55 protein-coding genes and 2 tRNA genes (1 of these 57 running past the window's edge) are annotated in these 57,671 nt (G+C 52.7%); 12 read left to right on the top strand and 45 right to left on the bottom strand.

Annotated features, from left to right (window positions below; translation table 11 throughout):
* Positions 1-822: the 3' portion of a 23S rRNA (adenine(2503)-C(2))-methyltransferase RlmN gene (gene rlmN, locus AB7C91_RS02500; protein ID WP_332448215.1), read on the top strand. 258 nt of this gene lie to the left of the window's left edge; only the last 822 of its 1,080 coding nucleotides appear in the window; the start codon falls outside the window, past its left edge; the stop codon is at positions 820-822.
* Between the two features lie 78 nt (positions 823-900).
* Here the strand turns inward: rlmN and AB7C91_RS02495 are convergent, their stop codons facing one another.
* The 15 genes from AB7C91_RS02495 to AB7C91_RS02425 form a co-directional block, all read right to left on the bottom strand.
* Positions 901-2,697, bottom strand: coding sequence for an alanine--tRNA ligase (locus AB7C91_RS02495; RefSeq protein ID WP_332448214.1), 1,797 nt, complete (start codon positions 2,695-2,697; stop codon positions 901-903).
* A gap of 36 nt (positions 2,698-2,733) precedes the next feature.
* A complete protein-coding gene (locus tag AB7C91_RS02490) occupies positions 2,734-3,687 on the bottom strand; it encodes a DNA-processing protein DprA (protein WP_332448213.1) in 954 nt (317 codons plus the stop codon).
* A gap of 57 nt (positions 3,688-3,744) precedes the next feature.
* Positions 3,745-4,932, bottom strand: coding sequence for an MBL fold metallo-hydrolase (locus tag AB7C91_RS02485; protein WP_332448212.1), 1,188 nt, complete (start codon positions 4,930-4,932; stop codon positions 3,745-3,747).
* The gene (locus AB7C91_RS02480) at positions 4,929-5,615 is read right to left on the bottom strand and encodes a DUF542 domain-containing protein (protein ID WP_332448211.1); all 687 of its coding nucleotides are present in this window, start codon (positions 5,613-5,615) and stop codon (positions 4,929-4,931) included. Before AB7C91_RS02480 ends, AB7C91_RS02485 begins: the two co-directional genes overlap by 4 nt.
* A gap of 99 nt (positions 5,616-5,714) precedes the next feature.
* Complete coding sequence (locus AB7C91_RS02475; RefSeq protein ID WP_428589012.1) at positions 5,715-6,404, bottom strand: Crp/Fnr family transcriptional regulator; 690 nt, start codon at positions 6,402-6,404, stop codon at positions 5,715-5,717.
* Positions 6,405-6,755 (bottom strand): hypothetical protein, encoded by a 351-nt coding sequence (locus AB7C91_RS02470; protein ID WP_332448209.1) that lies wholly within the window; start codon positions 6,753-6,755, stop codon positions 6,405-6,407. It lies immediately after the preceding gene.
* Between the two features lie 71 nt (positions 6,756-6,826).
* Positions 6,827-7,381 (bottom strand): phosphatase PAP2 family protein, encoded by a 555-nt coding sequence (locus AB7C91_RS02465; RefSeq protein ID WP_428589009.1) that lies wholly within the window; start codon positions 7,379-7,381, stop codon positions 6,827-6,829.
* On the bottom strand, positions 7,365-8,408 hold the full coding sequence (locus AB7C91_RS02460) for a glycosyltransferase (RefSeq protein ID WP_428589007.1): 1,044 nt from the start codon (positions 8,406-8,408) through the stop codon (positions 7,365-7,367). The genes AB7C91_RS02465 and AB7C91_RS02460 overlap by 17 nt, the downstream gene beginning before the upstream one ends.
* Before the next feature lie 2 nt (positions 8,409-8,410).
* Positions 8,411-9,196: a DUF6675 family protein gene (locus AB7C91_RS02455; RefSeq protein ID WP_332448206.1), complete on the bottom strand. Its 786-nt coding sequence runs from the start codon at positions 9,194-9,196 to the stop codon at positions 8,411-8,413.
* Between the two features lie 4 nt (positions 9,197-9,200).
* The gene (locus AB7C91_RS02450; RefSeq protein ID WP_332448205.1) at positions 9,201-9,782 is read right to left on the bottom strand and encodes a TVP38/TMEM64 family protein; all 582 of its coding nucleotides are present in this window, start codon (positions 9,780-9,782) and stop codon (positions 9,201-9,203) included.
* The gene (locus AB7C91_RS02445) at positions 9,779-10,948 is read right to left on the bottom strand and encodes a glycosyltransferase family 4 protein (protein WP_332448204.1); all 1,170 of its coding nucleotides are present in this window, start codon (positions 10,946-10,948) and stop codon (positions 9,779-9,781) included. Before AB7C91_RS02445 ends, AB7C91_RS02450 begins: the two co-directional genes overlap by 4 nt.
* Positions 10,949-11,021: 73 nt before the next feature.
* Complete coding sequence (locus AB7C91_RS02440) at positions 11,022-11,714, bottom strand: response regulator transcription factor (RefSeq protein WP_428589002.1); 693 nt, start codon at positions 11,712-11,714, stop codon at positions 11,022-11,024.
* Positions 11,692-13,149, bottom strand: coding sequence for an ATP-binding protein (locus AB7C91_RS02435; RefSeq protein WP_428588999.1), 1,458 nt, complete (start codon positions 13,147-13,149; stop codon positions 11,692-11,694). The genes AB7C91_RS02440 and AB7C91_RS02435 overlap by 23 nt, the downstream gene beginning before the upstream one ends.
* Before the next feature lie 247 nt (positions 13,150-13,396).
* Complete coding sequence (locus AB7C91_RS02430; RefSeq protein WP_332448201.1) at positions 13,397-13,936, bottom strand: HNH endonuclease; 540 nt, start codon at positions 13,934-13,936, stop codon at positions 13,397-13,399.
* Positions 13,937-14,044: 108 nt separating this feature from the next.
* Positions 14,045-14,117: transfer RNA gene (locus tag AB7C91_RS02425), tRNA-Phe, on the bottom strand.
* A 106-nt stretch (positions 14,118-14,223) separates the two neighbouring features.
* Here AB7C91_RS02425 and AB7C91_RS02420 point away from each other — a divergent pair.
* The 3 genes from AB7C91_RS02420 to AB7C91_RS02410 are packed head-to-tail and all read left to right on the top strand — an operon-like array spanning position 14,224 to position 16,233.
* Positions 14,224-14,985 (top strand): ABC transporter ATP-binding protein, encoded by a 762-nt coding sequence (locus AB7C91_RS02420; RefSeq protein ID WP_332448200.1) that lies wholly within the window; start codon positions 14,224-14,226, stop codon positions 14,983-14,985.
* Complete coding sequence (locus AB7C91_RS02415) at positions 14,970-15,677, top strand: energy-coupling factor transporter transmembrane component T family protein (RefSeq protein WP_428588994.1); 708 nt, start codon at positions 14,970-14,972, stop codon at positions 15,675-15,677. Before AB7C91_RS02420 ends, AB7C91_RS02415 begins: the two co-directional genes overlap by 16 nt.
* A gap of 7 nt (positions 15,678-15,684) precedes the next feature.
* Positions 15,685-16,233: a 5-formyltetrahydrofolate cyclo-ligase gene (locus AB7C91_RS02410; RefSeq protein WP_428588991.1), complete on the top strand. Its 549-nt coding sequence runs from the start codon at positions 15,685-15,687 to the stop codon at positions 16,231-16,233.
* Here the strand turns inward: AB7C91_RS02410 and AB7C91_RS02405 are convergent.
* The 3 genes from AB7C91_RS02405 to AB7C91_RS02395 form a co-directional block, all read right to left on the bottom strand.
* Positions 16,227-16,724, bottom strand: a complete 498-nt coding sequence (locus AB7C91_RS02405; RefSeq protein ID WP_332448197.1) for a PTS sugar transporter subunit IIA — start codon at positions 16,722-16,724, stop codon at positions 16,227-16,229. The genes AB7C91_RS02410 and AB7C91_RS02405 overlap by 7 nt on opposite strands.
* Before the next feature lie 80 nt (positions 16,725-16,804).
* The gene (gltA, locus tag AB7C91_RS02400; RefSeq protein WP_428588989.1) at positions 16,805-18,292 is read right to left on the bottom strand and encodes an NADPH-dependent glutamate synthase; all 1,488 of its coding nucleotides are present in this window, start codon (positions 18,290-18,292) and stop codon (positions 16,805-16,807) included.
* A 5-nt stretch (positions 18,293-18,297) separates the two neighbouring features.
* Positions 18,298-19,146: a sulfide/dihydroorotate dehydrogenase-like FAD/NAD-binding protein gene (locus AB7C91_RS02395; RefSeq protein ID WP_332448195.1), complete on the bottom strand. Its 849-nt coding sequence runs from the start codon at positions 19,144-19,146 to the stop codon at positions 18,298-18,300.
* Positions 19,147-19,340: 194 nt separating this feature from the next.
* On the opposite strand from AB7C91_RS02395, the gene AB7C91_RS02390 reads away from it, so the two are divergent.
* Entirely contained in the window at positions 19,341-19,685 is a 345-nt protein-coding gene (locus AB7C91_RS02390) for a cupin domain-containing protein (RefSeq protein ID WP_428588986.1), read from the top strand.
* A 78-nt stretch (positions 19,686-19,763) separates the two neighbouring features.
* On the opposite strand, the gene AB7C91_RS02385 is transcribed toward AB7C91_RS02390, so the two are convergent.
* The 21 genes from AB7C91_RS02385 to AB7C91_RS02285 form a co-directional block, all read right to left on the bottom strand.
* Positions 19,764-20,186: an Hsp20/alpha crystallin family protein gene (locus AB7C91_RS02385; protein WP_428588983.1), complete on the bottom strand. Its 423-nt coding sequence runs from the start codon at positions 20,184-20,186 to the stop codon at positions 19,764-19,766.
* Between the two features lie 305 nt (positions 20,187-20,491).
* Complete coding sequence (locus AB7C91_RS02380) at positions 20,492-24,148, bottom strand: phosphoribosylformylglycinamidine synthase (RefSeq protein WP_428588980.1); 3,657 nt, start codon at positions 24,146-24,148, stop codon at positions 20,492-20,494.
* 1 nt (position 24,149) lies between these two features.
* A complete protein-coding gene (gene purD / locus AB7C91_RS02375) occupies positions 24,150-25,418 on the bottom strand; it encodes a phosphoribosylamine--glycine ligase (RefSeq protein WP_428588976.1) in 1,269 nt (422 codons plus the stop codon).
* A gap of 2 nt (positions 25,419-25,420) precedes the next feature.
* The gene (locus tag AB7C91_RS02370) at positions 25,421-26,578 is read right to left on the bottom strand and encodes a phosphoribosylaminoimidazolecarboxamide formyltransferase (RefSeq protein WP_428588973.1); all 1,158 of its coding nucleotides are present in this window, start codon (positions 26,576-26,578) and stop codon (positions 25,421-25,423) included.
* Complete coding sequence (purN, locus tag AB7C91_RS02365; RefSeq protein ID WP_428588970.1) at positions 26,579-27,871, bottom strand: phosphoribosylglycinamide formyltransferase; 1,293 nt, start codon at positions 27,869-27,871, stop codon at positions 26,579-26,581.
* On the bottom strand, positions 27,868-28,902 hold the full coding sequence (gene purM, locus AB7C91_RS02360) for a phosphoribosylformylglycinamidine cyclo-ligase (protein ID WP_332448188.1): 1,035 nt from the start codon (positions 28,900-28,902) through the stop codon (positions 27,868-27,870). The genes purN and purM overlap by 4 nt, the downstream gene beginning before the upstream one ends.
* Positions 28,902-30,296, bottom strand: coding sequence for an amidophosphoribosyltransferase (gene purF, locus AB7C91_RS02355; protein ID WP_332448187.1), 1,395 nt, complete (start codon positions 30,294-30,296; stop codon positions 28,902-28,904). The genes purM and purF overlap by 1 nt, the downstream gene beginning before the upstream one ends.
* Complete coding sequence (purC, locus tag AB7C91_RS02350) at positions 30,296-31,009, bottom strand: phosphoribosylaminoimidazolesuccinocarboxamide synthase (RefSeq protein ID WP_332448186.1); 714 nt, start codon at positions 31,007-31,009, stop codon at positions 30,296-30,298. The genes purF and purC overlap by 1 nt, the downstream gene beginning before the upstream one ends.
* A 37-nt stretch (positions 31,010-31,046) precedes the next feature.
* The gene (gene purE / locus AB7C91_RS02345; protein WP_332448185.1) at positions 31,047-31,562 is read right to left on the bottom strand and encodes a 5-(carboxyamino)imidazole ribonucleotide mutase; all 516 of its coding nucleotides are present in this window, start codon (positions 31,560-31,562) and stop codon (positions 31,047-31,049) included.
* 103 nt (positions 31,563-31,665) lie between these two features.
* Positions 31,666-32,079: a C-GCAxxG-C-C family protein gene (locus tag AB7C91_RS02340; protein ID WP_428588965.1), complete on the bottom strand. Its 414-nt coding sequence runs from the start codon at positions 32,077-32,079 to the stop codon at positions 31,666-31,668.
* A 15-nt stretch (positions 32,080-32,094) separates the two neighbouring features.
* On the bottom strand, positions 32,095-33,711 hold the full coding sequence (locus tag AB7C91_RS02335; protein WP_428588962.1) for an ABC-F family ATP-binding cassette domain-containing protein: 1,617 nt from the start codon (positions 33,709-33,711) through the stop codon (positions 32,095-32,097).
* 45 nt (positions 33,712-33,756) lie between these two features.
* A complete protein-coding gene (amrS, locus tag AB7C91_RS02330) occupies positions 33,757-34,719 on the bottom strand; it encodes an AmmeMemoRadiSam system radical SAM enzyme (protein ID WP_428588960.1) in 963 nt (320 codons plus the stop codon).
* On the bottom strand, positions 34,716-35,276 hold the full coding sequence (gene amrA / locus AB7C91_RS02325) for an AmmeMemoRadiSam system protein A (RefSeq protein WP_332448180.1): 561 nt from the start codon (positions 35,274-35,276) through the stop codon (positions 34,716-34,718). Before amrA ends, amrS begins: the two co-directional genes overlap by 4 nt.
* A gap of 4 nt (positions 35,277-35,280) precedes the next feature.
* Positions 35,281-36,129 (bottom strand): AmmeMemoRadiSam system protein B, encoded by an 849-nt coding sequence (gene amrB / locus AB7C91_RS02320; protein ID WP_332448179.1) that lies wholly within the window; start codon positions 36,127-36,129, stop codon positions 35,281-35,283.
* 140 nt (positions 36,130-36,269) lie between these two features.
* Positions 36,270-38,627, bottom strand: a complete 2,358-nt coding sequence (locus AB7C91_RS02315) for a glycoside hydrolase family 3 N-terminal domain-containing protein (protein WP_428588955.1) — start codon at positions 38,625-38,627, stop codon at positions 36,270-36,272.
* A 28-nt stretch (positions 38,628-38,655) separates the two neighbouring features.
* Positions 38,656-39,501, bottom strand: coding sequence for a carbohydrate ABC transporter permease (locus tag AB7C91_RS02310; protein ID WP_332448177.1), 846 nt, complete (start codon positions 39,499-39,501; stop codon positions 38,656-38,658).
* Positions 39,498-40,463, bottom strand: coding sequence for a sugar ABC transporter permease (locus AB7C91_RS02305; protein WP_332448176.1), 966 nt, complete (start codon positions 40,461-40,463; stop codon positions 39,498-39,500). The genes AB7C91_RS02310 and AB7C91_RS02305 overlap by 4 nt, the downstream gene beginning before the upstream one ends.
* Before the next feature lie 136 nt (positions 40,464-40,599).
* Positions 40,600-41,955, bottom strand: a complete 1,356-nt coding sequence (locus AB7C91_RS02300; RefSeq protein ID WP_332448175.1) for an ABC transporter substrate-binding protein — start codon at positions 41,953-41,955, stop codon at positions 40,600-40,602.
* A 179-nt stretch (positions 41,956-42,134) separates the two neighbouring features.
* Positions 42,135-42,791 (bottom strand): response regulator transcription factor, encoded by a 657-nt coding sequence (locus AB7C91_RS02295; RefSeq protein ID WP_332448174.1) that lies wholly within the window; start codon positions 42,789-42,791, stop codon positions 42,135-42,137.
* A gap of 3 nt (positions 42,792-42,794) precedes the next feature.
* Positions 42,795-45,155: a substrate-binding domain-containing protein gene (locus AB7C91_RS02290; RefSeq protein WP_428588950.1), complete on the bottom strand. Its 2,361-nt coding sequence runs from the start codon at positions 45,153-45,155 to the stop codon at positions 42,795-42,797.
* A gap of 168 nt (positions 45,156-45,323) precedes the next feature.
* Positions 45,324-45,396 (bottom strand) — tRNA-Met (locus tag AB7C91_RS02285).
* Between the two features lie 275 nt (positions 45,397-45,671).
* Between AB7C91_RS02285 and trkA the strand changes: the two genes are divergently transcribed.
* The 5 genes from trkA (at position 45,672) to AB7C91_RS02260 (ending at position 51,806) form a co-directional block, all read left to right on the top strand.
* Positions 45,672-47,015, top strand: coding sequence for a Trk system potassium transporter TrkA (trkA, locus tag AB7C91_RS02280; RefSeq protein WP_428588947.1), 1,344 nt, complete (start codon positions 45,672-45,674; stop codon positions 47,013-47,015).
* Between the two features lie 5 nt (positions 47,016-47,020).
* Positions 47,021-48,478, top strand: a complete 1,458-nt coding sequence (locus AB7C91_RS02275) for a TrkH family potassium uptake protein (protein WP_428588944.1) — start codon at positions 47,021-47,023, stop codon at positions 48,476-48,478.
* A 71-nt stretch (positions 48,479-48,549) separates the two neighbouring features.
* Positions 48,550-49,926 (top strand): GntP family permease, encoded by a 1,377-nt coding sequence (locus AB7C91_RS02270; protein WP_332448170.1) that lies wholly within the window; start codon positions 48,550-48,552, stop codon positions 49,924-49,926.
* A 51-nt stretch (positions 49,927-49,977) separates the two neighbouring features.
* Positions 49,978-51,111, top strand: coding sequence for a glycerate kinase family protein (locus tag AB7C91_RS02265; protein WP_428588941.1), 1,134 nt, complete (start codon positions 49,978-49,980; stop codon positions 51,109-51,111).
* Positions 51,108-51,806 carry a DNA alkylation repair protein gene (locus tag AB7C91_RS02260; protein WP_332448168.1) on the top strand — a complete coding sequence of 233 codons (699 nt, stop codon included), beginning with the start codon at positions 51,108-51,110 and terminating at the stop codon, positions 51,804-51,806. The genes AB7C91_RS02265 and AB7C91_RS02260 overlap by 4 nt, the downstream gene beginning before the upstream one ends.
* Here AB7C91_RS02260 and AB7C91_RS02255 read toward each other — a convergent pair whose 3' ends face one another.
* Entirely contained in the window at positions 51,807-52,712 is a 906-nt protein-coding gene (locus AB7C91_RS02255) for a dipeptidase (protein WP_428589110.1), read from the bottom strand. It lies immediately after the preceding gene.
* A 109-nt stretch (positions 52,713-52,821) separates the two neighbouring features.
* On the opposite strand from AB7C91_RS02255, the gene trxA reads away from it, so the two are divergent.
* Together trxA and trpB are read left to right on the top strand one after the other, a co-directional pair.
* Positions 52,822-53,133: a thioredoxin gene (gene trxA / locus AB7C91_RS02250; RefSeq protein WP_332448166.1), complete on the top strand. Its 312-nt coding sequence runs from the start codon at positions 52,822-52,824 to the stop codon at positions 53,131-53,133.
* Positions 53,134-53,259: 126 nt separating this feature from the next.
* A complete protein-coding gene (trpB, locus tag AB7C91_RS02245; protein ID WP_428588936.1) occupies positions 53,260-54,543 on the top strand; it encodes a tryptophan synthase subunit beta in 1,284 nt (427 codons plus the stop codon).
* Between the two features lie 35 nt (positions 54,544-54,578).
* Here the strand turns inward: trpB and AB7C91_RS02240 are convergent, their stop codons facing one another.
* From AB7C91_RS02240 to rplM, 5 genes are all read right to left on the bottom strand, one after another.
* Complete coding sequence (locus AB7C91_RS02240) at positions 54,579-55,496, bottom strand: DMT family transporter (RefSeq protein ID WP_332448164.1); 918 nt, start codon at positions 55,494-55,496, stop codon at positions 54,579-54,581.
* Between the two features lie 51 nt (positions 55,497-55,547).
* A complete protein-coding gene (locus AB7C91_RS02235; protein WP_332448163.1) occupies positions 55,548-56,174 on the bottom strand; it encodes a phosphatase PAP2 family protein in 627 nt (208 codons plus the stop codon).
* Positions 56,175-56,195: 21 nt separating this feature from the next.
* Complete coding sequence (locus AB7C91_RS02230) at positions 56,196-56,645, bottom strand: regulatory protein RecX (RefSeq protein WP_428588933.1); 450 nt, start codon at positions 56,643-56,645, stop codon at positions 56,196-56,198.
* A gap of 159 nt (positions 56,646-56,804) precedes the next feature.
* Entirely contained in the window at positions 56,805-57,218 is a 414-nt protein-coding gene (rpsI, locus tag AB7C91_RS02225; protein ID WP_332448161.1) for a 30S ribosomal protein S9, read from the bottom strand.
* Positions 57,219-57,232: 14 nt separating this feature from the next.
* Positions 57,233-57,661: a 50S ribosomal protein L13 gene (gene rplM, locus AB7C91_RS02220; protein ID WP_332448160.1), complete on the bottom strand. Its 429-nt coding sequence runs from the start codon at positions 57,659-57,661 to the stop codon at positions 57,233-57,235.
* Between the last annotated feature and the right edge of the window lie 10 nt (positions 57,662-57,671).

Raw genomic sequence — 57,671 nt, 5'->3', positions numbered from 1 at the left:
CAGCTGTACGATGGGAAAGTCGTCGAGTGCGTACTGCTCGTTGACAAGAAGGGCAGACATACGGCATGCCTCTCCAGCCAGGTGGGATGTGCCATGGGCTGCACCTTCTGCCGAACCGGTACGATGGGTCTGTTACGAAATCTCAGCACCGAAGAGATCATCGAGCAATACATCCATCTTCTGAAGGTAAGCGATGAACCGATCACGCACATCGTCTACATGGGAATGGGCGAACCGCTGGCCAACATTAGTGCAGTCACCCGTTCCATTCGGTACTTCCATCAAACCGACACGTTCAATCTCAGCCTCAGAAGGATCACCATCTCCACCTGCGGGGTGGTACCGGGCATCCTCAAACTGGCGGAGCAGAAACTTCCCGTGAAGCTGGCCGTTTCCCTGGTGACTGCGGATAATCTGCAACGATCGCGCATCATGCCGGTCAACCGGAGCTGGGACACCAATGCATTGAAGAAAGCCTTGATTCACTTTCAACGCGTAGGGGGCAAACGGTTCACCTTCGAGTACTGTATGCTTTCGGGTACCAACACCGATGAGGTGAACGCAAAGAAGCTGGCCTCATATGTGAAGGATCTTGATGTGGTGGTGAATCTGATTCCCTGGAATCCGGCGGAAGGATTGCCCTACACCACTCCCACAGAGGAGGAGATAGACCGATTCACATCCTATCTGGACCACATGCATGTGAACTACACCCGCCGCCGATCCCGGGGACGGGAGATCAACGGGGCATGCGGACAGCTCGCCGTCCCGTTGAACAAGGGATTGGAATATGAGTTGATGCTCGACGAGCAGGACGACTGAGCAATCCAAAAATGGCACAAGTAATGAACGAGGGCAGGAAATCATCCCTGCCCTCGTTGCATTTCGTCAAGTATGGAGTTATTTCTCCAGAATTGCCTTGATTCTCCTCACCCCGGCTGAGGACGACTGCTCCTTGAGAATCTTGAAATGCCCCATTTCACGGGTATTTTCCACGTGGGGTCCACCACAGACTTCCTTGGAGAAATCTCCGATGGTATAGACCTTGACCTGTTCGCCGTATTTACTGTCGAAGAATGCAATGGCGCCTTGTGCCCTGGCTTCCTCCAAGCTCATCGTTTCACAGGTGACCGGAAGATTCCGTGCAATCTGCTCATTGACCATGTCCTCGACTGCCTGGATCTGCTGTGCGGTCATCGGTTCAGGATGGGTGAAATCGAACCTGAGGCGGTCGACAGTGATGTTCGACCCCTTCTGCCCGACATGTTCTCCCAGGATGGTCCTGAGGGCCTTATGCAGCATATGCGTCGCCGTATGCAGGGCGGTGGTCCGTTCACTATGATCGGCAAGCCCGCCTTTGAACTGCTGTTCGGCTCCGCTTCTGCTGATCTCCTGGTGTTTCTCAAACGCTTCCTTAAAGCCTGCCTCATCAACGGTGAAACCATGTTCTGCCGCCAATTCCTTGGTGAGCTCGATTGGATATCCGTACGTATCATACAACTTGAAGGCGGTACGTCCGCTGATCTGACGGCTATTGCCCTTCATCAAGTTTGGCAGCATTTTCTCGAATTCACGCTCTCCCTTTGCCAGGGTCTCACTGAATTTGGCTTCTTCCTGTGCAAGTTCCTTGAGAATGAACTCCTTGTTGTCCAGCAACTCGGGATACGGTTTCCCATACAGGTCCAGCACGACCAGAGCGAGGTTTCCGAGGAAAGGCCCGTCGATGCCGAGCTTATGGCCATGCCGTACCGCCCTGCGGATCAGACGGCGAAGAATGTAGCCTTGTCCGACATTGGAGGGGGCGACACCCCGTTGGTCACCAAGAATGAAAACGCTGGTTCTTATATGGTCGGCGAGGATACGGATGGAAGTATCGATCTCCTCATTGCTTCCGTAGGTTTTGTGGCACAACGCCTCTATCCCTGCGATGATCGGGCGGAAAACCTCAGTCTCATAGACCGATTTTTTTCCCTGGAGAATCGCGATGGTCCGCTCAATTCCCATACCGGTGTCGACGCATTTGCGCTGCATTTCCTCGTAGGTACCGTCGGCATTCTTCTTGTAGCCCATAAACACATCATTCCAAATCTCGAAATACTTGCCGCAGGAACAACCCGGACGGCAGTCGGGACCACAGGCAGGGCGTCCGGTATCGATGAACATCTCACTGTCCGGACCACAGGGACCGGTTTCTCCGGCAGGGCCCCACCAATTGTCCTCACGGGGGAGGAAATAGATGCGCTCGCGTGGAATACCATAGTTTTCCCAGGCTGTTGCAGCCTCCTCATCGCGACCGACCAAATCATCACCGGCAAAAACGGTGACCGAAAGCTGGCTGATGTCCAAACCAAGGACCTCGGTAAGGAATTCAAAGCTGTATGCGATGGCTTCCTTCTTGAAGTAATCACCCAAGGACCAGTTCCCCAGCATCTCAAAAAAGGTGAGATGATGCGGGTCTCCGACCGCTTCAATGTCTCCGGTCCGGATGCATTTCTGATAATCGGTCAAGCGCTTCCCCGATGGGTGCTCGCTTCCCAGGATATACGGTACCAGAGGATGCATGCCGGCGGTGGTAAAGAGTACGGTGGGATCGTTCTCCGGAATCAGGGAAGCTCCACTGATCTGGACATGGTCTTTTGATACAAAGAAATCAATGAATTTTTGGCGTAATTCGTTGGCAGTCAGCTGTTTTTTCATAATACCACAGATAGTAGTCTCCCTCCCGTTTTCATGTCAAGGAGACCCTGAGCCAAACAGGTCAAGTTGCACTGCCTTTTGTTTGGGTTTTCCCACCCCGTCCTTGTTCTTCAGTGCCTGGTTGAGCAGACGGGGAAGATCCTGCGGTTTCTTGATGACGAAGACTCGGCTTTTGCCTGCGAATTGCCTGGGCCAAAGTACACTTTGGTTGTCCACGCTTTCTTGATAGATGAACAGATACCGCTTCTGTTCAAGGGCAAACGAAGCCTGTCTTACCGCCCCTCCTCCATCACGGTCCTCAACCACCACCGATGCCAAGCTGAGGGCGCTCATCAAGCGGTTTCTCAGCAGAAAATGCCACTTTTGCGTCTTGGCAGCGGGAGAGAACCTGCTTACCACCAACCCTTGGCGGCTGATTTGTTTCTGCAGTTCTTCATGCTCGCCGGGGTAATATGATCCCAGGGGCGTCCCGATGACGGCGATGGTCGGATACCCGAGACCCAACGCCGCCTTATGCGCAACCCCATCGATGCCCAGCGCCAGACCGCTGGCAACCGCAAATCCGGCTTGCCCGAGTTCCAAGGAAGTCCTCTGGGCAAGTTGCCGCCCCTCCAAGGATGGGGAGCGGGTCCCGATGACGGAAACCGAAGGTTCTTTGAGCAGACTCACGTTGCCCTGTGCATAGAGAAATTGCGGAACATAGGCGAAATTGTCGATCTGCTTCGGCCAGAACGGACTTTCCGGGTCGAGCACCACCATCGAGTCATCCATCTCTTCAAACAGGGGCCGACACCGATAGTAGGCTTCGCTGACCAGTGATGCATCCACCCCAAGAAATGTTGCGTATTCGTTGATATGCAACAACAGGGGTTCGGTGACATCGAAGGCGGCATTTGCAGCTGCAAATGCCTGGCTTGCTGTCGCTTCCGAGCCCTTGACTGCAGAGACGAGCGTCTCATAATGCAAGGCTTTCGTACCTGTTTGCTGCATACACACTCCGTCTTGAATGTAACATATTCAGAAAACACTGTACAAGAAACGACGGACTTATCTGCACAAAGCCTCGGCTACCGCCTGCATGTGGTCCAAATCCTCCGCCGTCGGGTTCCAATTGACCTTTGCCTGGGCTTCAACCACCGAAAAACCTGCTTTGCCGAGTGCCTCTGTGAGGGTGGCGTTGCCTTCCCCGCTCCAACCGTAACATCCGAAAACCGCAGCCTTCTTCTGCTTGAACTGCAACTCGGTCAAAAAATGCAACCACCCGCCGACTGAGGAAAGAATCGACTTGCCCACCGTAGGAGATCCGACGGCGATGGCTTTTGACTTGAAGACCTGGGTCATGATATCGTTCTTATCCGTCTGGCTGATGTTGAACACCTTCACCACTGTATCGCAGCTGATCGCTTGGATTCTGCTCGCCAGCGCATGTGCCAGCTGTTTGGTCCCATCCCACATCGTATCATACACGATGGTAATCTGGTTTTCCTGATAGTTGTCCGCCCAAGCTGCATACTTCTGTACGATCTCCAGGGGATTATCACGCCAGATCGCCCCATGACTTGGTGCGATGATATCGATGGGCAGGTTCAAGGCGACAATCTCCTCAATTTTGCGCTTGACCAATGCAGAGAATGGAGTAAGGATGTTGGCATAGTACTTCATGGCCTCCTCGGCAAGCAGGCATTGGTCGGCTTTATCGTTGAACAGCTCCTCCACTCCGTAATGTTGCCCGAAGGCATCATTGGAAAACAGGATATTGTCCTCGGTCAGATACGTGGCCATGCTGTCCGGCCAATGCAGCATCCGCATTTCCACGAACACCAGACGCTTTCCGTTGCCGATATCGACGCTGTCACCGGTCTTTACCACCTTGAAGTTCCATTCGGGATGATGGTACTGCCCTACCAAGGATTTCACTGCGTTGGCGGTGCAATAGATCGGGGTGTTGGGGATCTTTTCCATCACATAGGGAAGACTGCCGCTGTGGTCGACTTCCCCATGGTTCATCACGATGAAATCGATGGAGCCCAGGTTGATCTCTTTCTCCAGGTTATCCCTGAATTCCTTTTCGTACGGCTTCCAGATGGTGTCGATCAAGACGGTTTTCCCTTCTTGGATGAGGTATGCGTTCTGGCTCGACCCATGGTTGATAGAATAATCGTCCCCATGGAAGGTCTTCAGCTCCCAGTCGATCCTTCCCACCCACCAGACATTGTTCTTGATGTGTCGTTTCATGCGTTGACTCCTTGTTCAAAGATTGGAAAGAGAATGCTGTTCTCCTTGTAGATATGCAGGAAAATGTCCTCGACCAGCTGTTTGAGCAGAGCATAGGTCGCCACATAGGTGGGGCATGCATCAGAGGGGGTACTGAAGTCGTGGGTTGCACGTTCCAGGGCCTTGATGATTTCACCTGCCGCCTTGTGGTCATCCTCCAGTGCTTCCACTTGGGCTAGCGATTCGACCGTAACAGGCGCTTGCATGAGGGGGAACACCTGTTGCTCTTCTTGGGCAAAGTGGATGACCAGCTCCTTCTTCAAGTCACTGTATAACCGGAAGACTTCAATCAACTCCGCTTTGTGGTGCTGGTAGTGCACTGATAGGATGGTGGTAATTTTTTCATCTATGGCAGAAAAAAGCTGCCGTTCATCCCGGTGATGGGTGACTTCAAGATGGGTGATCAAAGAAGGCACATCCATGGTGTACAGATCGTCTGGGATGGTCGGTTTGAATTTGGCTTCCTCCTCGATAAGATATTGCTCAAGCTCGGCAAGAAATGCTTGCGTCTCATATCCTTTCGCCTGGATGCTCTCAAAGAGCATGGAATTACCGCCGCAGCAATAGTCGATGTGTCTTTCATTCAGGAATGTGGTTGCCAATGGATGCCGGCGAACCAGTTCAGCAAGGGTTGTATTTTTCATAGATGACTCCTCGTTCAATGATTTTCTTCTGGATACCCTTACCATACTACGCTCTACACTCCTCAACTATGATTCAAATCAATTTTCAAAAAAATTTCATCAATATGCCTGTTCCTGCAAACCTCGCATGTTGATGATCTGCAGCTTTCGTTTTCCCTTGACTTTCACCAACCCCTGAGTCTGGAGGGAAGCAAGCTTGCGGTTGACGGTTTCCTTGGTCAGATGAATTGCATTGCCCACATCCTCCTGACTGATCGACAACTCCAAGGAGTCGGATCGCCGACTACGGTCGAGCAGATACATGCACAACCGCTTCTCTACGTCCTTGGTGGAAAGCATTTCAACCTGCAGGCGGTATTGCTCCAGTTTGGTGTTGAGGTAGGTGATCACTTTCAAGGCAATCTGCGGGGTAAAGAGCATCAGTTGCTCAAGGTGTGCTCCGGTTATGGTACAGATGCCGCATTCCCCTTCGGCAATGACGGTTTGGGCCACCCGCCCTTGGGAAAACAGGGTGTCACCTCCATAAAAATCACCGGGAAACAGGGTATCGAGGACATATTCGGTCCCCTCGCTTCCATACCGAACCACCTTGAGCGATCCATACCTGACGATGAACAAGCGATCAGAACGCTCGCCTTCACGCAGCAAAACCTGCCCACTTGGCAGGGTATGTTGGATGATCAAGCTCTGGACGGCACGAATCTGTGATGGATCAAGATGCTGAAACAGAGGAACATTATGCAGGCAGGGTGAAGTGAAGTTTGCACATGCATTACAGGTGAAGGCCATTCAATCATCCTCGTATAATTCGTTGATCAATGCCCAAGCCTCAGGATCATTGCGTCTGAGTGCACAGAGCAGCTCATACTGGTTCAACAGAACGGTCAGATGTTTCTTTTTGATCTCTCCTGCATCATCCAGCGCAATGACCGCCCGAAGCTCCTCACTTGCTTCGGGCAAGGCTGCCACGCGATCGAACTCCTTGAGCATGTCCTCTTTTGTAAAAGAGAAGAAATTTGGGACGGAGAGGATGGTCATCGGCATATACTGTCGACGGACCAAAGCCTGTGCGGTCAATGCACGCTGTTCGGTACTTGCATCAGTTGTGATCGCTTCATATCGGGCTCTCAGAGCATCCATCTTGCCCTCCTGTCAGAGTCCATCATACCCCAGGTTTCCCTAAAAAGCAAAAGCGATGGCACCAAGTGCGCTTAGCGGCCAGCCTGATGCATCAGTTTTCGGGCATGGGTGGAGGCTTGCACGTTGGAAAGGGAGGAAACCAAAGCCCCCAAGCTGAATCCAACCAGCATGCCGGCAAGTACATCGGTGGGATAATGCACATACAAATAGAGACGGGAAAATGCTATCAACACAGATACCAGCAATGACGGCCAACCCAACCGACTTTTCATTCCCAGCAAGGTACACGAGGCGGTGAACGAAGCAGCGGTATGACCGGAGGGAAACGAATAATCCAAAGGTCTGGGGATCAAGAGGGAAACCGACGGGTTGACTTCGCACGGCCGTAGACGCGCGACAAAATTCTTCAACCATATATTGCTGACCAACACATCAAGCAACAGTGCGATCATGAGGGCGATGCCCATCCGTCGCGTCTTGGGAAGAATTGTCAGAATGACCGCCAGGAGGATCCAAATCAAGCCATAGTCGCCAAGGGTGGTGAAGAAAACCATCAACCAATCAAGAAACGGGGTATGAATCGATTGCAGTGCATCCAGAATCCTCAGCTCATAGTTTGTCAGCATGTTCTGATTCCTCTCGGGCAAGTCCCTGCGCCGCACTGAATTGACGATAGATCTCAATCATCCGGTCGGCAATAGCGGGGATACTACGTTCTTGTGCCACCTGACGGCCTGCTTCAGTCAGATCAACAAGCGTCCCTTCCCCGAGTTGGGCAATGATCCGTTGGAAATCTTCCAGCGTTTGTGCCTTGAATACATTCTTTCCGTCGACCAGCCAACCCTCGTAGACCGGAATATCGCGTACAACCACAGGCACTGAGCTGCTCAGGGCCTCGAGCACTACGATGCCCTCTGTCTCCTCATGGCTGGGGAACAGGAAAAGGTCCGCCCCACAATATGCCTGCGAGAGAGCATCCTGGTCGATGTAACCGGGGAATCGGACATTCTCACTCTTTTCCTGCATCGCCTGTTTCACTTGCTTGGTCATCAGCGAAGGCGAAGTATGACCGAACCAAAGGAAGGTAACCGAAGGCATGCGCTTCGCCAATTCCAGAAAGTCCAGAATGCCTTTGCGTTCAATGAAATGCCCTACACTGATCACCACCAGCTCATCATTGGCGATGCCGAACTGTGTACGGAAGGCGTTTCGTTTCTCCTTGCTCGGGAAAAATCGGGTGGTATCGACACCGTTGGAGAGTGCTATGATGGGTCGGGTGACCCCATAGGATTCCAAGAGTCTTTTAGCATAGGGAGTAGGGGTCACCACCACATCCCCCTGCTGGTACAGAAACCGGATCCAACGACGGAATACTGGCGCCAATGCATTGGAAAAAGCAAAGGACTGCTTGAAATCCTCCATGGTGGAATGGGCATAGCGTACAACAAGCATGCCCTTTCTCCTTGCTTTGTGCACCGCCCTGACCGTGTCTGGGAAAACGGTATTCACATGGATGACGGAGGCATCGTTTTCCCACACACGGGTGGTGGCTACGCCTTTGGAGGCGAGCATCGCCTGCTGATGGAGGAGAGCTTGCCCCACCCCGCTTTGTCTGACCAGATTCCACGATCCGGAATACAGGAATACTTTCATGCTTATACCTGTGTCTTGAACCAATCTTGGTACGCAACGATTCGGTTCATCGATTCATCGGCCAAATTGAAACTCCAGAACAGGAACGACACCTTCGGCTCAGTAGTGGCAAGGGTGGTGCTGGTATACAGGAGAATTCCATCCTTGGTTTGGGTTGCAGATAGGTAGAGCGACATATCCTTGGGTTTCACGAATGAGATGCCGAGGAATTTCATCGTAGTCAGATTGGTTATGTCCACAAAGACTTCATCTTGGGAAATCTGATAGGTATGTTGGTAAATGTTCTTCCCGAAGATCGAATCCTCCTGACAGACATAGGTCGTATCAGCGGACGGTAATGTCTGGACAATTGGATCGGCTACCCTTGATTTCTTGTCCTCCGGGTTCTTGATGGTATAGGACTCGGAAAAGAGTACTTTCTTCTTCGCATCACCATACTCGAGTCCTTGGAGTGTGGAGACTTGGTGCAGGAGATTGTACAATTCCAATTTCCGTTGTTCCTCGCTTTGGTTCACCCAATTCTTCGGATAGGGAACCAAGGCAAGTGAGGCTACTGAAATCCCTTTCGCACGTGCTTCCGCTTCCTTGGTCTTTTCCTGGGCGATCGAACCCGAAGGTGCCAAGGATGCCACCGAGTCCTTCCAAATGACCGACTTCGTGAGGTTCTGGCCATCCAAAAGTTTCGTCCATTCAGTCTGGGAAAGGGAAAGAAGATCCTGCGGATTTGCCCACAAGAGAGAAGATGCGACGAGAAGCACCAAAGAAACAACGATATATTTGCGATTCATAATCCTAATTCCATGTAATGAGATGTGTGAACAGGGTCGTAAGTCCGAGGCTGTACAGGGCGATGGAGAAAGGTTTCCCCAGTACGATGATGGTGGTGAAGGAACGCCAGGAAATGGTGGTCGTTCCTGCAAGGAAACAAAGATAGTCATCCGGGGCAACCGGAAAGAAGATCAGAACGGCAAGCCAACGGGCAAACCGGCCTTTCTTTTCCATCCACCGATCGTATTTCTCGATCAAGGGTGTGGAGAAGAATCGGTAGAGCAACGGCCTCCCATAATACCGGGACAAGGCGAAAGCCGCCAAGGACCCGGCGACAATGCCGACATAGTTGAAAACAAATCCTTTCAATGCACCGAAGGCCAGGACCCCGACCAAACAACCCAGCCCGCCGGGAAGGATGGGAAGCACCACTTGGATGGCTTGGAATGCAAGAAAGAAAAGGGCTGACCAGGATCCGTACCCGGCCACATAGGTATGCAATGAACTCAAGGAGGTGAGAACTCCTGTTTTCCACAAATAGATGCCATATCCCAAACTGGCTGCAAGGCCGATGATCGAGAGGATGTTGATGATTTTCTTTGTCATGCCGATATCCTACCCAGGCTGGCCCGTTCGGCTACCAACGACTCATATACATCAGCCACCGACTGTGCAAAAGCTATACGATCATACCGAGAGCTGGAACGAAGCGCGTCAGATGAAAGCCGGTCTTGGAGTGCTTTATCAGCAAGCAACCTTGCCAGATGGTCTCTGTACTCTTCTTTTGTATGATATTGCCATCCATTGATCCCATCCTGCACCAAATCATCCAGACAATCGTCTGCACGACAGAGCACCGGGATCCCTGCTGCCAAGGCTTCCACATACGTAAGACCCTGGGTCTCACTGGTTGAGGCACTGCAAAAAACGGTACCCAGCCGATAAAAGGCTGGAATATCCTCTTGTTTCTGCATTCCTGCAAAGATAACTCGCTTTCCAAGACCGAGGGATTTCACCTGCTCTTCCAACAAAGGACGCTGTGGTCCGTCCCCTACGAGAAGCAGGGTGCTTTTGTCATCGGCAGTCGCTGAGAAATTGTCGATCAATTCATCAATGTTTTTCTCTTTTGCCAACCGGCCGACGTATACGATCACTTGGTTATCCTGGGGAATCCCCAATCTCGCGCGCAACTGATTTGCGTCTTGTCCATCAGCAGGAGCGAATCGGGAAAGGTCGATACCGGAAGGAATCACCGCAATGGGTTTTTCCACACCGTAGGAACGGAGCAATCGCTCGATCTTGGAAGTCGGGGCGATGACGGCGTCCGTCTTTGCAAGGATTCGCCTGGTGAACAGCTGGGCAAGAACCCTTCCCATCCTCTCATTGGGAGAGAAATAGGTGGTGTAATCCTCATACAGGGTATGGTAGGTATGCACCAAGGGTGCTCCCACCGCATGGGCTATTCGCTTTGCGAGCGGGAAGGTACTGAATTCATTTTGTGAGTGTACCACCTCGGGTCTCCAGTTGATCAAATCCTTCAAGGGTTTCCTGGCAAGGGTGTCCCTCACCCGGGTTCCCGGATAAATCGTGCCTGAGTTCAAGGAGCTGAGATACCAGACTCCATCCTTATAATAGGTAGTATGCGACTCCGAAAGGGTGAGGATCCGCACCTCATGCCCCAACTGGGTCAGGCCTTGCTGAAGATTCACCAAGGAAGTAACGACTCCATTTGTGGTCGGTTTGTATACATCTGATGTAAGCAAAATTTTCATGGGTCTACTCCTTTGTACACCCGTACTTTGACAGAGAAACATAAACTAAATTTAGGGTAATGTTAACAAAAGTTTAAACCGATTCAGAAAAACGGTACCCTACACCCCAAACAGTCTGGATATAACGGGGGTTTGAGGAATCCTTCTCGATCTTCTCCCGCAACCGGTTGATATGCACCGCCACCGTAGTGTTGTCCCCCAGTGCGTCCATACCCCAAATCTCCTCATACAAGGATTCACGGCTGAAAACCGAGCCGGGATGCAACATGAAGAACAGCAACAGTTCGTATTCCTTGTTCTTCAGCTCGATTTCCTGATTCTCGAGAAACACCCGATGGGTGTCCGTATCGATGATGATTCCACCCATGCTGATGCGGGAAGTGCGCTTGGTGGTGTTTTTCAATCGCTCATACCGGGTTATGTGCGCCTTGATCTTTGCGATCAGGACACTGGGGGTGAATGGTTTCTCGATGTAGTCATCGGCACCAAGGCCCAGGGCCTTGATCTTATCGATATCCTCCTGCCTTGCTGAAACCATGAGGATGGGGATATCCAAGGTTTCCCGCAACTTGCGGCAGACGGTGAATCCGTCCATGCCGGGAAGCATGACATCCAGGAGAATGAGATCAAACATCCCACTCATTCCCTGGGCCAAGCCGGCCGGACCTTCAGAGGCGATGGATACGGAGAATCCGTCGAATCTCAGGTATTCCTCAATGATGGTGGCGATAGACAGGTCATCTTCAACGATCAGTATTCGGTACATTTCCAGGTTCCTTCGGAAGGCGGATGAGTAGGGACAAACCATGGGGATAGGCAAGTTCTGCTCGTATCGTCCCCCCCATCCGTTCTATGATCTTCGCAGCAATGGCCAATCCAAGCCCGCTCCCCATTTGGGGATTTTGCCGTGAAGCACTTTCGCGATAAAATAAATCAAACAGTTTGGCGAGGGAATCAGAGGCGACTCCCGGGCCATCATCGGTCATGCTCAACTGGTAGCCATCGCCTGTATCCGAAAGTACGACGTGCATCTTCCCTTGCTGATTGGACTTGTATTTGACGCTGTTGTCCAGGATATTGTTCAAGACACGATGCAGGGCAGCCCGGTCAACACTGACATGTGCATCACAAAGTTCGTACGTGACGCCGAGCCCTTGTGCTTCATATTCACTTTGGGCTTCGCTGAAGAACTGAAGCAGTTCCTGCTTCAAATCCAAGGAATCAAGATGCAACGGGTATTCATCCAACTCCATTTTTGAGAACAGCAACATCTGGGATACGAGATGCTGGATTTCCTCGGCTTTCTTCTGAATGGTGAGCAGATACCGATGACGGGCATCCTCAGTAGGAGCGATACCATCCAGCAAGCCGGATACATACGCTTGAATCGATGTCAACGGGGAGCGCAAGTCATGCGAAAGTTCAGCCACCAATGCCTTATGACTTTCCTCATGCAACCGAGTCTGTTCCACCGAGTGTTTCAGCTTCACAGCCATTTCGTTGAAATCGGCACAGATGGCTGCAAATTCGTCATCACCTTCGTAGATGATTCGATAGGAGAGATTGCCGTCACGGATCTGGTGGACACCGTCGGTAAGGATATTCAGTGGTCGGTTGATTTTCTGGAAGACAAATTTGGTTAAAAACAGGTTGGTCGCATATACGGAAAGTACGATGACCGCCACCAAAATCAAAAGTGACAAGGCGAATACCACCTTCAAGGTAGTATAGGCATACCGTCTGGGAGTACTGAACAAATACAATTGGTATGTATTCCCTTTTGAAACGAGGGTATCGGCAAAGAGACTACGGTCGGTGGTGGAAAGGGACCCTCCCTCACCCATTGCATCAATTGCCGTGATCAGAAGCGCATCCTTATCGCTGGTCGCCCCATATTGGTACAGTGCCTTGCCATCCTCCAGAATGGTGACGGACATCGACGCATCATCGAGCAACCGGCTGAGGGAATTGAGACGTTCTTTCTGCTCATCCGGATTGGTTCGCAGAATCTCCTTCACTGCCAAGGTGATGGTTCCCTGCGCCTGTTGGAAATCCTGGCTATCGCTGAAACCCAGCCCGGTCGTTCGTCCCAAGACAGTCCAGAGAATGAGCAAGCAGATGAATGCCGTCACGATGGTGATGGTTACCGGAACTATGATCATCAAGATGTTCGACAGATACAAACGTTTTTGGATAGTCACGATGATAGAATACCGTATTATACGGCATTCGTTACAAACAAATGATAAAAATTTCATGAATTATCAAGTGATCCGGCAGAACTTGCCTCAGATATGTATGGCTTTCTGATGCAAATCAAAAGTAACAACCAGATAGCTGACAGCAACTATTGAGAAACAAAAGGGAAACCCAAGTGAGGAAAAACACTCGTACAACCGAACCTAATTTCACGGCATACAACAGGAAAAAGTATACTTGGTTACCACATCAACTGAGATCCAGATCAAACACATCCAACGTCTTCCCATCCCCATTCCAATCAAGGCTGCCGTTACATTGATGACAATACCAGATCGTCTTGAGGTACTTCTTTTCCAGAAGCGGGGGAATGCAGTCGGAGAAAGGCTTGGCATCCGGATGCAGCACCTGCATGAAACGATACAGCCCCATGGTCCCTTTTCGGGTATTACAGGTTCGGCATGCCCAGATTTGGTTATGGATCCCTTGGATATGGTCGCATCCTGCACATCGTTCATTGATCGAAAGCGATCGGGGTACGATATGTTCCCATTGCAGATGCTCGGTGCTGCCGCAATAGGCACAAACTTTTTCAGCATTCACCAATTCCTTGTCCTCCCGTAGGATATCGGACCACTTTTGCCTGTTGTCGCGTAAATCTCGGAATTTTGTCTTGATGAAGCCATAGGCGCGCTTCTTGTATTCGGCTCCAAATGCTGATCGTGCGATGATTTTGGCATACTGGTACAATATCAAATCACGGATGGTTTGTACTTCCCTATCGGGCATACGAGTGTCTCCTTTCAGTCAATTGCAACCAGTATACTCCGCCATACGCACATACAACAGCTGAAAATACAAAACTCCTCGTCCCGAAGGGGAGAGGAGTTCTCTGTCTGCCGCCTCTCAGAATTGAACTGAGGACACAAGGATTTTCAGTCCTTTGCTCTACCAACTGAGCTAAAGCGGCGTCAACGTCCTCTTGTATACCCTAATTACTGAATTCTTGTCAACACCTTTTCAAGAAATCCGGGAATCTTGCCCAAAGAAGTACCATCTGGTACAGTCAGAACGACATGAGCACTACCGCAACACCGATTCTATCAGTTGAAAATCTTACATTCTCCTTCTCGAAGGAAAGACAGATCCTCAAACAGGTGTCTTTTTCCATACCCAAAGGCTCGTTTACCTTGCTTGTAGGCCCTAATGGCTCAGGGAAAAGCTTGTTGCTTCGTGTATTGAAAGGATTGTTGCAACCCTCGGCAGGGACCATCGTCTTGGAAGGGGTCGACGTTACCGGCCATCCGAAACAGCGCATGCAAGCCATCGGATTGGTATTTCAGGATGCCGACACCCAGATCGTCGGGCAGACCGTGGAGAAGGACATCCGCTTCGGCATGGAAAACCTCAATCTCCCCAAGGAAGTCCAAAACACCCGATTGGAAGAAACGTTGTCGCTGATGGACCTCCATCCGATGCGCAACCAGCGGCCCAGAACACTCAGTGGAGGGGAGAAACGCAGACTCTCGGTTGCCGGTGTGCTGGTAATGGACCCCAAGCTCCTGATCTTGGATGAACCGTTCGCCAATCTTGATTATCGATCGGTGGTAAGCGTGCTTTCTACCCTGCTTCACCTGCAACAGGAGGGGCATACCATCGTTCTGGTAAGCCATGAAGTCGACAAGACCCTCGCACATGCAGATCAGGTCCTGGTCCTCGAGCATGGCACCTTGGCAGAAGAAGGGAGTCCGGAATCGGTGCTCCCCAGACTGACGGAGCACGGGATCTATCTCCCCTCCAACCCAATCATCGAGGAGCTCTCATGGCTGAAGCGCTGATCTTCCACTATCGGCATCAGAACCGGTTCCTCAACCGTTGCAATCCCGTCACCAAGTTCTTCTCGGTCATCCTCATCTGTCTGGTGCTGCTGTCCACCTCCCTGTCCGGAGCAATACTGTTCGTTACGGTCACCAGCCTGGCGGCATTGCTGCAACGGCTCCCCATCCACAGCTACAAACGGGAACTTCGCTTCTTCATCTTCCTGCTCATACTCATCTTCATCACCGAATACATTGCTGCAAAAGACTGGGGATCGGCATTGCTTGCCTTTCTCCGGTTCATATCCATCATCCTGTGCGGTCTGCTCATCGCCGACAGCACCGCTCCCGACGACCTTGCCCGTTCCCTGGGCAGTCTGCTCGACCACATCCCTTTCATCAACGGTTGGATGATTGCCAGCAGCATCGAACTCACCTTATCCCTGTTGCCCATGATCTTCGATGCCGCCGAACAGGTCATGAGTGCACGCTCCGCACGCCTGGAAAAACGAAGGAATCCCTATACTGTAATTACCGGCCTATCCACCAGCATTTTCAGCCTGCTTTTGGACAAAGCCGAGGATCTCTCCCTTGCCCTGGAAGCGAGATCTTTCGACCCTTCACGGAAACGGAACCGGCTCGACTATACCAGAACCGATTTTTTCCTCCTGTGCATCGTCTGCATACTCTGCGTACTTGGCATTGTGCTATAGTCATGGTATGGATGCAAAACACCTACTCAGAACCCAGCTCAAGCACCTCGAACGGACAATGCGGGGTCATGACTTCTCCTTGGAGGATGAGGCAAGCTGTCGAGCACTGCTTTCCAGTACGCTCTATCAAACTGCACAATGGATTTTCGCCTTCCACCCGCTCGATTCTGAAGTAAATATCCTTCCTGTCTTGGAGGATGCACGAAAACACAAACACCTTGCCCTTCCCGTCTGCATGGCTGACGGGACGATGCAATTCCATCCATTCGATCCTCAGCAGGACATGCACAAAAGCGCTCTGGGCATCCTGGAACCAGAACGCACCCACGAGGTGTTTCCCGACCACACCACCTTGCTGATCATCCCGGCGATGGCCTATACGAAATTCCATGAACGTCTGGGAAGAGGAAAAGGATATTACGATAGATATCTCTCCGTATGGAGGGATGCTGCGACTTTGGGGATATGCAGAAGCCATCAACTACAGAATGCTCTTCCCCTGCAAGCATGGGACATGCAGGTGGACAAGGTTCTCTGTAACGGCGTGTTCTACTGAACCTGGGGATTCTGACAGTACCAGACGAATTGCTGCTGGGCCATCATGGAGAAAAACCGCTGGCAAGCCTCATCCGACTTGCTTTGGCGCAGATCCACCAGATGCGAACGCATCTGTTCGGTGCGTACACTGCGTAGAATTGCGCTCAACGCTCCCAAATATTCCATCTGGATGGAAGGTGAAGAGGCTATGACGAACAGCAGATGCACCGGCATTCCGTCGGCACTTCCGTAGTCGATGCCTTCACGGCTGATACCCAGCGCAATATGGACCTCGTTGATACCCAGAATTTTCCCATGGGCGATGGCTACGCCATGGCCGATGCCCGTCGATTGCATGCGTTCACGACGAAGCACCCCCCGCTTGAAGCGGTCCAAATCGGGCAGAGAAGCAAAAACAGTACAGGAATCTATCACTTCCAAGATAGCCTTGGTTTTATCAGTCGCCTGAATCTGACAGATCACCGATCGGCAATCATTACGAATATTCACTTGTGTACTATACACAAACCATAAAGGTTCTTCAAGCTGGGGTGAACTTGCCTCCCGGCAAGCCCACCCAGGCCTTCCTCTTACAGATTCATGAGATATGCATGCATGGCTTTTGCAGCCTTGCGACCTTGGCCCATGGCCAAGATAACCGTAGCAGCACCCAGCACGATATCCCCGCCTGCGTACACACCCTTGAGGGTGGTCTCACAGGTTTCTTCATTGACGATGAAATTTCCTCTTCGATTGACCTCAATCCCGTCGGTGGTTGCCTTGATCAGGGGATTGCTGTCATTGCCGATGGCGATGATGACTGTATCGTATGCATGCATCTGCTCGCTGCCGGGAATTTCCACCGGACTGCGTCGCCCTGATGCATCGCTCTCACCGAGCTCGCAGGTGATCAACTGCACCCCGTTCACCCTGCCCTTTTCATCAGCTGTGATTTTCAGCGGGGCGTGGAGGAACAGAAATTCAATTCCCTCCTCCTTTGCATGGGCAACCTCTTCCTTACGGGCAGGCATCTCCACTTCGGTACGACGATACACGATGGTGACTTGTTCGGCACCCAATCGCTTGGCAGTCCTTGCCGCATCCATGGCAACGTTTCCGCCGCCAAAAACCGCAACCTTGTGTGAATCGAAAAGCGGAGTGAGCGATTCCCCTACCGCATACGCTTTCATCAGATTGCTACGTGTCAGATATTCATTGGCGGAGAATACGCCGATATAGTTCTCTCCCTCGATCCCCATGAATTTCGGAAGCCCTGCCCCCGAACCCACGAACACGGCGTCAAACCCATCCTTTTCCATCAAATCGGAAATCTTACGGGTCTTGCCCACCAGATAGTTGCGTTTGATCACCACGCCCATGGAAGCAAGATTATCCAGTTCGTGCTCGACGATTTTCTTGGGAAGCCTGAACTCGGGAATACCGTAGACCAGAACACCACCGGCTTTGTGCAATGCTTCGAACATCACCACCTGGTGACCTTCCCTTCGGAGATCGGCAGCAGCGGAAATGCTGGCAGGACCGGTTCCCACGATGGCAACCTTCCTCCCGGTGGCGCTCTTGACCGCAGGAACCGTCTCGGTTCCATGCTCTCTGGCATAATCGGCGACATACCGTTCGATGCGCCCGATGGACACCGATTGGTCGACATCCTTGTGCATCTTGCCGACCGTACAGAATTTTTGGCATTGGCTTTCCTGCGGACAGACACGACCGCAGATGGAAGGAAGCAAACTGCTTTCCTTGATGATCTCAACGGATTTGGTAAAATTGCCTTGGGCCGCCTCCGCTATGAAGGCAGGAATATCGATGGCGACGGGGCAACCTGCGATACACGGCTTGTTCTTGCACTGCAGACAGCGCATCGCCTCGACCCGCACCTGGTTCTCCGAGTACCCCAAGGCGACTTCCTGCATATTATAGACACGTTCCTGCGGTTGCTGGGTCGGCATCTCCTGCAAGGGAATCTGAGCTCGTTCACGGGCTTTGAGCTCGCTTTCCCGATACTGCTGAAGCAGCACTTGTGCCTGGGCATCCAATTGTTCTTTCGTAGCATGCATGGTGTTTAGGCCTCCCCTTCTTTGATGTTCAACCCAATATGGCACCGGTGGTGTGCATCAAGCTCCTTGCTTCGATAGGTTCCCAAACGAAGCAGCATATTGTCCCAGTCGACCAGATGACCGTCGAATTCCGGGCCATCGACACAAACGAATTTCGTCTTGCCGCCTACGGTAACACGACATCCGCCGCACATACCCGTACCGTCGATCATGATGGTGTTCAAGGAAACGATGGTATGAATACCATACGGCTTGGTCGTCAAAGCTCCGAATTTCATCATGATCGGCGGTCCGATGACCACGACGCAATCAGGTTTGTCGTTTTCACACAATTCTTTCAGTGGTTCGGTGACCAGAGCCTTACGTCCATAGGAGCCGTCATCGGTGACGACAATCACCTCATCGGCGGTTGCACGCATCTCTTCTTCCATGATGATCAAATCCTTGGTTCTCGCCCCCATGATGACCTTCACTTCATTACCGGCCTGCTTCATTCCCTGTACGATGGGGAACAGAGGAGCGACCCCTATGCCGCCGCCTACGCAAACCACCTTCCCATATTGCTTGATATCGGTGGGTTTGCCCAAGGGACCAAGCAGATTTTCGATGGAGTCCCCCGCTTCCAAAAGAGCCAAACGGTGGGTTGTTTCTCCGACAGCCTGGAAGATCAACGTGATCGAACCTTTTTGGGAATCGGCATTCGCGATGGTTAGGGGAATACGCTCGCCAAAGTCACCACCCATCTGCAGAATGATGAACTGCCCCGGCTTCCTGGCCTCGGCGATTTCCGGTGCTTCAATCTCCATTTTGAAGACTTCAGCCGACAGCCTCTGTTTCGAAAGAATCTTGTTCATGTCTTCTCCTCACCATGATCTCTTCGGATACATCCCCTCCTCGGTCCATTCCCCTTTCAGGTTGATCGCAGAAAAAACATTGCAATCTAGACGTATGCACGATTATTGTCAGTATTGAATTCTCATCGCTGAGTGTCAAGTATGTATTGCCCAAGAAGGCAACTGCTGGCAAACTATGCCTAGGAGGGTCTACGATGATCAAGAAAGCAAGTGAGATGCACAGTACCATAAAGTCCCAGATGCGCGGGGGCTCGGGGCAAGTCGTGATGAAGGCGATTGCCGATGAAGGAACGGTGAAACATTGCCGCCTCTTCTCAGAACTGCGAATCGAGAAGGGATGCTCGATCGGAACCCATGACCATGTCAATGAAACCGAGTACTACTGGATTACCTCAGGAAGAGGCATTGTAACCGAAGCCGACGGGGAGAAAGTGGTTGAAGCGGGGGATTTAGTCATCACCGGAGGCGGAGCAAGTCATGCAATCCGCAATGAAGAGGATGAACCCTTGACGTTTCTCGCCCTGATCATTCTCGACTGACCACATGCAGACAGCCTGCAGAGTGAACTGCAGGCTGTCCGGTGCAAGGGGTGGGTTCGTCCGATAATCCGGAGACGATTATTTGATTTTCACTTCGATGGTCTTGGGCAGTACCTCTCCCTTCTTCAGAAGCGTGATGGTCAATACGCCATCGGCAAACTCGCCTTCGATCTTGGTCTCATCGATATCCTCAGGAAGGCTGAAAGAGCGCTCGAACTTCTTGAAGAACCGTTCGCGTACCAGACTCTTCTTTCCGTCAACATCCTTCAGTGTCTGCTTGTTGCTGCTGATTCTCAGCACGTGCTTGTCTACATTCACCTGCACATCATCCTGTTTGTATCCGGCAAGCTCAGCCTCGATGACATACGCCTTGTCCGTCTCATAGATGTCTACAGGCGGAATCTTGTTGGAGCTTACCCCCCAATCGGACCAAAGGTCGTTGAAAAGGGATTCGAAGTTCGAAACGGGATTGCTGTTGTTATAGGTTACGTAGTATTTCATGTTGTTTCCTCCATGTGTTCATATCTGTTTGGTTTTCTTACGCAAATAGATATTGCAAGAGGCGTGCCAATTTTTACGAATCGATTGAATAAATAAGTATATTTGTTAATATCTCCTTATTAATAAATAAATTAAAAATTTAATCAAAAATCTCTTACCAGAGCAACAACCCACTTGGGTTCTCCAAGGGTACGATTGCTTTGACGCGTTTGGACCCCACACGTTACATTCCAAACCTCTTAGTGGGTCATAATGATACAGCTGTGTCAAACAGTCCCTCATTTGGGCACTATCTGACTCAATTCTCACAAAAAATACCGTACTGCACCACGAAATAAACCCAAATCCGGTTTGGCCGGGGTGTTTAGATACAGTCCATCGACCATCCGTTCACTGTGTGCCATCCTTCCAAACACCTTGCCGTCAGCTGAACTAAGCGCCTCGACGGCATACAACGACCCATTCGGATTATCCGATGCATACGGGACGACATTCCCTTGCCCATCACTGTACTGACAGGCGATCTGGCCTTTACCGGCAAGCTCGTCGAGCACAGCCTTCGGAGCGAAGAAGCGACCTTCCCCATGGCTGATGGGAAGCAGATGCACCTCCCCGACCCGATACTCCGACAACCAAGGGGAGAGAACGGAAGAAACACGACTATAAACCAGTCGTGAAATATGATTTCCTGCAAGATTCTCCACCAACATCGGATCATCCGGTCCGAGTTCGACGATTGACCCATAGGGAAGCAAACCCATCTGCACCAAGGCTTGGAAGCCGTTGCAGATTCCCCCGACCAATCCATCGCGATCGGACAACAAACCGGAGATTGCATCGGCGATTGCAGGATTGCGCAAGAACGCCGCGATGAATTTCCCCGAACCGTCGGGCTCATCGGCTGCAGAAAATCCTCCGGGGAGGAACAGTATCTGGCTTTGCTTCAGAGAAGCAACCATGTTCTGTACACTTTCAGCCACGCGACGGGCGTCGAGGGTGTTGATGACGAGGATTTCCGGTTCTCCACCACAGGCACGCCAAGCCCTGGCGGCATCGTATTCGCAATTGGTTCCGGCAAAGACCGGGATCAATACATTCGGCCGAGAGCAATGCTGCTTGCCATGGGATGAAGCACGTCTTGTGGAGGACAAAGTAGGTACAGGATTATCCCCCTCCTGTTTCAGTACATCCCCATAGACTGTACTCAATGGCTCGGCAAGCAAGTTTTGCACTACTGAAAGCGGCTCCTTCACAGAACCAAAGTCAAGAAGGTCCTCCGCAATTGTATATCCGATGGCCTTGCCGAACGGCAATTCCTGCTGATCGGTTTCCACCAAGAAAGATCCGTAGCGTTTGCTTCCGATATCCAGTTCTACCGTCAGCTTGCAACCGATTCGATTACCCAAGGACATCTTTGCCAACGCCTCGGCTATTCCCCCATAGCCCAATGCCCAGGCTGAAAGCACCTTTTGTTGCTTGACCAATGAACTCATTTCGGCAAACAAGGAGGGGAGCATTTCCTCTGAATCGGCTTGCAACAGCATCAAAGTGGATCCTGCTTTCTTGAATTCCGGACTGCAGATGCCTTTGGAATCTCCAACGGAAACGGCAAAACTGACCAAGGTGGGAGGGACGTCCAGATCCCCGAAGGACCCGCTCATAGAATCTTTCCCCCCTATGGCTGCCTTTCCAAACAAACGTTGGGCTTTGTAAGCTCCCAGCAAGGCGGAAAGCACTACGCCCCATTTTGCCGGGTCTGATCCCACCCGTCCGAAATATTCCTGGAAGGTCAGGTACATCTGCTGCCAATCGCCGCCGGCGGCAACCACCTTTGCAAGCGAGTGTACCACCGACAGAAAGGATCCCCGATACGGATTTCTTTCCAGCTCATAGGGATCGCAACCCCATGAGGCCAAGCTTGCGGTACTGGTTGTGCCTTCCGAAACAGGAATCAAGGCGGCCATGGTCTGGATGGGTGTCGACTGGGTCTTCCCGCCATAGGGCATGAACAGCGTGGATGACCCGATGGTACCGTCGAAACGCTGCCCCAAAGCCTGCTTGCTCGCCACATTCAGGTCCCCGAGCAAGATCTGCAACATGGTATGCGAGATTGCAGGGCGCTCGAACGAGTCAATCTCCGATGCTGGAATATACGCATGCGCATGTTTTTTCGCACCATTGCTCGCCAACAGGGATCGGTGCAATCTGACAAGCTCCCTGCCTTGGTGCAGCATCACCAGCATGGGTTCCTCAACCACATGCGCCGCTATCACCGCTTCGAGGTTCTCCTCATTTGCGAGCTGGATGAAACGAAGGGCATCCTCGCTGGCGACAACCATCGCCATTCGCTCCTGACTTTCACTGATCGCCCGTTCGGTACCGTCCAGCCCATCGTATTTGGTAGGAAGTGCATCGAGGTCGATGACCAATCCATCCGCAAGCTCACCGATGGCCACACTCACCCCGCCTGCACCGAAATCGTTGCAGCGCTTGATCAGCAAGGAAACCTCGCTTTTTCTCATCAGACGCTGGATTTTTCGTTCCTCGGGGGCATTGCCTCGCTGTACCTCAGAACCGCAACGTTCCAGCGAACCATGGTCGTGCCCTTTGGAGGATCCGGTTGCCCCTCCGCATCCATCCCTTCCGGTCCGTCCCCCTACCACAATGACGACATCACCGGGAACGGGACTCTCACGTCGGACCTGCGCCGCAGGAACAGCCCCCAGGACAAATCCAAGTTCCATATGCTTTGCGAGGAATCGAGGGTGGTAGAGCTCTTCCACCATGCCAGTGGCAAGACCTACCTGGTTGCCGTAGGAACTATAGCCATGGGCTGAACCCAAAGCGATGGTGCGTTGCGGCAGTTTCCCCGGCAACGTTTGTTCGAACGGTGTTCGGGGATCGGCACAACCACTGATGCGCATCGCCTGATACACATACGACCTGCCCGAAAGGGGATCTCGGATGGCCCCTCCGATGCAGGTGGCCGCACCTCCGAACGGCTCGATTTCCGTAGGATGGTTGTGTGTCTCATTCTTGAATTGCAAAAGATAGGGAACGCTTCCGACTTCAGTCTGGACATCCACCTGAACCGAACAGGCATTGATCTCCTCGGAAACATCCAGTCGGTCAAGCTTGCCTTCACGTTTCAACTGCTTGGCTGCAATCGTAGCCAGATCCATCAGTGTGATGGGTTTGGTATTTCCCAAAACACGCCTTGCCTCAAGATATTGGGCGAAAGTTGCCAGAATTTGCGGATCCTCGATGGTAACCTGGTCCAGTTCGGTCAAGAACGTCGTATGACGACAATGATCGGACCAGTAGGTGTCGATGACCTTCAATTCGGTGAAGGTAGGCTCCCGGCCCTGTTCACGAAAATAGGTCTGGATCAGTGCCAGATCATCCGCATCCATGGCAAGGTTGAATCGGTTGAGCACCTTCTCTCGATTTGCTTCCGCACAAAAGCCAGCAATCGTCGGAGGGAAATCCGGTTCATACACCGGTAACGACAGCTGACCGGGCAACGCAGGGTCTGCTTCCCTGGCTTCCACCGGATTGATGAAATACGAACGGAGCCTCGCCTTTTCTTCTTCCGTCAACCTACCGGTGAAGGCGTAGTAGGTTGCACACCGAACCTGCACCTTCCGGCCAGGATACAACAGCTCGATGCAGAGTTTGGCGGAGTCGGCGCGTTGGTCGAATTGGCCGGGAAGCATTTCCACTCCCAGCAACCAGTCGCAAGGAGGCACGGTGTCTCGGAGTACGTCGCGTTGGGGACTGGATAGCAGGCTCCTGCCGACCTGTTCGAATTGCTCTGTTTCCAATGCATCAATGTCGTATCGATACAGAATGTCCAGACGCTGGAGATCCTGCAATCCCAAGAGGGTGGAAATGGTTGTACAAAGCCTTTGCTCCCGACTTTGAAATTCCTCTTTGCGTTGCACCCATATCCGACGAACCATCCTACACCTCCGCTTCCAATGCCCGTTTCCCGATATCCTTGCGATATTCCATACCCGCAAAATGGACGCATCCGACCCCTTGGTAGGCCAAGGTGATGGCCGCTTCCAACGTGGTTGCTGTTCCTACGATATGCAGTACCCTGCCACCATGGGTGACCACTGTGCCTGTTTCCGTCTTGGTTCCTGCATGCAGCACCTCCACTCCAGGCGGCAAAGGATCGAAGCTGATCGGTTTCCCTACCCGGTAGGAGAGCGGGTAGCCTTTGCTCGCCACCGTCACAGAACAGGCGAAGGCATCCTTGAATCGTATCGGCACCTGATCAAGACGGCCCTTGCGGACCGCCAGCATGATTTCCAACAGGTCGCTATCCAAAAGTGCCAGCACCGCCTCTGCTTCCGGATCACCGAACCTGCAGTTGTATTCGATGACCACCGGTGATGAAGGGCACAGCATCAAGCCGAAGAAGAGACAACCCGTAAAGGGATGCCCTTCCTCGCGCATACCGTTGATCGTCGGCTCGACGATATGGGTCATGCAGTACTGTGCGACTTCTTGTGTGTAGTATGGATTGGGGGCGACCACACCCATACCGCCGGTGTTCGGTCCCTCATCCCCATCCCAGGCCCGTTTATGGTCCATCGCACTGACCAGTGGGACGGCATGCGTCCCATCGGTACACACCAGAAGCGAGACTTCAGGACCGCTTACATACTCCTCGATGACGAGGACCGCCCCGCTTTCCCCGAAGATTCGGTCTCCCATCATACGTTCAACCGCATCGACGGCGTCAGCACGGGCAAACGCGATGACCACGCCCTTGCCCAACGCCAGCCCGTCGGCTTTGATGACCACCGGAAGCTGACAAGAGCGGACATGCTCCCGTGCCTCCTCGAGCGAGTCGAACACCCGGTAGGCAGGGGTGGGAATATGATGCCGCTGCATGAATGCCTTTGCAAACGATTTGCTTCCCTCCAACCGGCTCGCCGCCTTGGAGGGGCCGAAACAGGGGATGCCCTGCGCCTCCAACACATCCACCAATCCATGCACCAGCGGCTCGTCAGGGCCGACGACACAGAAATCAATGCCAAGCACCTTTGCATGGTCTCTGATCGCCTGATGATCGGAAAGCGGAATGTCGGCCATCGTGCAGCATGACTGCATGCCGGCGTTCGTCCCTACTGCGTAGAGCCGAACCGGCTCCTTGCTGTGTTGCAGCGCCTTTGCCAAGGCATGTTCACGGCCGCCTGCGCCGATGATCAGGATGCGCATGCTCAATGATGGAAGAGGCGGATGCCGTTCATGATCATGACGATACCCAACGCATCACAGGCTTCTATGACCAGGTCATCCCTGACCGATCCTCCACACTGCACGATATAGGAGACTCCGCTCTTTGCGGCTCTGTCTATGTTGTCCCTGAACGGGAAAAATGCGTCACTGGCAAGGCTGACCCCGCTCACGGAACAGAGCAAGGATTCACGTTCCTCGTCTGTCAATGCCGAAACCGGCTGTGCGAAATACCGGCTGAAATCCTCCGTTTCGCCACGAAGGAAGCACTCGACGGCATTGTCCTTGTCATTACGACTCAAGGATGGCAAAAACGGAAGGGAAAGCACCCGTTCGGTCTGCCTCAACTGCCACAGGTCGGCTTTTTCCCCGGCCAGCCGAGTGCAGTGGATCCGTGATTGCTGCCCTGCTCCCACACCGATCGTCTGTCCCCGATAGGCATAGCAGACCGAGTTCGACTGGGTGTATTTCAAGGTATTAAGCGCCACCAGCAGGTTCAGCCTGTCCTCTTGGGAGAGATCCTTCTGCTTGGTCACCACCGGCTGGAGCACCGAATCGTCCAGGACTTGGGTGTTCCGTTCCTGGGTGAATGTGATCCCATAGACCGAACGCTCTTCCAAGAGCGGAGGCGCATAGGAAGGATCGATGCAAAGAATCGTGTATGCTCCGCCCTTTTTTTGTTTCAATACTGCGAGGGCTTCCTCGGTGTAGGATGGGGCGATCACCCCATCGGAGACCTCGCTCTTGATTCGTTTCGCCGTACTCAGGTCGCACGTATCGCTGAGACTGATGAAATCACCGAAACTAGACATGCGATCAGCTCCACGGGCACGGACATAGGCAGAGGCCAATTCGCTGAGTGTCTGCTTTTCATCAATGAAGTACATCCTGCGTTCGTTTTCATTCAGTGCAAGGCCGACCGCCGCTCCGGCAGGACTGACATGCTTGAAGGAAGCCGCACTGGCAAGACCGGTTGCTTGCTTCAAGGAAGCTACCAACTGCCATCCATTGAGGGCATCCAACAAATTGATATAGCCGGGTTTCCCGTTGAGCACCTTCAGCGGCAAGGTCCCCTCATCGATACTGATGCTTGCCTGCCCTTGATTGGGGTTGCATCCATATTTGAGTTCCAATCGTTCCACCTAGCTCCTCCTTTGCTGTGCATTAATGATGGTAAGCTGCTCCTGCTTGGTCTTGAGGTTGATGCTCTTCACTGCGAGTGCAACCCGATACTGCGGATCCAACGCTTCCCAGATTTCCCGCGCGATCGAGGAAGCATCCCCTTCGAATTTGATCGCAACCGGCTCTCCGCTGTAGGTGGGCAGTACCGTTCCATCCCCTTGGTAGGTATGGATCAAGCGGCCTTCACCCGCCCTGGGTTTTTCGTAGGGGAAATATGCACGCTCACAATTGCCCTCCACGCGTCTGAGAATGGAAAGGGTATAGGAAAATTTCTCTCCCAGCTGGACCAAGGCACTGATACGTGCTGTATAGTTCGGTTCATCAGGTTCATACGTGCGGGAGGCAAGTGCTTCCTCCAAGCCCTTGTTCGCCGAAAGACCTTCTATGATCGTATCAGTCTGGTCCCCGTTGGAAACCACCAGCGAAGAACCAAAGGAGGCAAAGACACGATAGATGATCAGCGAAGGATCCACCAGCAGCGTGGGGTCTATCGCTTCGGTCCGAATTGACCGTCCATCTTCCACCAGATGCCGGTTCTTGCTGTGCATACTGCGTGCCGTGATGAAATACGCGACGATGCATTCGCCTTTCTCATTCAAACCACAAAGAATTCCTCTTCCTGGATACCGGATCGCCGCAAGGTGTGTCTGTAAACGCATTTCGTACTCCATCTTGTGTGCATAGGCTTCCACCGTCCGGGGAAGCAGCTTCCATTCGACCTGCTCAAGAATCCGACGGCCCAGGGAATCAGGGGTATCGTCATCCTGTACCGCGATCGCCTGTTGGGCGAGGATTGGACCACCATCGGCCACTTCATCGACCAAATGCACCGTAGCCCCGCTGACTTTGACTCCTCGCTTGAGTGCCGCCTCATGCACGTAGTGTCCATAATACCCTTTTCCACAAAAGCTGGGTATCAGCGAAGGGTGTATGTTGATGATTCTTCTCCGATAGCGTGCAATGACCTTTTCAGAGAGGATCGTCAAGAAACCGGCCAGAACAATCATGTCGATGCGCCGTGCATCCAATACCTCAAGCAATGCCTTCTCAAATCCGACTTTTCCCAGTTGTCTTCGATCCAAGGCGAGCGTCTCAACACCGGCTTGCTTCGCACGCTCCAATGCGAATGCAGATGGATTGTCGCTGGCAACCAATACAATCCGACCACTTGCAAGCGTGCCCGTTCTCTGAGCATCCAACAACGCCTGAAGATTTGTCCCGCTGCCGCTGGCCAACACTGCAATTCGTATCATAGAAGTACCAGAGGTTCAGCCGATGCTGCAACGTCTCCCAATACATACGCATCACCGAGAATGGCGAGCGCTTGCTGTACGGAATCCTTGTCCACTACAACCACCATGCCCACACCCATATTGAAGGTATTGAACATATCATGTTCCGATACCTGTCCTATTTGCTGCAGCAAGGAAAAAATGGGGGGTATGCGAACCGCCTGCTTTTTGATCCTCGCTCCCAATCCTGCTCCCAGACAGCGCGGAATATTCTCGTAGAACCCGCCTCCGGTAATATGGGAAACCCCTTTGACTTTCACATGCTGTGCAAGGCGAAGGATCTGGTTGACGTAGATGCGCGTCGGAGTAAGCAACGCTTCACCCAATGTGGTCCCCAATGCAGGATGATAGGTCGAGAGTACGGCGGGATCCTCATCGAGGCGGAAAATCTGACGGACCAAGGAGAACCCGTTCGAGTGGACGCCAGAGGAAGGAAGGGCTAGCAGGACATCCCCTTCAACCATGGTGGAATTGTCGAAAATGGCATCTTTGTCCACAACGGCGGTACAGAACCCTGCCAAGTCATACTCCCCGACCTGATAGAAGCCGGGCATTTCCGCAGTTTCCCCTCCGATCAAGGCACAGCCTGCCTGTCTGCATCCCTCGGCGACCCCTTTGACGATCTGCTCCACGGCCTCGGGAACCAGCTTCCCCAAGGCAATGTAATCGAGAAACACCTGCGGCTCTGCACCACAGCAGATCACATCATTGACGCACATCGCCACGCAGTCGATGCCGATGGTATCGTGTTTGTCCATGGCAAAGGCGAGCTTCAGCTTGGTACCGACTCCGTCGGTTCCGCAAACCAGCACAGGATGTTTGGTTTTCTCCACATCCAATGCAAACAGGCCGCCAAACCCTCCGATATCCGAGCATACCCCTTTTGTATACGTGGAAGCGACATGCTTCTTCATCAATTCCACAGCCTGATACCCGCGGGTGATATCAACACCGGCCTGGGCGTAACGTTCACTATGACTTTCTGGATGCATCATACTCTCCTTTGCGGGGGTGGACAGGGATAGTTGCCCGTAAAACACGCGGTGCAGAAACCAATGCCAGGGTGATCACTGAGCTTGGTCACCTGCTCGGGTAACAAGAATCCCAAGGAATCGACATCGAGGATCTTCTCCATCTCCTGATGGGTGTATTTGCACGCAAATAAATCCTCGGTACTGTCGATATCCGTTCCGTAATAACAAGGGTGCAAAAAGGGAGGGGCCGAGGATCGCAGATGCACTTCCTTCGCCCCTGCCTCACGAAGCAAGCGCACGATGCGCCTGCTCGTCGTTCCCCGTACAATTGAATCGTCGATCAAGACCACACGCTTTCCCCGTACGGTGCTGGCAATGGGATTGAGCTTGATGCGTACCCCGCTCTCCCGCTCTCCCTGCCGTGGCTGTATGAAGGTACGTCCGATATACTTGTTCTTGATGAACCCGATCCCGTAGGGAATCCCCGACTGCCTGGAGTATCCGATGGCAGCATCGATGCCGCTGTCAGGAACCCCGATGACCACATCGGCCTGCGCCGGATGTTCCAAGGCAAGGAAGGAACCGCTGCGGATGCGGGCCTGATGCACGGAAATCGTATCGATGACACTGTCAGGACGAGCGAAATAGATCAGCTCGAAGACACAGAGACTGCCTTTTTGTGATTTGCAATGGGTCTTGATGCTTTTCAGACTCTTGTCCTTCGCATCCACCACGCAAATCTCCCCCGGTTCCAAGTCCCTGACGAAGGTTGCACCCACGGCATCGAGGGCACAGCTCTCGCTGGCGAATACATACCCATCCTCAAGCGTCCCCAGGCACAACGGACGGAAGCCCCATCGATCGCGGACGGCGATCAGCTTGGAAGCGGTCATGACCAACAGGGAATATGCACCCTCCAGGTCGTACATCGCTTTTTCAATTGCTTCCTCGATGCAGGCAGCCGCGAGCCGATGGCGGGTGATCAGATACGCGATGACTTCCGTATCACTGGTGGTATGGAACAAGGATCCCTGTTGCTCGAGCTCGCTGCGAAGCGGACCGTCATTGGTCAGGTTTCCGTTATGGGCAATAGCCATGCTGCCCATCTGATGCCGGATCAAGAGAGGCTGGACATTCTCACGCGTTCGCTCTCCACTTGTCCCGTATCGGGTATGGGCGATGGCCATTCGTGTACGCGTCTCATCGACTTGGAGGGGCTCGCCGAAGACCTCGGCCACCAACCCCAAATCCTTCTGTACCGTGATGGTTCCCCTTTCATTGAGCGCAATGCCGCATCCTTCCTGCCCTCGGTGCTGCAGCGCATACAATGCGTGAAAGCTGGCTAGCCCTACCGATTCCTTCTGCTCGGAATAGATACCGAACAGCCCGCATGCTTCCTTTACCGAGGCCATCAGGCACGTCCCAGCAACCGGTGCATCACTTCCTGATACGCCTCTTCTACGTCACCCAGATCCCGTCTGAACCGATCCTTATCCAATTTTTTCCCGGTCTTGGTGTCCCAGAATCGACAGGTATCGGGCGATATCTCATCGGCCAGCACCAGCTGCCCTGAATCGGTCACGCCGAACTCCAGCTTGAAGTCGATCAGGGCGATACCCACTTCCTGCAGGTACGCAGAAAGGATGGAGTTGATCTTCAGCGCATACGAGCTGATGAAGGAAAGCTGTTCATCGGTAGCCAAACCCAGCGCCCTGATATGCGACGAATTCACCAATGGGTCCCCGAGATCATCACGTTTGAAGCAGAATTCCAGCACAGTGCTCTTCAACACCGTTCCCTCCTCCAACCCCAGGCGGGTGGCGAGCGACCCTGCGGCAATCGAACGGACGATGACCTCAAGCGGAATGATGCGCACTCTCCTGACGGCAGTCTCCGTATCGTTGAGCTGTTCGATGAAATGGGTGGGTATCCCTTCTTTTTCCAGCAACTGCATCAGATGATTGGTTACTTGGTTGTTGATGGCTCCCTTGCCGAGGATCGAACCTCGTTTCTGCCCGTTGAATGCAGTTGCATCATCCTTGTAGGAAACGATATAGATACCGTCTTGGTCCGTTTCATACACCCGTTTGGCTTTGCCTTCATACACCATCTTCCGTTTCTGCATCACTTCCCCCTGTTGCAATAAAAAAAGAGCCTCACCCTTAGGTAAAGCTCCTCTGCACGCGTATATCCGCTTCGCGGACTTTGTCGGCCATGGCCTGCCTTCTGTCCTGCAACTGCATCATCAGCTGCTCATCGGACAAGGCAAGAATCTGTGCGGCAAGCAAGGCCGCATTGGCTGCACCGTCGATCGCAACACTCGCCACCGGATACCCGCTCGGCATCTGGACGGTCGAAAGCAACGAGTCCAATCCCGAAAGCGATGTGGAAAGTGGAATGCCGATGACCGGAAGCAGGGTTCGGCTTGCCAAGGCACCGGCTAGATGGGCGGCCTTCCCTGCCGCGGCAATCAGCACCGCATACCCTTGGCTCCGGGCACTGCGGGCAAACTCGTCGGTTTGCTCTGCAGTTCGATGGGCGCTCAGGACCCGCACGGTGTACGGGATAGCAAGCTCCTTGAGTACTCCGATAGCCGGTTCGACCAGACGTAGGTCGTTCTCACTACCCAGAAGGATGGCAACACGTCGTTGACCGGGATTGCTCTTCGTTGTCTGCATAACCGTACGATAGCTAAATATGACCGTTTATGCAAGCGTGTATGCAACAGATTTATCTACACATTACAACATGTGTTGAGCTTTTATGGAATTACTCAGTACATCATGCATTAATTTGCAACACTTTCTGCACCATAAGCACAGCATCCTCAACACAACCGTTGCAACTGCGCAACACGAATGGAGTCGTCTCCCCCAAGAGATCTGAACAGACCAGACTTCCGTTGTTTTCCTTGAAGGCACTCACCACCTGATTTGCATGGGCATAGGTGCTTGCCTTGGTACCTGCTTCCACACTTCCCTTGCTGGTCAAGAGACCGATGACAGCCACTGCACCGCTGACCGCACCGCATGTTGCTTGATGGCCGCCCATTCCACCGCCGAATCCCTCGACCATGGCGAACAGGGTTTGCTCGGGCAGGCCGACCTCCTCACTGAAGGCACAAGCAACGGCTTGTGCACAGTTGTACCCTTTGGCACGCAGCTCAAGCGCCCGCTGAACATACATAGATTCCATATTCCACACTCCTCCCTATTCCCTTCCACTTGTATGCAGGTAATAGGCAAAATCCCCTTCATATATCCGGAGTCTGCCGTCTTCCAGACAGAACACACGATTTGCCAGATGTTTGAGAAAATACCGGTCGTGGCTCACGATGATGACTGTTCCCTCAAACCGACTGAGCGCATCAAGCAAAACCTCTCTGCTTTGGATATCCAGATGATTCGTAGGTTCATCCAATACAAGAAAATTCAATGGATTGGCAAACAGAATCGCCAACATCACTCTGCTCTTCTCCCCTCCGCTGAGTACCGAGATGGGTTTGTCGACATCATCGCCGCTGAACAAGAAAGCACCCAACAACGCACGAACAACCGGAATGGTAGCTGAAGGACACCGCTCGGACACTTCCTCGAAAATGGTTTTGTTCGGATTCAGGACATCGGCACTGTATTGGCTGAAATAACCCATCTGGACACTTGATCCGAGCGATACCTGACCTCCGGTCGGTTGCATCAGATTTGCAATGAGTTTCAGCAAAGTTGATTTCCCTGCTCCGTTTACCCCGGTTACGGCAATCTTGTTGGTACGCATCACCTCGCCGTTGAGCTGTTCAAGCACCGGATGTACGGTGCCGTCCGTCCGTTCATAGGCCATGCACAAATCCTTGAGCACCACCACCAGATCTCCGCTTCGCGGGCAGGGAGGCAATTGGATCTGCATCACCTTTGCCTCAGCGGGCAAACTGATCCGCTCGATTTTCTCCAGAGCCTTGATTCTGGATTGCACCAACGAAGCATGGCTGGCACGGGCGGCGAACCTTGCGATGAATTCCTCGTCCTTGGCGAATCTGGCTTGCTGGCGGTTGTACGTCGCCACCAATTGGGCTCTTCGTATTTCACGTTCACGAAGGTAGAAATCGTAATCGCCGCTGTAGGCAACCACCTGGGCGTTGTCCACCTCGACCGTACGGTTGCAAACCCTGGTCAAAAACTGCCGGTCATGGCTGGTCATGACCACATCCCCTTCGAATGCGGCAATCCAAGTCTCCAGAAACATGATCGATTCCAAATCCAGATAGTTCGTCGGTTCGTCCATCAAGAGCACATCAGCTTTGAGCGCAAGCATCTTGGCCAAGGCAATGCGCATCTTCCATCCACCGGAGAAATGCTCCACCGGTTCATGAAACCGCTCAGGTCCAATACCCAAACCGGTCAGGATCTCCTCACTGCGTTGGGAGAGACTGTACCCATCACGGGCGAGAAACTGTGTCTGCAGCTCACCATATAGATCCAGGTCCTCACTGCTGAAGGATTGGTGATCATCAGCCATCCGATGTTCCAGTTCCTCCAGCTTCTTCCCAAGCTTATAGACCTCCCCGGCTCCGGAAATGACCTCTTCCAAGGCACTACGACCGTACATTTCCCCGACATTCTGGCTGAAGTACCCGATCACGGGTTTCCCCTCGATCACCACCTGGCCGTTGTCAGGCTGTTCCTCGCCGGCAAGCACCCGCAGCAAGGTACTTTTGCCTGCCCCATTCGGACCGACCAAAGCAACCCTGTCGCCCGGCTTGATGAGAAATTCCGCATCCTTAAGAATGTAACGGGCCCCATAGGCTACCGTTACCGCACTGAGTCTGACCACACATTACTCCTGAAAGGCCGAGTGTAGCAGAAAATGAGGTGTGTGTCAGGAGCCGAACCTACCGTAGATGGGGTACCGACAAGAACTGCAACGCCCCTGTTTGAGCGTAGGCAATACATGGATGGACGAACGAATCCGATCGGTTACCAACAGTTCATGGCAGGAGGGGCAATAGGTACTTTGGTCCATCCCGCTGTTGCCGGCATAGATATAGGGGATCGATCCGGTCCTTGCTGCCTCGAGGGCTTGTCGCAGAAAGGATTCACTGGTTTCGGCTTCCGTGCAGTGATAGTTGGGGAAAAACCGGCTCAAATGCCAGACTTGGACGCCCCGCTCGTGTAATGCATGAGCCAACGTCTCGATCATGGACAGCGTATGCATACTTTCCATGACCATGGTGGTCACTTCCAGATGCGCCTTGGTCCGACCTATATATCGTATGGCCTCAAGAACCGGTTCATCACTGCCTCCGCAGAGTCGGTGGTAGAACGATTCATCCCCTTTCAGGTCTATATTGTAAGCGTCGATCCAAGGAACGATGCGCGCAAGGGCTTCCTCACTGAATGTCCCGTTGGTTACCATGATGGTGGCAAGCCCTTCCTGCTTGGCACGCTTGGCAACTTCAAGCATATAGTCCTGCCAGACCAACGGCTCACTGTAGGTGAAGCTGATCGAGGGACAGTGCCGGTCTTTCGCCCCGTCGATGATTTCCTGGATATCGACCGGCTGGCCCGCAATCACACCGGCAAAGTCGCTTTGGCTGATAAGGTAATTTTGACAGAACTGACAGGTAAGGTTACAGCCGAACATCGCAATGGACATGGTTCTGCTGCCGGGTAAAAAATGATACAGAGGTTTCTTTTCCACCGGGTCGACCGCCAGACTGACCAATGCACCATAGCCTGAAGTGATCAGTTTCCCCTCCTTATGGGTGCGTACCCCACACAGTCCTGTCTGGCCTTCCTCAAGCTGGCAGTGCCGGTAGCAGAAATCACATCGAAGTTTCACCGGTCCGCCTCGCTGAACACCTCGGCTTGGAATACTTCGAAGCGGCAGGCTTCATCGGTATAAGCTTTCGGCCAGAGGCCTGCCTTGCAGCTCAACCGTTCCAACATCGTATCGAGGTCCCAACCCTGTTCGGTTGCGACTTGGGGAAGGAATACCGCCCGATGATACCCATGGGTCAAGAGTGTGCCATCAACACCAAGACGGATCTGATGGTAATCGGAAATGCTTTGCATCGCTGAAAGTAGGGAAATCTCGATGACCAAGAGATCGAGCTCCTCCTTTGCAACCGGGTGGAACCGGGGATCATTGAACGCAGACTCACGGGCAAGGTTCGGCACTTCTTGCCATAAAGGGCCTTTTCCCCAGAGATTGCCGATGCAACCCCGAAGCTCACCCTCCTGTGTCTTGAGGGTAACGAAACAACCCAATTCATGATCGAACGGGGCATTTTGTTCCGTTTTCAAGCGGTCATAGATGGGCATCGGAACGTGGCTGAGGGTACTCTGCAACGCCTCCCGTGCCAATGCGAGCAAGGTTTGTCGATGATAACGCTCCATCCTCCTACCTCCAAAGTATCGTCGAATATGCAACAAACTCCGCATCATCGGATGCACTTACATCACCTGAAGTGTAATAATCTGCGACCCACCCCATGCTGTTCATCTTCTTTGCCATCAAGGAAACCAGCATGGCCGGAGCATAACCGCAGACGGTGCTGCGATGAGCCTTGCAGAAGGCAAAGGCATCCGTCACCCTTCCTTCGCACAGCAAATGAGACAGGGTCAGGTCATCTTCCTTCACCCGGTATTGAGCTTTGCTCTGATACGGGGTGTATCCGAAGCGGGGACCATAATGGGTAAAATCGCTGCTAGCGATGACGGCAGTCGTCCCAGCTTCCAGCTCCTGGCTCCCCAACTGGTCGATCAAGGTAGCACTCATGGCCTCTACAACATGAGGATCGGAAAAGTGTGAGATGAGGGCCATACCCACCTGAGGAGGATGCTCCAACGCTGCAAGGAAGGGCAGTGCCATTTCCAAGGCGTGTTCGGCCTGGATAGCCGAACCATAACGATCCTGAGCATTCGGCAGGCTGAAGGCTTCAAGCGTTCCCAAAGGGGTCTGGCATGCAGAAAGCGGACAACTGACCAACTGATCTTCGTTCAAGTTCGCATAGTGACTGGGAGAAAGGATCAACACTCGTTCAACACGACTGAGATCTGCGGCGAAGAAAGGTGCGATGCCGGCTTTCGAATAGAAGAGTCCGGCATGAGGAAGTACGGCAAACCGGCAGGGACCTGCTTGGAAATCAGCCTTTTTCCGCACGTCAGAGACCGCTTTTTCAACCAACTGTCTCAATGTTCTTGGATCCTTCGGATACCAGGACCCTGCAAATTGGGCATACCGTATCATACTGGTTTCTTCACCCTCCTGTCCTCATCATAGCCCACGCCAACAGAATTGCAAGCATGGCGGCAGGCCAAGAAAGAAAAGAGGCAACGTGTCTGCTTGGTACCGGGCAGACACGTTGCCGAACGGGGAGGTCCGCTCTTCTAGGAGATCGCTTGTACCACCGCCGAGGAAACACATCGCCAATTTCTGGCTACAATCCGTGTATCCCCCAGCAGGGTAAAATCGCTTGAAAACACAACGTCATCGCTGCTCTTTCCTACCATAAGCGCAAAGGTCCCACCCTCCACCTTGCGGACGTTGTCCGCACCTACAAAGGACAGGAGGTCGCTTGGCAAGGTGAAAACCAAGCGTTTCTGCTCCTTGCATGCCAGATGCACCTTGCAGAAAGCCTTCAGTTCCTTGATCGGACGAACCACTGAGGCCACTTTGTCCTGGATGTAGACCTGCACTACCTCATCGGCAGCATACGGCCCTTCATTGCATACCTTCAGGGAGAAGACAATATCGCCGGTAAGATCCACCTGGGGAGTATCCAAGGTAAAATCGGACCAGACAAGGGATGAATAACCGAGACCGTGTCCGAAGGGGTAGAGATGTCCATACTGGGACTGTACGGGCATACCCCCAGCTTTCCTGGCATGATTGTAGGCATAGGGCATCGCACCGGCCGCCTTGGGAAAGGAGAGAGTGGTACGCCCTCCGGGGTTGTTCAATCCGAGCAAGGTCCGTGCAATGGCTTCGCCGCCGCCTTCACCAGGAAGCCAAGCGGCCAGAATGGAACGGGCTTTCTTTTCTGCAAGCGACAATGCATACGGACGCCCGCTGACCAATACCACCACCACAGGCTTTCCGGTATCCAACACCCGTTCCATCAGTAACTGCTGCATGCCGGGAAGGGCCAAGGATGCGGCATCGGATCCCTCCCCAACGGTACCTTGCTGGAACAGCCCGGCGAGATCCCCGACCACCAAGATGGTGAGATCACTGTTGTTCGCCGCTTCCACCGCCTTTTCGATACGCGAGTCATCCCTGCTGAGTGCATGCTTGCCGCCCAGTTCTTCCTGTTGAATATCGCCGGGGAAGAATAGTGCACGTTCAACCTGATTCTCGTAGAGCATGCAGCCGGGTTCGAAGACCAGAGCTTCATCACCGAGCAACTCTTGCAAGGCAGAACGTATGGTCTTTGCTGCAGGGGGAACGGTTTGCTCGGGGGTATGGGAACCCTGCAGGTGCACCGGAGGGGCGTACCCACCGAACATGGCATAGGGATGATCGGCCAAAGGCCCGAGCAACGCAAGGGAAAGGCCCTTCTTGAAGGGGAGCGTCCCGTCGTTCTTCAACAATACCAACGATTGTTCTGCAGCCCTTACGGCCAGGGCATGGTTCTTCGCCGAGCCCAGTTCGATGGCTTCCTCCTGGATATACGGATGCTCGAACAAACCTTGGCGAAATTTCTCCTCAAGCACTTTCAGAACCGATGCATCCAGATCCTCGTTCTTGATCAAACCGCGATAGAGGGCTTCTATCAAACCATCCTTGAAGACGGTGAATCCAGGCAGCTCTATATCCATTCCGGCATTGAAGGCCAATGCCGCAGCTTCGGCCATGTCATTGGCTACCTGGTGATCCTTCACCAATTGCACGATCGCCTCGTAATCGGCCACCACAAGGCCGTCGAATCCCCACTGCTTCTTCAGAAGATCATTCACCAAGGAACGATTGCTGGTACAGGGAATCCCATCGATATCGTGATACGCCGGCATGACCGAACCCGGACGTGCGTTTTCCACCACCATCTCGAACGGAAGGGCGAAAGTATTGGCAAGTTCCACAGGCCCCATATGGACCGGAGCATGGTTGCGCCCGCCCTCACTGTTGGAATGCCCGACAAAATGTTTGAGGGTGGCAAGCGGAGAACGTTTGTTCCCTTGCAGGCCTTTCACATAGGAGATGCCCAGCAACCCGCAGAGGTACGGATCCTCTCCGAACGTTTCCTCCAACCTGCCCCAGCGCGCATCCCGGGCGACATCGAGCACGGGGGCCAACCCCTGATGGATACCCAGCGACCGAAGCTCGTCACCGATGGCCTTGGCAATGGATCCCACCAACTCGGGATTCCAACTCGATCCGTAGTTGAGCGCCGAGGGGAATATCGTAGCACCCTTGATCATGGCTCCGGTAAGACATTCCTCATGCAGCATGGCCGGGATTCCCAATCGTGTATGTTCGACCAGATACTGCTGGATCCGGTTGACTGCCTTCGCCTGCAAGTGGACATCATTGGCCATGGTCCCGAACGGTCGGGTAAGTTGCCCGATGCCTTTGCCCAGAACCTCCTCCTTGACATCGCCGCGCCGGCTGTCTTTCCGACCATACTCACGGAGGGCGATACTGCCGTCCTCATGTATTTCCAACCATGCAGACACCAGTTGAGCCACCTTTTCCTCGATGGTCATCTTTTTCAAGAGCTCCAAAGCCCGTTCTCGATTCTGCTGCATCAATGTAACTCCTTCCCGACACACACGCCTATTCCTTCAATGCCCCAAGCGCCACTCCGGCTATGATGTACTTGGACAAGAGGAAGTAGATAACAAACAACGGCAGGACCGTCAAGGATAAACCCAGATAGACGGAGCCGTATTCAGTCTTATAAATATCGCCACGGAGCAGGCTCACCATGATCGGCATGGTATATTTCTCGTTGTCCGTGAGCAGTATCAAAGGGACGAATAAATTGTTCCAGCTTGCCACAAAGGTGAAAATCGCCTGGGTGGCCATTGCCGGCTTCATGATCGGAAGAATGATCCGATTGAAGGTATAGAATTCCCCCGAGCCATCGATGCGGGCTGAGTTGACGATATCCAAGGAAAGGGTCGCCAACAAATACTGACGCATGAAGAACACCATTGCCGGGGATGCGATGGCGGGCAGAATCAAAGGCCACAAGCTGTTGGTCCATCCGATGCGATACATGAATTGATAGAACCCGATGCTGGAAACCTGGGCCGGTATCATCAGCACCGCGAGGATGAAACTGAAGAACGGCTGACGCAGTTTCCAGCTGTAGGCAACCAATGCATAGGCGGTCAGGGAAGAAAAATACACTGCACAGAGGGTTGCGCCGCTGCTGATCAACATTGAATTGAGGAACCCTACCGCAGGATTGAAGCTCTTTCCATTCAAAATATGCCAATTGCTGAGCAGAAAATGCGAGGGAATGATTGAGACGGAATTCTGTTGAATTTCGTAGGTGCTGCGGGTAGCGTTCACGAACATGACCAGAAAGGGGAAAATGCTCAACAATGCCAAGAACGTACAAACGAGGTAGATGATGGTTTTTGTCAGGGTGGTTGTGGTCTTCAGGCTTCTCATTGTGCCACCCCCGCTTTACGCAACGCTTTCAGGCGTTCCTTCTCCTGCCTGCGCTGCTTTGCTTCGCCCTTGTCCCGCAAAAGACGGAACATGGCTATCGAGAGTACCACGATGATCAAAAAGATGATCATGCTTGCAGCTGCAGCACGATTGTACAGGTAGCTTCCGCTGAACGCCTGATTGTAGATGAACAGGCTGCTGGTGAGCGTCGCATTATCCGGCCCCCCCCACAGGAACAGACGGGGGATATCAAACATCTGCAGTCCTCCGACCATGCTGGTGATCAAAACATAGAGCAGGATGGTCCGTAGTCGAGGCAGGGTGATCCGAAAGAAAATCTGGGGAGCACTCGCCCCGTCGATCTCCGCCGCTTCGAAGAGCGTAGGATCAATGCCCAGGACTCCGGCTATCAGAACAATCATCGAGTTGCCGTACCACATCCAGAACTGGATGAAAGCGACTACACCCCGTGCCGTCCATTTCTGAAGATGAAAGTTGGAAGGCGCATCAAGGATGCCGAGATGCATCAACATATCATTCACCGGCCCCTTGGGATAGCCGAACAGCGAATTGAACAAAATGGCGATGGTTGCCGCAGTGATGATGTTGGGCATGTAGATCAACACCTTGAACACGCCCTGGGCCTTTACCTTGTATCGCCTGGTGGTGAACCAAGCGGTGAGTAGCAGTGCCAAAAGGATCTGGGGGATGAAGTTCATCATCCAGATCAGAAGCGTATTGCCCAACGACCGTTTGAAGGTCGCATTATTCAATATCAAATGGAAATTCTGCAATGGATTCTTCAGGAAGGTAAAATCCGTCCTCCCCAAACCTCTGAGATCGGTGAAACCGATCAAGACCGTATAGATGGTGGGATACAAGGAAAAAATGAGAAACGTAAGCACGAAGGGAATGGAAAACAGATACCCGTACTTCGCATAGTTGATACCTTTCTGGCGCATAGGCAAGTCCTCCCGTAAGTATGACTGTGCATCGACTGATATCCATCACAGAGGATTTTCCCCGACGATGCGCACAAAGAGCAACCAAGGTGCAGGTGAGGATTACCCACCTGCACCAAAGGCAAGAGACGATAGGTTACTCTACGATAATGTCGAGGTTGTCCGCCACCTGCTGCTTGAAGTCGGCAAGTGCTTGCTCACGGGTCTTGTTGCCGTAACTGTATTCACGAACTTGGTCGCGCCAATAAATATTGATGGATTCGTCATATTGGGTTTTGTTCTTGCCGGTGGCGAATGCACCTGCAGGTACAAAGACATCGAACATGTTCTGTCCACCAAGGAACGGAAGCGTTCCGTCGCTCTTTTTCATCACAGTCCCGCTGGCAACGGTATCCTTGGTACCGCCGGGGCCATTGAGGGTTCCGTTCGCCCAGAAATATTGCAGACCGGTATTCGAGCTGTCCAGGGTGATCCATTCGATGAGCTTACCCACGGCATCCTTGACCGGACTGTTCTTGTTGGCCAACACCCAGGTGCCGCCCCAGAAGAATCCGACGGGAGGTTCGCAGACAGCCCAGTCGCCGTAGGTACCTTCACCGGGTTTGGTCCCCCCGCTGTTGCCGGCCATGACGTAGTTGATCAGCCATGCGGGGCCGAAGAAACCGAAGATCTTCTTGGCACCGGCATCCTTCATGTCGGCAAACCATGCATCGGTCCAGTCACGGGTGTCATTGTAATAATCCTTGTCGTGCAGCAACTTCGAGACGTCGAGGAACGCTTCACGGGCCGGGTCGATGTACAGCTTGTCGTTTACGATCCATCCTTTGTCACTGCTTCCTTCAATGGCATGCCAGATATCGCCATCTCCACTGATGATGCCGTAGCCTTTCTTCTTCAGTGCATCGGCAGCCTGGAAGAATTTCTCCCAACCGGGACCGACCTTGGTCTTGATCACTGCAGGATCGTCGGTTCCCCATACAGCCTTGGCAATGGAGCGGCGATAGATGAACGCGCCGCCGGTTGCCTGATAGCCCAATCCTACCAGATCCCCTTTCTTGTTGGTTCCGATATCCACCGTATACTGGGCGATGTCAGCTTCCTTGAGCTTGGCAGCCACATCAATCCCCAAGGACTTGTAGGGTGCTGCAAAATTGGAGGCATCCCCCTGGGTGTACTTGAGTACGAACGCTGATTCCGCACAGTAGATGTCAGGGGCGTTGTCGCCGCCGGCTGCCAAAGCCTGGTCGAGTGCAGGCTGGTAGGCGCCATCGGTGGTGGCAATGATGGTGGTCTTGATTTCATAATCGAACTCTGGATGCAATTGCTTGTACTTCTCAAGCATCTTGGGCACTTCGTCGGTGAAGCTCCATAGGTTGATCACCTTGCGTGCAGGAGATGCAGCGCCGCCTTCCGCCTGTCCGGCAGCGAACAGAGTGAAGCTCATACAGGCAACCAATACCAAGCTGACGAGCATACGCATGTTCCGTTTCATACAGATTCCTCCTTTCTTTCTCCATGTCCATGAGATATCCATGACCATCGGGTAATGCCTGTTTTTGTACAAGGCTTGTACAGCAGACAGGCTCTTACATTCATCATCCTACGGGAGCAACACGCAATCCGCCATTGGCTTTTCGTCTACTCTTTGCCTAGGACGTTTGTCCTAGTGACTCAGCGCTCGTTGCTTTTCACCCATTTGATCGCAAATTTCCGCAAGGCGTTCGCATCGCTGATGGACAGCTTTCGGCGGATGTTGTCGCGATATACATTGATCGTCTTGACCGAGAGGTTCAGCGTCTGCGCGATCTCGGTGACCCCGAATCCCTGGCCGAGCAGGCGAAGCACCTCGACTTCCCTGAGACTGAGCAGCTGAGTCGGCTCAATTTCCTCGGTCTTTTCCTGCAGCAGCATGGTGTCCAGCATATGCTGACGCATATCCTCTGAGAGGTAGATCCGGCCTTTCAACACGTGTTCGATTGCATCAAGCAGGGAAGAGGGAGCCTCCTGCTTCATCACATACGCACGGGCTCCCGCCTTCAGTGCGCTTGATGCATAAATGAGCTCATCATACATGGAAATAACGATGCATTGTATTTCCGGCCGGCTGGATTTGATGGTCTTGACCAGTTCCAATCCGTTTTCATGACCCAGTGAGATGTCAATCAAGGCCAGGTCGACCTGGGCCCGGGCAAGTGCATCAAGGGCCTCTGCGATGGTAGTGGCCTCAGCTGTCACCTGATACCGTGTTTCATTCTCGATGACACTCACCAACCCTTGGCGAAACAGGGGGTGATCATCCACGATCAGGAATCGGATGATTTGCTGCATCTATTACTCCTCCTTGAAGGTGACGCCGACACTGGTCCCTGCAGGGCTGCTTTCCAAGCAAAGCTCTGCTTTCGCCAAGGCTGCACGATTATGCATGATCCGAAGCCCCAGCCCTTGGGAAGTACGGTTGTCGGGCAAACCAATTCCGTCATCGGTGACCAGGATCGTGTGGGTGCGGCTGCCGTCACTGTTGTGCTGCGTTCGGGAGGTTACTCTGATATGCCGGGCCTTGGAGTGCTTGATTGCATTCGTCAGGGCTTCTTGTACTATTCTGAAGAGATTCAATTCCCGATTGGCATCAGCTACGCAAAACTCAGGATCCAGATCAACGCCGATCCGCACATTTGCATACCGCAGGCTGTCGGCTACCAATACCTGCAGCCGTTGTGCAAAACTGTGTCGTTCCAATTCCATGGGCATCAGGCCGCGGCTGATGGTCTTGATCTTTGCGATGGCTTCTCCCAAATGCAGGGTTATCTGGTCAAGCTCCTCCATCTGGATGGTCTTCTCGTTCAGCAGATGTTGCTTGGTCGAGGAGGCAAGCAGCGAGATACCCAAGAGATATTGGCATAAATCATCATGCAGATCTTGACCGATCCGCTCCATCGTCTTATTTGCGATGTCCATGACTTCCTGCTCCAACTCGGCACGCTTTTTCATCTCGGCAAGCAAATCCTTGGTCCGTACCTGTACCTGGCGTTCCAGGTTTTTCTCATGTTCCTTGATCTGCTCAAGCAGCAGCGATCCTTTGAGATTGCTGGAAATCTGTTCCTGCAGCACATCGTATAAGGCAGGCATCACCATGCCGAAGGGCACCAAAAAATATCCGAGCGGTTCGGAGAGATAGACCAAGGGCAGCAGAACCCATCGTTGGGTCTTCCACGCTTTTCCAAGACCGGGAGGGAGAATCTGTTTGGCCGAAAACTCTTCGTGGAGGATCGACTGCATATCCGCCCGGTCCTGGATGGACATCATCAGACGGGCCTTCCCCTCGGTTCCGACGAATCGGACCAGATAGCCATCGTCCAAACCGAACAGCAACAGGCTTTGTTTGAGATTGGGAACAAGATCCTTCAATTCAAAGGTACCGGCCAGCATGGCGCTGACTTTGCGCAGTGTATCGAATGAGTGTTCCAAGGCCAGACGTTTTGCGGCTTGGAATCGACCTATCTTGTCACCGATCAACGCTCTGGCGGCACCCATCAGCATGGAGAGCGTTTTCTCTCTGAGCTCGCTCTCCATCCGCGAGGTATATTCCACCACAGAAAGATATTCGTTCCAGCGATGCAACGACCCGCTCTCAGCCGCTGTGGCATCGATGGCCCGGTTGAGTCGGTAGATCATTTGATGGTAGTCCCCTTGCTTGACCAAATGAAGCAGGTCTTTCACCGCCAACCGTTCGGCAGGGCTTGCATAGCCCGGCATCTCATGCAATCCCGGGGTATAACTGACATGGGGATTGCATCCGCACGATTCACGGATGGCAGGTGTGCAGGGCAAACAGATATGCTCCTCCTCCCCTCCGGCCATGATTCGGTCGAGGATGTCCACGGCTATCACCCCCATTTCGTGCAGGGGTTGCACGACGGTGGTAAGCGGCGGCACGGTGTAGCGCGAAGGATCCAAGCCGTCGAAACCGATGACCGAGACTTGGTCGGGAACCTGGATCTGACAACGGGCAAGCTCCTCAAGGGCGCCGAGCGCCATCCAGTCGTTGAGGCAGATCAGGCAGTCGAACGACAGCTTGTTGCGAACCAAGTATTGGACAGCCTCATGGCCGGAGCTGTCGGTGAAGGTCCCTTTCATGATCATTCGAGGATCGACTTCGATTCCATATCGGGAAAGCATTTCGAGGCATGAGTCCAACCGTTTGATCGATTCCTCATGCGTCTCAGGTCCTTTGAGTATGGCAAATCGTCTTCTTTGGTGCACCGTAATCAAATGGTCGACCAGACTGGCAATGCTTTCCTCTCCTTGTACGGTGATGTCGCTCATTCCCTGCATGCGCATCCCGATGGATACCCGGCTCAGATGCGACCAAGGGGCAAAGAACTTGTTCAGGTCCAAGGTAGTGAAGAACGTGGCGAGGGAAGAGGCGATGATGATCAAACCATCGATGGTATGCTCGCTTGCCAGACGATAGGCAAGGTTGGATGAAGCCTCACTGGCAATCGGCGATCCGATGCGGGAACCTACGAAGGTGATGGTTCCGAATCTGCGTTTCCGTGCTTCACCTTCGATGGCGTGACATAACGTCGATTGGTATTCGTCGTCCAGATTTGAAGTAAAAATTCCGATGCACCGTGGCTCCCCTTCCATCCAGACGCTCCTTTCCCGCTTTCTGTCTGTATCATCATAACGCACACAGACAGGATTGCAAGGATAGGGTTGTCATCCGAACAAAAGGAAAGGCAACCCGTCGTGCAGCCAATGCCGCCTCAACAAGTTGCCCAAAAGCTTGGTAGAATCAGGAATCACCGTCCTGCCGTGTACCAATATACATTCAGCAGTCCATTCATCAGACCAACTATTTAGCAGGGGTAGGACTCGGACCTACGACCTTCGGGTTATGAGCCCGACGAGCTGCCAACTGCTCCACCCTGCGTCGAATTTCTTACCTACTATAGGCAAAAGAGAAAATCTTGTCAACTAGATTCTGAATAAAAGATGCTGATAAGTTATAATTTATTGCATATTAAAGAAAAAGCACTTCTCTTATCTCCATTCTCCCAAAACCAAATACCATATCCTGAAGCATGTACGTCATCAGCTCGAGTCTTCTCATTAGCCCTTTTGCTTTTCATTTTGTTCTGGTATCATCAAGACACTGACTCATCATTCTCCAGGGCGAGAGGAAAGGAGCTGGATACGAGTAAGAAAGTGATTATCCTTGGGGCGGGGAGACGCGGTCTGGGACTGGCCAAGCAGCTTGTTGCTGATGGAAAAGATGTGGTGATCATCGACAGTTCACACGAACGGATTGAAAAGGCAGTCTCGAAATTGGATTGCCTCGGGGTCTTGGGCAACGGAACGAACATCGGGACCCTCTTGGAAGCCGGGGTGGACCAAGCGGAGGCGTTCGTCGCCGTAACCGACAGCGATGAGATCAATCTGGTCTCCAGTGGATTGGTTTCCTCCTCCTATCCGCAAACAAAAACCGTAGCAGCAATACGGTCACTCGTCTATACCGGTCTGGATGGTCTGAAGGAAGGACTCTTGGGGATAGACCATATCGTCAACCCCAATACGGAAACGGCAAAGGCCATCTACAACATCATCGAACAAGGGGTGAACGGCAATGTTTTGGGGTTCAACAACTCCAGTCTTCTCCTCTATAATTTTCACGTCGAGTCATTCAGCTCCTATGTCGGTTCAAGTATCCGGGAGATGCGGTCCAAATTGGGAGCCGATTTTATCATCGCTTCAATCAACCGCAGAGGCTTGGTCGTCGTTCCTTCCGGAAATACCACCATCCAGGCCAACGACATCCTTTCCATCGTAGCAGAATCGGAAGAAGTGACCGATATCCTCAAAACCGTCGGAAAGTTGCAGAAACGACCAAACAATATGGTATTGGTCGGAGGCAGCAACGTTACCCGGGCATTGCTCAATCGCATGAGTCCTTCAATGCGCTCACGGGTGACGGTAGTGGATCAGAATCCCGATGTATGCGAAACCTTCTCTGAACGATTCAGGGAAATTCTGGTGATCAAGGCCGACATCACCGACGAGGACATCATGGCCGAGGAACAGCTGGGTTCCTACGACCTTCTGGTTGCACTGACTGACAATGACGAACTGAACATCATCACCGCAAGCTATGCGAAGCGTATCGGGGTAAGCCGTTCCATGGCCTTGATCAAACAGAACAACAACTATACGCGCATGGCTTCCTACCTGGAGATCGACGTGGTGTTCTCCACCACCGATACCACCGTCGAATCATTGTTGCGATATCTGAGAGGCACCAATGTCTCGAGCATCCACACTCTCTTCAACGGACAGTTGGAAATTTTTGAATTCATCATCAATGCGGCGAGTGAGGTGTGCAACAAACAACTAAAGGACATCAATATGCGTAAGAAAGCGATTATCGCCGGCATCACCCATGCCGACGGTACCAGCAGCATCCCGACCGGTCCTACCACGCTCGTTGAGGGCGATACCGTCTTGGTAGCCGTGTTACGCAATTCTTCGGAATTGATACAAAAACTATTCGGGTAAACGCCATGCTGAATTGGAGACTTGACTTACGCCTGTTGGCCTATATAGAACTCTTTCTCGGTTTTCTCATGGGAGTTCCCACCTTTCTTGCCTTCCATTATCATGAGCAGCAGGCGATTCATGGCTTTCTGGTCACCTATCTGGCAATCGCCGTATTTTGTTCCTTGATTGTCATTGTCTCCGGAAAACCAAAGGAAAACATCATGCTCAGTCGTGATGGGTATCTGGTGGTGACCTTGACCTGGGTGATCGCCACCGCGTTTTCCGCCATCCCGTTGGTAGCCAGCGGAGCGTACGTCGACTACAGTAGTGCGTATTTTGAGATCATGAGCGGATTCACCACCACAGGAGCGACCGTTCTGACGGAAATCGAGAGCCTTCCCAAATCGATTCTCTTCTGGAGGTCCCAGACCAACTGGTTGGGCGGAATGGGAATCGTCGTATTGTTCGTCGCCCTGCTCCCCGCGCTCGGGGTAAGCGGTACCCTTTTGGTAGGAGCGGAGTCGGTCGGTCCGACCAAGGACAAGCTGACTCCCAAGATCAAGAATACCGCCCTCATCCTTTGGTCCATCTACATTGCTTTTTCCGTTCTGGAAACCGTATTCCTGCTCATCGGAAACCTTTCTCTCTATGATGCGGTGACCGTAACGTTTTCCACCATGGCTGCTGCAGGCTTTTGTGTGAAGAACTCCTCCATCGGCACATTTTCAAGCGCCTACGTGGATGTGGTGGTAACCGTTTTCATGCTGATCAGCGGAGCAAACTTCGCCTTGTACTACAAAGCCCTCAGCGGAAAACTCTCCTCGGTCCTCAAGGACGGGGAGCTCCGCTCCTATCTGGGAATCTGGGCGTTCGTCGCCCTTGCATCAGCCCTCTATCTCTACACGAGCCAAACCTATGCCTCGTTCGGCCAAGCCTTCCGATACAGTGCCTTTCAGACTGCATCCATTTTGACCACCACCGGCTTCGCCACCACAGACTACCTGTTGTGGCCGGCTTTCCCACAGGTCTTGCTGCTTTTGCTCTTCTTCATAGGAGGATGTGCGGGTTCTGCAGGCGGCGGGGTGAAGGTTGTCAGGATTGTGACCCTGTTCAAGATGGGTCGAGCCCATGTAAAACAGCGGATCCATCCAAGGGGCATCTTCCAAGTACGGGTCGGAGAATCCACTGTTCGCCCTGATCTGATGAGTGCAATAGCTACGTTCTTTGGTGTCTACATCTTCACCGGAGTAATCGGGACGGTGCTCATTTCGCTCAGCGGATCAGATCCGCTGACCAGTTTCGCCGCATCATTCCTCTGCCTCGGGAACATAGGTATCGGATTCGGCAATGTCGGTCCTACCGGCAATTTCGCTGCATTTCCGTCTGCAATCAAATGGGTGTGCTCCTTTTTGATGTTGGTCGGAAGGCTGGAGCTGTTCACCGTCTACGTCCTGTTCTCAAAACAATTCTGGAAACGCTGAGTTTTATACATTTGTTTTCTCCTGTAGGAATACCCGTGATATACTGAGGAAAAATCCTTAGGAGGTTAGACATGTCTGGAATTGCTTTGATCATCACGTTTGTGATTGCCATTGCATTCATGATCGTGGCCATTTCGAAATGGAATGTACACCCATTCCTTGCACTCATGGGAATTTCGCTCCTCCTCGCTTTGGTGATAGGGCTTCCACTCAAGGATATACCCGGCATCATCGGTTCTGGATTCAGTGGAATTTTCAGTAGTATCGGTATCGTCATCATCTTGGGTGCCTTGATCGGTACGATCTTGGAAAAGACCGGGGCGGCCCTCAAACTTGCCGAGATGGTGGTCCGATTGGTTGGAAGGAAACATCCCCAGCTGGCAATGGAAATCATGGGCTGGGTCGTTTCCATCCCGGTATTCTGTGACAGCGGTTTTGTCATTCTCGATCCCATCCGCAAAGCCTTGCGCAAAAAGACCCAGTTCTCATCGGTTGCCATGACGGTAGCCCTTTCTGCAGGGTTATACACCAGCCATGTGTTGATCCCTCCCACCCCCGGTCCCATCGCTGCAGCAGGCACCCTCGGCATCGGGGATAATTTGTTCCTGGTCATCGTCATGGGGACGATTGTCTCAATTCCCTCTTTGGTAATCGCCTATTTCTACGCCAATTACATCGGCAAGAAAATCAAGAGTGGTGAGGAACTGGCGGAAGATACCAATGAAGTCGATTATGACACCCTGTTGGCAAGCTTCGGGAATCTTCCTGGCGGGTTCCTTTCGCTCGCTCCCATCTTGATGCCGATTCTTTCCATGGCTTTGGGTTCCCTTTCGGCAGCCATGAAGTGGAAAGGAGCGCTGGGAAGTCTCTTGGCCTTCATCGGGACCCCGATCATCGCTTTGACCATAGGCTTGATTTTCGGCATCGTCCTGTTGATCCAACGCGGTGACATGAAGCACTTCAACGCCATGACCACCGAGACGCTCAAAGTCGTCGGCCCGATCCTGTTCATCACCGCAGCCGGTGGTGTACTGGGCAAGGTCATCGCAAGCGCCGGATTCGTGGATTATATGAAGCAGAATGCCAAAGTCCTGGCGATGGTGGGAATCTTCTTCCCCTTCCTCATCTCTGCAATCCTGAAGACCGCCCAAGGTTCTTCCACCGTGGCCATCACCACGACGGCAGGTATTATGGGAAGCTTTGCGGAAAGCTCTTCCATGATGGCGGCTCTCGGCCTCACGTCTCCGATTGCAGCGGTACTTACCGTTATGGCAATCGGCGCCGGTTCGATGACCGTCTCGCATGCCAATGACAGCTACTTCTGGGTGGTGACCAACTTCGGAAAACTCAAACCCGAGGAAGGCTATCGTACCCAGACGATGGTAACATTGCTCCAAGGTATTGCTTGTATGATTTTCATCTGGCTATTATCCCTCTTTTTGCTGTAAGATAGGTGCAAGTCGGGGACTTCGGCCCCCGACATTTTTGAGGAGCCCACGATGAAGAATATCTTGTTGATCCCCGATTCGTTCAAGGGAACCATGAGTTCCGAGCAGATCTGTACCATCATGGACAGAGCCATCAAGCGTCACTATCCTGATGCGGTCGTGACCAGTATCCCGGTCGCCGATGGCGGTGAAGGGAGTGTCGATGCATTTCTCAAGGCACTCGGCGGCGAAAAGAGGACATTGACAGTCCAAGGCCCCTTTGCACTTCCTATGGAAAGTTTCTATGGCGTGGTCAAAAAAACCACTGCAGTCATCGAAATGGCCGCTTGTGCAGGACTTCCTTTGGTCGGTGATGAATTGCATCCGGACCTGACCACCACATTCGGGGTCGGCCAGCTGATTCTCGATGCGGCAAAACAGGGGTGCAAGACGATTATCGTCGGACTCGGTGGCAGCTCCACCAATGACGGCGGTTGCGGCGCGGCAGCAGCTTGTGGTGTCGTATTCAAGGATGCACAAGGTAACTCCTTCGTCCCTACCGGTGGCACGATGGGAAAGGTAGCCTCGATTGATCTTTCCAAGCTTGATCCCGTGCTCAAGGATGTGACGATCACCACCATGTGCGATATTGACAATCCTTTCTACGGTACCAATGGGGCTGCCTATATTTTCGGACCCCAGAAAGGTGCTACGCCTGAGATGGTGAAGGTATTGGATGCAAATCTCCAGAGCCTCGCCAAGGTGATCGAACGTGACTGTAAGATCGAAGTCCAGGCTATTCCCGGCGCCGGTGCTGCCGGCGGCATGGGTGGCGGGATGGCAGCATTCTTTGGATCACAGCTGCAAATGGGCATAGAGACCGTACTGGAAACCGTGAACTTCGACAAACTGTTGACGAAAGCTGATCTGGTATTGACCGGCGAAGGAAAAATCGACGGCCAGTCACTGCGTGGGAAAGTGGTCATCGGGGTTGCACGCCGAGCCAAGAAAGCACAGGTACCGGTACTCGCCATCGTTGGTGATATCGGCGATGACGTCGAAGGGGCGTATGCTGAGGGCGTAAGCGGCATCTTCTCGATCAACCGACTTGCCGTGGACTTCAAGACGGCAAAACCACGGGCTCCCCAGGATATGGAAAAGACCATCGACAATCTGATGCGTTTTACCAAACGCATGGGATTGTGAGACAAGACCTTCTCCAACAAAGGCTCAGCGGATTCGCTGAGCCTTCCTATGCGCAGTTCACCCGAAAACTGGTGACCAGCGAACGTATGGTCGTCGGAGTACGCACCCCTGTTCTGAACAAACTTGCACACACGCTTGCCAAGCAGGAAGGGGAACAATGTCTGCTTGATTTTCTGCAATCCGAGCAACCTTGGTATGAAGAGGTCATCCTCACCTACAAGGCCTTCGCCCTCATCCCGCTCCCCTTCGAGAAGCGACGCGCTTACCTGAAGCGTCTTCGGCCTTACAATGACAGTTGGGCGACCAATGACACCTTGGCGGGAAGTTTGGGTGACTTGAATGAGGACCGATCAACCTTCTATTCCGACCTGTCTGCTTTGCTCGTTCAGTCCAACGCATTTGATGTGCGTTTGGGAATCGTCTCGTTGATGCTCTACTTTCTCGAAGAGCCTACCTTCACCGATGTGCTCGAGGTGCTCTCACATGTCGACGCCAGCCACTATTATGTGTTGATGGCCCTTGGATGGGCATATGCCACTGCGTTCTGCAAGGATCGGGAAAAAACATTTGCATACCTGAAACAGGGACGACTGGCAGAACCAGTGAGAAAGAAAGCCATCCAAAAATGCATAGAATCGCGTCTGGTCAGTCCTGAGGACAAGATTTTGCTCAGAGAGCTGAGACACCAGATTTGATCAGGAGAGGACCCGAAGGGCATTGTCATACCACATGGCTTCCAAATCTTTGGTAGTGAAGCCGTTCTGTTCCAAGGCACGACGCAACCGCTCAATACCGTCATAGTGCTTGATGTCCAGGTCCCCTGACACTCCGTCAAAATCAGTCCCGATGGCGAGTACATCCCTTCCACCGACCCGCTTGAGATGGACCACATGCCTGACCATATCCTCGATATGATTTGCATTCCAGTCTTCGGAGAGAAAGGAAGGACAGAAATTCAGCCCCACCACCCCACCATGATCGGCAAGGGTTTTGATCATCCGGTCACTGAGATTTCGGCTTTGGTTGGTAATCGCCCTACAGTTCGAATGACTTGCAATGAAGGGTTTCTTCGCAACTTTGGCTACGTCATAAAACCCTTGATCATTGAGATGGGAAACATCGACCAGTATGTTGTGTGCTTCCATTTCCCGTATGGCTTCGAATCCGAATGGCTTGAGCCCTCCAATCAGGTGATGGGGGAATCCCAGGTCGTTCTCATAATTCCAGGTGAGGGTTGCCAGTCGCACCCCCCAGTCTGCAAGCAAGGCAATCCTGTCCAAATCCCCTTCAAGAATCTGCAGCTCCTCGATGCTGAGAATCGCCTTACTGTGGGTGGTTTCCTGTATCTCGGAAGCGGTACGCACATGCTTGATCCGATCCTTGGCATCGTGTAATTCCGTTTCGAAACGATGGTACAGACGCAATGCAGTCTGAAACGGGGAAACAACCGACCCAAGCTCAACGAACAAGGCGAAACAGGTGGTTACGTTTCCTGCTTTTTCCATCCAGCGAAGATCCACATTACCGTCGTTCTGTATGATATTCCCTTGTATCTCATTTGCATACAAGGAATAAATTGTATCACAATGCAGGTCTATCATCGGGTACATAAAAAAATCTTCCATCTTGTTGCCATTAGCAAATAAAAGTAGTATTTTATCTATACGATACAAGAATTCACATGTATAGTATACAGTATAGGAGAACAACATGACCAAACACGTTACCAAAAGCACATATGAAGCTGAAGTTTTGAAGAGCGAACTCCCGGTAGTCGTTGATTTCTGGGCCGCTTGGTGCGGACCGTGCCGCATGCAGGGAACCATCCTTGAACAGCTCGAAAAGGAACTCGGTGACAAGTTGAAGATCGCCAAAGTCAACGTAGATGAAGAAGGCGAACTTGCAATGACTTTCGGCGTACAGTCCATCCCCACCCTTCTGTTCTATAAAGACGGGAAAGTCGTCAACAAGGCTGTCGGCGTCCGCGATGCCGCCACCGTCAAGAAAGTGCTCGGCCTGTAACCCTGCCTCCGCTTCGAAGCGAGAAAGCCCACAGCGATTTAGGTTGCTGTGGGTTGTTTTTTGTGGATTTTGCTTGACAGTATGTTTCTATTTACAGTAACATCTGTACCCAACAAGGAGATTCCCATGAAGAATGCACTTACCCAAGCCATCAATACGACAAATCTTCCCGACGGACAGGGTTGTTTCGGAGAATTCGGAGGATCCTACATTCCTGGCGACCTGCAGAATGTGATGAATGACATCACCAGAGCATATGAAGCAATTGTCCAGGACCCTGCGTTTCTCACTGAACTTTCCGACTTGCAGAAACATTATGTGGGACGTCCCTCCCCGGTCTATCATGCAAAAAGATTGAGTGAGGCGGTGGGAGGTGCACAGATTTACCTCAAACGCGAGGATTTGAACCATACCGGAGCCCATAAGATCAACCACTGTATCGGAGAAGCCTTGCTTGCCAAGAAAATGGGCAAGAAAAAGGTCATTGCAGAAACTGGAGCCGGGCAGCACGGGGTTGCCTTGGCTACAGCAGCAGCGTTGCTCGGTCTAGAATGCGACATCTACATGGGAGCGGTCGACATCAGAAAGGAAGCTCCGAACGTCAGCAGGATGAAAATTCTCGGAGCCAATGTCGTTTCCGTTGAGAGAGGGACCAAAACCCTCAAAGATGCCGTCGACGCCGCCTTCGAAGCCTATCTGCAAGATCCAGTGCAACAGATTTATTGCATTGGTTCCGTGGTGGGTCCCCATCCATTCCCGATGATGGTCAGGGATTTCCAGAGTGTCGTCGGCATTGAGGCGAAACAACAGATTCAGGAAATGACGGGATCCCTTCCCAAAGCGATCGTTGCCTGTGTCGGGGGAGGCTCGAATGCCATGGGGATCTTCAGTGCTTTCCTCGATGACAAGCAGGTACGTCTGTATGGGGTCGAACCCGCAGGGAAAGGATTGGACACAAAGGAACATGCGGCGACGATCACCAAAGGAAAGGTCGGTATCCTGCACGGATTCAAAAGCTTTTTACTCCAGGACGAGAAAGGGGAAGCGCTTCCTGTGTATTCCATCGCCAGCGGCTTGGATTATCCGGGGGTCGGACCGCAACACAGTTATCTGAAGACCATCGGACGGGTCAACTATGAGACCGCCACCGACCGCGAAGCGGTTGAGGCTTTCTATGGACTGAGCCGGATGGAAGGCATCATCCCGGCATTGGAATCGAGCCATGCCGTCGCCTATGCGATCAAACTGGCACAAACCATGGGAAGAGACGAGACCATTCTGGTCAATTTGTCGGGTCGCGGGGACAAGGATATAGATTTTGTCATGGAGCACTATCCCTTGGTCGACTATGAACCGAAGGCCGAGGAAAATGGATTCGAGGAGTTTTTGGCACATATCAAACAGAAATGATGTGCATCCCGCACCAACTCACCCCATGCAGTGCTTCAGCTTTGCATGGGGTTTTTCTTGTTCGCAGGTCTATGCAGTTTGGATCGATTATTGAATAAGGCGAAGCCGAAAAGAATCAATACACCTCCCAGAATGGTAGGGCTGTCAGGAAGTTCTTGGATAAGGAGGACACCCAAGAGCGTAGAGAGCAACGGCGTGACAAACATGAAGTTCGTCACATCCCCGATCTGACGGGCAAGGGAGAGCGCCTTGTTCCAGAGTAAAAAGCCGATTGCACTGGGAAAGACTCCCATGAATACGACGGCAAGTACCGCAGAAAGTGGTGCGCCCTGCACCTCCGTTACCGCCTGGGGCAGGAAGATCAGGAACATGAGAGCCGATGCCGTAATCGAATAGATGGTGGCTTGAAGTGATGAATACCGACTCTTTGAGAACCGTTGGATCAGATTGTAGACGGCAAAACAAATTGCGGCTGCCAGCATCCAGAAAAGCCCCCACCCGAGTGAAACTTCCCGATGCCAGAGCGTGAGGACCAGAATCCCGCCGAATTCGATGATTACGGCTATCCAACCGACTTTGCCGAGGCGTTCATGAAACAACAGGGAAGCAAAGAAAGCGGTGAGTACGGGAACCGTCGCAACCACCACACTTGCCGTTGCGGCCGATATGGTGGTCATCGCAATATTGAAAAAGAGTTGGTAGAAGAAAAACCCCAAGGCTCCGAGCAAAAGAAACAGAGGGATGTCACGCCGACTCGGCAGACCTATGTGCTTGGCAAACCCGATTCCTACCAGTACGAGGGCAGCCGCCCCGTATCTGAGCAATCCCAACGGGAACGGACTGATCGAGCGGATGGCAATCCGGGTGAAGACAAACGCCGTGGACCAAAGGATGACGGTAAGGGCAGACAGATAGAGTACCGCATGAGCATCGTGGGATTCCTGTTGCTTCATGTGACAAACGTATGGTATCGGTAACCGGAAATCAAGCGGGTATGGTTGGGTTTACCAAGAAAGTTGCATCCCGATGGCCGATCCGACCAATACGTGGGGAGCCTTTGCATCATGGTGGGTGAGTCGGTCGGTCAGATAGGGACCGAGAAACCCGATGGCCGATCCGATGGCGGCTCCCGCCAGTACATCCCTGACATAATGATTGCCACTCACCACCCGAAGGACGGCGGTCGTGGCTGCCAAGGTCCAGGAAGCAGCGCATGCCAGTTTGACTGGGGCGGAATCGGGATACCAGAGATGCTGCATCGTCTGCAGATATGCTGCACTACTGAAGGCCATCAAGCTATGGCCGGAGGGGAAGGAGTTGTAGTCGTCACTGCTCGGCGGCGGGGCTTCAGCGGTGCCTACATAGGGTCTGGGACTGTTGATCACCTGCTTGAGGACGGTACGGACGGAGTATGCCCCGACCATGGTTGCCGCATAGCTGGTTCCAAGGGTGAAATAATCGGAAGGGGGGGCCTTAAGCGCCAACAAAGAAGGAGAGAGCATCGTCAATGCCACAGAAACATCACTGACCTTTGACAAATCCGGATTATACGGAAACGAAAGGGAAAACAGGCTCTCAGTAACCAGAACCATGATCAGGATAGTGGAGATGTACATGCGCTTGCCGTTCATAGGGACCTCTCTATCGGCAGTCTATTCATTTTGGGAAAAGCTCTCAAGTGCCGTTCTAATTTCATAGGATGAGAACCCTTTTTTCTGGAGGAGAAAGCGGGCTTGGTCCGTATCAGCATGCTTGTCCAACACCTGTCTATACGCTTTCTGCACATATTCGGTCGTCAATTCAGGCGTGTAGAGTTCATCCAGCGCTTTCTCTGCTTCCTGGCGGCCTACTCCCTTCGCAGAAAGTCGCTGGGCCATGAGTATCCTCCCCTCTGGGTTCTTGCGTTGGCGGCTCTCGATCATGAGCAACGCATAGCGATACTCACTGAGCAGGTTTTCCGCTTCCAGGTCTTCCAACACTTGTTTGATGATTGGTTGGGAAAAGCCTTTCTGCTGCAGTTTCTGTTGCAATTCCTTGGCCGTGTGTTCCCGTCTTGCAAGATAGACCAAGGCCTGGGCACGACAGTCATGCGTGTTTTGCAACTTTTGGAGGACGGAAAACTCAGCTTCCGTAAGCTCCTGACCGAGAACAAGGTGTTCCGATCGAATAAGATCGGCGCAGATGAAAAAAGGGAAACCCTCCGACGGTACAACGTGAAAGCGACCGCCTTGGATTTCCCTTTCGATTCGTGCAAATGCCACTTAGCGCTTGGAGAACTGGAACTTGCGGCGAGCACCCGGCTGACCGTATTTCTTGCGTTCGACCATACGCGAATCACGAGTCATGAAGCCTGCGGTATGCAGTGCCGGGCGGAAGCCCTCGTCGTGAGCGCACAGTGCACGGGCAATCCCATGACGGCAGGCACCGGCCTGTCCGGAAGGACCGCCACCGACAACGTTGATCAGGATATCATACTTGCCGACGGTTTCGGTGGTCTCAAGCGGCTGCTTGACGATGTACACCAACATCGGATTGGCGAAGTAGGTATCGACATCCCTGCCGTTCACCACGATCTTCCCCTCACCCTCGCGAAGGTAGACACGAGCGACAGCGGTCTTGCGGCGACCGACTCCATGACCAAGATCAACAACTTTCTTTACTTCTTTCTTTGCCATTTTCCGCTCCTACCTTAGATTTCAACCTTGATGGGTTGCTGAGCCTGCTGCTGGTGGTTGGCGCCTGCATAGACTTTCATGTTGGTGTACAACTTGCGACCAAGCGGTCCACGGGGAAGCATGCCGCGAATAGCACGTTCCATCGGATAAACCGGGTTGCGCTTCACCATCTCGGCATAACTGTATGCCTTCAACCCACCGGGGTAGTTCGAGTGGCGGTAATACATTTTGTCCTGGTACTTGTTGCCCGAAAGAGCAGCTTTCTCAGCATTGATGATAATCACATAATCGCCCATGTCCTGGTGGGGAACATATTCGGGCTTGTTCTTCCCGCGGAGGATGCGTGCAGCGGCAACTGCTACCTTGCCAAGCTCCTTTCCCTCTGCATCAATCAGATACCATTTCTTCTGAATCGTCAGCGGTTTCACAAAAATAGTCTTCATCTATTCATCC

The organism is Sphaerochaeta sp., assembly GCF_050256055.1.
Taxonomy (GTDB): Bacteria; Spirochaetota; Spirochaetia; order Sphaerochaetales; family Sphaerochaetaceae; genus Sphaerochaeta.
Note: the sequence above shows the minus strand (reverse complement) of the source record. Positions and strands in the feature narration are given on the sequence as shown.

Excerpts from the sequence above, each read along its gene's own strand:
- AB7C91_RS02495 (WP_332448214.1), bottom strand. The coding sequence starts at position 2,697 with ATGAAAAAACAGCTGACTGCCAACGAATTACGCCAAAAATTCATTGAT.
- AB7C91_RS02490 (WP_332448213.1), bottom strand. The coding sequence starts at position 3,687 with ATGCAGCAAACAGGTACGAAAGCCTTGCATTATGAGACGCTCGTCTCT.
- AB7C91_RS02485 (WP_332448212.1), bottom strand. The coding sequence starts at position 4,932 with ATGAAACGACACATCAAGAACAATGTCTGGTGGGTGGGAAGGATCGAC.
- AB7C91_RS02480 (WP_332448211.1), bottom strand. The coding sequence starts at position 5,615 with ATGAAAAATACAACCCTTGCTGAACTGGTTCGCCGGCATCCATTGGCA.
- AB7C91_RS02475 (WP_428589012.1), bottom strand. The coding sequence starts at position 6,404 with ATGGCCTTCACCTGTAATGCATGTGCAAACTTCACTTCACCCTGCCTG.
- AB7C91_RS02470 (WP_332448209.1), bottom strand. The coding sequence starts at position 6,755 with ATGGATGCTCTGAGAGCCCGATATGAAGCGATCACAACTGATGCAAGT.
- AB7C91_RS02465 (WP_428589009.1), bottom strand. The coding sequence starts at position 7,381 with ATGCTGACAAACTATGAGCTGAGGATTCTGGATGCACTGCAATCGATT.
- AB7C91_RS02460 (WP_428589007.1), bottom strand. The coding sequence starts at position 8,408 with ATGAAAGTATTCCTGTATTCCGGATCGTGGAATCTGGTCAGACAAAGC.
- AB7C91_RS02455 (WP_332448206.1), bottom strand. The coding sequence starts at position 9,196 with ATGAATCGCAAATATATCGTTGTTTCTTTGGTGCTTCTCGTCGCATCT.
- AB7C91_RS02450 (WP_332448205.1), bottom strand. The coding sequence starts at position 9,782 with ATGACAAAGAAAATCATCAACATCCTCTCGATCATCGGCCTTGCAGCC.
- AB7C91_RS02445 (WP_332448204.1), bottom strand. The coding sequence starts at position 10,948 with ATGAAAATTTTGCTTACATCAGATGTATACAAACCGACCACAAATGGA.
- AB7C91_RS02440 (WP_428589002.1), bottom strand. The coding sequence starts at position 11,714 with ATGTACCGAATACTGATCGTTGAAGATGACCTGTCTATCGCCACCATC.
- AB7C91_RS02430 (WP_332448201.1), bottom strand. The coding sequence starts at position 13,936 with ATGCCCGATAGGGAAGTACAAACCATCCGTGATTTGATATTGTACCAG.
- AB7C91_RS02420 (WP_332448200.1), top strand. The coding sequence starts at position 14,224 with ATGAGCACTACCGCAACACCGATTCTATCAGTTGAAAATCTTACATTC.
- AB7C91_RS02415 (WP_428588994.1), top strand. The coding sequence starts at position 14,970 with ATGGCTGAAGCGCTGATCTTCCACTATCGGCATCAGAACCGGTTCCTC.
- AB7C91_RS02410 (WP_428588991.1), top strand. The coding sequence starts at position 15,685 with ATGGATGCAAAACACCTACTCAGAACCCAGCTCAAGCACCTCGAACGG.
- gltA (WP_428588989.1), bottom strand. The coding sequence starts at position 18,292 with ATGCATGCTACGAAAGAACAATTGGATGCCCAGGCACAAGTGCTGCTT.
- AB7C91_RS02395 (WP_332448195.1), bottom strand. The coding sequence starts at position 19,146 with ATGAACAAGATTCTTTCGAAACAGAGGCTGTCGGCTGAAGTCTTCAAA.
- AB7C91_RS02390 (WP_428588986.1), top strand. The coding sequence starts at position 19,341 with ATGATCAAGAAAGCAAGTGAGATGCACAGTACCATAAAGTCCCAGATG.
- AB7C91_RS02385 (WP_428588983.1), bottom strand. The coding sequence starts at position 20,186 with ATGAAATACTACGTAACCTATAACAACAGCAATCCCGTTTCGAACTTC.
- AB7C91_RS02380 (WP_428588980.1), bottom strand. The coding sequence starts at position 24,148 with ATGGTTCGTCGGATATGGGTGCAACGCAAAGAGGAATTTCAAAGTCGG.
- purD (WP_428588976.1), bottom strand. The coding sequence starts at position 25,418 with ATGCGCATCCTGATCATCGGCGCAGGCGGCCGTGAACATGCCTTGGCA.
- purN (WP_428588970.1), bottom strand. The coding sequence starts at position 27,871 with ATGATACGAATTGCAGTGTTGGCCAGCGGCAGCGGGACAAATCTTCAG.
- purM (WP_332448188.1), bottom strand. The coding sequence starts at position 28,902 with ATGCATCCAGAAAGTCATAGTGAACGTTACGCCCAGGCCGGTGTTGAT.
- purF (WP_332448187.1), bottom strand. The coding sequence starts at position 30,296 with ATGGCCTCGGTAAAGGAAGCATGCGGGCTGTTCGGTATCTATTCCGAG.
- purC (WP_332448186.1), bottom strand. The coding sequence starts at position 31,009 with ATGCAGAAACGGAAGATGGTGTATGAAGGCAAAGCCAAACGGGTGTAT.
- purE (WP_332448185.1), bottom strand. The coding sequence starts at position 31,562 with ATGCAGACAACGAAGAGCAATCCCGGTCAACGACGTGTTGCCATCCTT.
- AB7C91_RS02340 (WP_428588965.1), bottom strand. The coding sequence starts at position 32,079 with ATGGAATCTATGTATGTTCAGCGGGCGCTTGAGCTGCGTGCCAAAGGG.
- amrA (WP_332448180.1), bottom strand. The coding sequence starts at position 35,276 with ATGGAGCGTTATCATCGACAAACCTTGCTCGCATTGGCACGGGAGGCG.
- amrB (WP_332448179.1), bottom strand. The coding sequence starts at position 36,129 with ATGATACGGTATGCCCAATTTGCAGGGTCCTGGTATCCGAAGGATCCA.
- AB7C91_RS02315 (WP_428588955.1), bottom strand. The coding sequence starts at position 38,627 with ATGCAGCAGAATCGAGAACGGGCTTTGGAGCTCTTGAAAAAGATGACC.
- AB7C91_RS02310 (WP_332448177.1), bottom strand. The coding sequence starts at position 39,501 with ATGAGAAGCCTGAAGACCACAACCACCCTGACAAAAACCATCATCTAC.
- AB7C91_RS02305 (WP_332448176.1), bottom strand. The coding sequence starts at position 40,463 with ATGCGCCAGAAAGGTATCAACTATGCGAAGTACGGGTATCTGTTTTCC.
- AB7C91_RS02300 (WP_332448175.1), bottom strand. The coding sequence starts at position 41,955 with ATGAAACGGAACATGCGTATGCTCGTCAGCTTGGTATTGGTTGCCTGT.
- AB7C91_RS02295 (WP_332448174.1), bottom strand. The coding sequence starts at position 42,791 with ATGCAGCAAATCATCCGATTCCTGATCGTGGATGATCACCCCCTGTTT.
- AB7C91_RS02275 (WP_428588944.1), top strand. The coding sequence starts at position 47,021 with ATGCTGAATTGGAGACTTGACTTACGCCTGTTGGCCTATATAGAACTC.
- AB7C91_RS02270 (WP_332448170.1), top strand. The coding sequence starts at position 48,550 with ATGTCTGGAATTGCTTTGATCATCACGTTTGTGATTGCCATTGCATTC.
- AB7C91_RS02265 (WP_428588941.1), top strand. The coding sequence starts at position 49,978 with ATGAAGAATATCTTGTTGATCCCCGATTCGTTCAAGGGAACCATGAGT.
- AB7C91_RS02255 (WP_428589110.1), bottom strand. The coding sequence starts at position 52,712 with ATGATAGACCTGCATTGTGATACAATTTATTCCTTGTATGCAAATGAG.
- trxA (WP_332448166.1), top strand. The coding sequence starts at position 52,822 with ATGACCAAACACGTTACCAAAAGCACATATGAAGCTGAAGTTTTGAAG.
- trpB (WP_428588936.1), top strand. The coding sequence starts at position 53,260 with ATGAAGAATGCACTTACCCAAGCCATCAATACGACAAATCTTCCCGAC.
- AB7C91_RS02240 (WP_332448164.1), bottom strand. The coding sequence starts at position 55,496 with ATGAAGCAACAGGAATCCCACGATGCTCATGCGGTACTCTATCTGTCT.
- AB7C91_RS02235 (WP_332448163.1), bottom strand. The coding sequence starts at position 56,174 with ATGAACGGCAAGCGCATGTACATCTCCACTATCCTGATCATGGTTCTG.
- rpsI (WP_332448161.1), bottom strand. The coding sequence starts at position 57,218 with ATGGCAAAGAAAGAAGTAAAGAAAGTTGTTGATCTTGGTCATGGAGTC.
- rplM (WP_332448160.1), bottom strand. The coding sequence starts at position 57,661 with ATGAAGACTATTTTTGTGAAACCGCTGACGATTCAGAAGAAATGGTAT.